This window comes from Pseudomonas sp. Irchel 3A7 (genome assembly GCF_900187565.1).
GTDB lineage: Bacteria > Pseudomonadota > Gammaproteobacteria > Pseudomonadales > Pseudomonadaceae > Aquipseudomonas.
This window is the reverse complement of record NZ_FYED01000005.1, coordinates 285,328-342,998: the sequence shown is the minus strand read 5'-3', so window position 1 is coordinate 342,998 and position 57,671 is coordinate 285,328. Positions and strand designations below refer to the sequence as shown.

At 54.7% G+C, this 57,671-nt stretch carries 49 protein-coding genes and 1 pseudogene (2 of these 50 only partly in view); 28 read left to right on the top strand and 22 right to left on the bottom strand.

Features of this window, described 5'->3' with window-relative positions; genetic code table 11:
• Positions 1-1,306, top strand: the 3' portion of a protein-coding gene (locus CKW21_RS10990) for a methyl-accepting chemotaxis protein (protein ID WP_095193986.1). It extends 725 nt beyond the left edge of the window; only the last 1,306 of its 2,031 coding nucleotides appear in the window; its start codon lies off the left edge, out of view; its stop codon occupies positions 1,304-1,306.
• Between the two features lie 126 nt (positions 1,307-1,432).
• On the opposite strand, the gene CKW21_RS10985 is transcribed toward CKW21_RS10990, so the two are convergent.
• Entirely contained in the window at positions 1,433-2,212 is a 780-nt protein-coding gene (locus CKW21_RS10985; protein WP_095193985.1) for a TatD family hydrolase, read from the bottom strand.
• A gap of 3 nt (positions 2,213-2,215) precedes the next feature.
• Positions 2,216-3,211 (bottom strand): catabolite repressor/activator, encoded by a 996-nt coding sequence (gene cra / locus CKW21_RS10980; RefSeq protein ID WP_095193984.1) that lies wholly within the window; start codon positions 3,209-3,211, stop codon positions 2,216-2,218.
• A 292-nt stretch (positions 3,212-3,503) separates the two neighbouring features.
• Between cra and ptsP the strand changes: the two genes are divergently transcribed.
• From ptsP to CKW21_RS10955, 5 genes are all read left to right on the top strand, one after another.
• On the top strand, positions 3,504-6,365 hold the full coding sequence (gene ptsP, locus CKW21_RS10975; protein ID WP_095193983.1) for a phosphoenolpyruvate--protein phosphotransferase: 2,862 nt from the start codon (positions 3,504-3,506) through the stop codon (positions 6,363-6,365).
• Positions 6,365-7,306, top strand: coding sequence for a 1-phosphofructokinase (pfkB, locus tag CKW21_RS10970; RefSeq protein WP_095193982.1), 942 nt, complete (start codon positions 6,365-6,367; stop codon positions 7,304-7,306). The genes ptsP and pfkB overlap by 1 nt, the downstream gene beginning before the upstream one ends.
• An 11-nt stretch (positions 7,307-7,317) precedes the next feature.
• Positions 7,318-9,057 (top strand): PTS fructose-like transporter subunit IIB, encoded by a 1,740-nt coding sequence (locus CKW21_RS10965; RefSeq protein WP_095193981.1) that lies wholly within the window; start codon positions 7,318-7,320, stop codon positions 9,055-9,057.
• 148 nt (positions 9,058-9,205) lie between these two features.
• Positions 9,206-10,747: an alkaline phosphatase gene (locus CKW21_RS10960; RefSeq protein WP_095193980.1), complete on the top strand. Its 1,542-nt coding sequence runs from the start codon at positions 9,206-9,208 to the stop codon at positions 10,745-10,747.
• A 223-nt stretch (positions 10,748-10,970) separates the two neighbouring features.
• Positions 10,971-11,372 (top strand): hypothetical protein, encoded by a 402-nt coding sequence (locus CKW21_RS10955; protein WP_095193979.1) that lies wholly within the window; start codon positions 10,971-10,973, stop codon positions 11,370-11,372.
• 90 nt (positions 11,373-11,462) lie between these two features.
• Here CKW21_RS10955 and CKW21_RS10950 read toward each other — a convergent pair whose 3' ends face one another.
• Positions 11,463-13,988, bottom strand: coding sequence for a sulfite reductase flavoprotein subunit alpha (locus CKW21_RS10950; protein ID WP_095193978.1), 2,526 nt, complete (start codon positions 13,986-13,988; stop codon positions 11,463-11,465).
• A gap of 256 nt (positions 13,989-14,244) precedes the next feature.
• Positions 14,245-16,569: a TonB-dependent siderophore receptor gene (locus tag CKW21_RS10945; protein ID WP_095193977.1), complete on the bottom strand. Its 2,325-nt coding sequence runs from the start codon at positions 16,567-16,569 to the stop codon at positions 14,245-14,247.
• A 207-nt stretch (positions 16,570-16,776) separates the two neighbouring features.
• Between CKW21_RS10945 and CKW21_RS10940 the strand changes: the two genes are divergently transcribed.
• Both CKW21_RS10940 and CKW21_RS10935 read left to right on the top strand, forming a co-directional pair.
• On the top strand, positions 16,777-17,457 hold the full coding sequence (locus CKW21_RS10940) for a Fe2+-dependent dioxygenase (RefSeq protein WP_095193976.1): 681 nt from the start codon (positions 16,777-16,779) through the stop codon (positions 17,455-17,457).
• The gene (locus CKW21_RS10935; protein ID WP_095193975.1) at positions 17,454-18,215 is read left to right on the top strand and encodes a tetratricopeptide repeat protein; all 762 of its coding nucleotides are present in this window, start codon (positions 17,454-17,456) and stop codon (positions 18,213-18,215) included. The genes CKW21_RS10940 and CKW21_RS10935 overlap by 4 nt, the downstream gene beginning before the upstream one ends.
• Before the next feature lie 195 nt (positions 18,216-18,410).
• Here CKW21_RS10935 and CKW21_RS10930 read toward each other — a convergent pair whose 3' ends face one another.
• The 6 genes from CKW21_RS10930 to CKW21_RS10910 form a co-directional block, all read right to left on the bottom strand.
• A complete protein-coding gene (locus tag CKW21_RS10930) occupies positions 18,411-19,574 on the bottom strand; it encodes a type III PLP-dependent enzyme (protein WP_095193974.1) in 1,164 nt (387 codons plus the stop codon).
• A 482-nt stretch (positions 19,575-20,056) separates the two neighbouring features.
• The gene (locus CKW21_RS30685) at positions 20,057-20,422 is read right to left on the bottom strand and encodes a hypothetical protein (protein WP_141232943.1); all 366 of its coding nucleotides are present in this window, start codon (positions 20,420-20,422) and stop codon (positions 20,057-20,059) included.
• Between the two features lie 262 nt (positions 20,423-20,684).
• Positions 20,685-21,842 (bottom strand): betaine/proline/choline family ABC transporter ATP-binding protein, encoded by a 1,158-nt coding sequence (locus CKW21_RS10925; protein ID WP_095193973.1) that lies wholly within the window; start codon positions 21,840-21,842, stop codon positions 20,685-20,687.
• Positions 21,839-22,492, bottom strand: coding sequence for an ABC transporter permease (locus CKW21_RS10920; protein WP_095193972.1), 654 nt, complete (start codon positions 22,490-22,492; stop codon positions 21,839-21,841). The genes CKW21_RS10925 and CKW21_RS10920 overlap by 4 nt, the downstream gene beginning before the upstream one ends.
• A gap of 12 nt (positions 22,493-22,504) precedes the next feature.
• A complete protein-coding gene (locus tag CKW21_RS10915) occupies positions 22,505-23,398 on the bottom strand; it encodes a glycine betaine ABC transporter substrate-binding protein (RefSeq protein ID WP_095193971.1) in 894 nt (297 codons plus the stop codon).
• Between the two features lie 20 nt (positions 23,399-23,418).
• Positions 23,419-24,135 carry an ABC transporter permease gene (locus tag CKW21_RS10910; protein WP_095193970.1) on the bottom strand — a complete coding sequence of 239 codons (717 nt, stop codon included), beginning with the start codon at positions 24,133-24,135 and terminating at the stop codon, positions 23,419-23,421.
• A 436-nt stretch (positions 24,136-24,571) separates the two neighbouring features.
• On the opposite strand from CKW21_RS10910, the pseudogene CKW21_RS32285 reads away from it, so the two are divergent.
• Together CKW21_RS32285 and CKW21_RS10905 are read left to right on the top strand one after the other, a co-directional pair.
• A pseudogene (locus CKW21_RS32285) lies at positions 24,572-24,634 on the top strand (hypothetical protein); the annotation flags it as partial.
• Between the two features lie 199 nt (positions 24,635-24,833).
• A complete protein-coding gene (locus tag CKW21_RS10905) occupies positions 24,834-26,039 on the top strand; it encodes a site-specific integrase (protein ID WP_095193969.1) in 1,206 nt (401 codons plus the stop codon).
• 175 nt (positions 26,040-26,214) lie between these two features.
• On the opposite strand, the gene CKW21_RS10900 is transcribed toward CKW21_RS10905, so the two are convergent.
• From CKW21_RS10900 to CKW21_RS10895, 3 genes are all read right to left on the bottom strand, one after another.
• Positions 26,215-29,658 (bottom strand): calcium-binding protein, encoded by a 3,444-nt coding sequence (locus CKW21_RS10900; RefSeq protein ID WP_095193968.1) that lies wholly within the window; start codon positions 29,656-29,658, stop codon positions 26,215-26,217.
• On the bottom strand, positions 29,648-30,202 hold the full coding sequence (locus CKW21_RS30680; protein ID WP_141232942.1) for a hypothetical protein: 555 nt from the start codon (positions 30,200-30,202) through the stop codon (positions 29,648-29,650). The genes CKW21_RS10900 and CKW21_RS30680 overlap by 11 nt, the downstream gene beginning before the upstream one ends.
• Positions 30,203-30,429: 227 nt before the next feature.
• The gene (locus CKW21_RS10895; RefSeq protein WP_095193967.1) at positions 30,430-30,630 is read right to left on the bottom strand and encodes a hypothetical protein; all 201 of its coding nucleotides are present in this window, start codon (positions 30,628-30,630) and stop codon (positions 30,430-30,432) included.
• A gap of 238 nt (positions 30,631-30,868) precedes the next feature.
• On the opposite strand from CKW21_RS10895, the gene CKW21_RS10890 reads away from it, so the two are divergent.
• The 10 genes from CKW21_RS10890 to CKW21_RS10845 all read left to right on the top strand — a co-directional run bounded on the left by CKW21_RS10890 (position 30,869) and on the right by CKW21_RS10845 (position 44,821).
• Positions 30,869-31,108, top strand: coding sequence for a hypothetical protein (locus tag CKW21_RS10890; RefSeq protein ID WP_256590196.1), 240 nt, complete (start codon positions 30,869-30,871; stop codon positions 31,106-31,108).
• 50 nt (positions 31,109-31,158) lie between these two features.
• Entirely contained in the window at positions 31,159-31,413 is a 255-nt protein-coding gene (locus CKW21_RS10885; RefSeq protein ID WP_218274040.1) for a hypothetical protein, read from the top strand.
• A 17-nt stretch (positions 31,414-31,430) separates the two neighbouring features.
• Complete coding sequence (locus tag CKW21_RS10880) at positions 31,431-32,612, top strand: site-specific integrase (protein WP_095193965.1); 1,182 nt, start codon at positions 31,431-31,433, stop codon at positions 32,610-32,612.
• 169 nt (positions 32,613-32,781) lie between these two features.
• Positions 32,782-33,183, top strand: a complete 402-nt coding sequence (locus tag CKW21_RS32280; RefSeq protein ID WP_371917515.1) for a helix-turn-helix domain-containing protein — start codon at positions 32,782-32,784, stop codon at positions 33,181-33,183.
• Between the two features lie 17 nt (positions 33,184-33,200).
• Positions 33,201-36,410, top strand: coding sequence for a helicase-related protein (locus CKW21_RS10870; RefSeq protein WP_095194074.1), 3,210 nt, complete (start codon positions 33,201-33,203; stop codon positions 36,408-36,410).
• Positions 36,411-36,424: 14 nt separating this feature from the next.
• The gene (locus CKW21_RS10865) at positions 36,425-37,204 is read left to right on the top strand and encodes a DUF4391 domain-containing protein (protein ID WP_095193964.1); all 780 of its coding nucleotides are present in this window, start codon (positions 36,425-36,427) and stop codon (positions 37,202-37,204) included.
• Complete coding sequence (locus tag CKW21_RS10860; RefSeq protein WP_218274039.1) at positions 37,204-39,189, top strand: site-specific DNA-methyltransferase; 1,986 nt, start codon at positions 37,204-37,206, stop codon at positions 39,187-39,189. The genes CKW21_RS10865 and CKW21_RS10860 overlap by 1 nt, the downstream gene beginning before the upstream one ends.
• A gap of 12 nt (positions 39,190-39,201) precedes the next feature.
• Positions 39,202-42,222, top strand: coding sequence for a type III restriction-modification system endonuclease (locus CKW21_RS10855; protein ID WP_095193963.1), 3,021 nt, complete (start codon positions 39,202-39,204; stop codon positions 42,220-42,222).
• Positions 42,223-42,242: 20 nt separating this feature from the next.
• Positions 42,243-43,814: an ATP-dependent endonuclease gene (locus CKW21_RS10850; protein WP_095193962.1), complete on the top strand. Its 1,572-nt coding sequence runs from the start codon at positions 42,243-42,245 to the stop codon at positions 43,812-43,814.
• Complete coding sequence (locus CKW21_RS10845) at positions 43,799-44,821, top strand: UvrD-helicase domain-containing protein (RefSeq protein WP_095193961.1); 1,023 nt, start codon at positions 43,799-43,801, stop codon at positions 44,819-44,821. Before CKW21_RS10850 ends, CKW21_RS10845 begins: the two co-directional genes overlap by 16 nt.
• 53 nt (positions 44,822-44,874) lie before the next feature.
• Here CKW21_RS10845 and CKW21_RS10840 read toward each other — a convergent pair whose 3' ends face one another.
• Positions 44,875-45,054, bottom strand: a complete 180-nt coding sequence (locus tag CKW21_RS10840; protein ID WP_095193960.1) for a hypothetical protein — start codon at positions 45,052-45,054, stop codon at positions 44,875-44,877.
• Positions 45,055-45,665: 611 nt separating this feature from the next.
• Between CKW21_RS10840 and CKW21_RS10835 the strand changes: the two genes are divergently transcribed.
• Positions 45,666-46,178, top strand: a complete 513-nt coding sequence (locus CKW21_RS10835) for an antirestriction protein ArdA (protein ID WP_095193959.1) — start codon at positions 45,666-45,668, stop codon at positions 46,176-46,178.
• A 100-nt stretch (positions 46,179-46,278) separates the two neighbouring features.
• Here CKW21_RS10835 and CKW21_RS30675 read toward each other — a convergent pair whose 3' ends face one another.
• Entirely contained in the window at positions 46,279-46,734 is a 456-nt protein-coding gene (locus tag CKW21_RS30675) for a hypothetical protein (protein WP_141232941.1), read from the bottom strand.
• An 86-nt stretch (positions 46,735-46,820) separates the two neighbouring features.
• Here CKW21_RS30675 and CKW21_RS10825 point away from each other — a divergent pair, with 86 nt between their 5' ends.
• Complete coding sequence (locus CKW21_RS10825; RefSeq protein ID WP_095193957.1) at positions 46,821-47,150, top strand: hypothetical protein; 330 nt, start codon at positions 46,821-46,823, stop codon at positions 47,148-47,150.
• A 48-nt stretch (positions 47,151-47,198) separates the two neighbouring features.
• Here CKW21_RS10825 and CKW21_RS10820 read toward each other — a convergent pair whose 3' ends face one another.
• From CKW21_RS10820 to CKW21_RS10810, 3 genes are read right to left on the bottom strand one after another with little or no spacing between them, the layout of a single operon-like run.
• On the bottom strand, positions 47,199-47,780 hold the full coding sequence (locus CKW21_RS10820; RefSeq protein ID WP_095193956.1) for a TerY-C metal binding domain-containing protein: 582 nt from the start codon (positions 47,778-47,780) through the stop codon (positions 47,199-47,201).
• Positions 47,771-48,400, bottom strand: coding sequence for a J domain-containing protein (locus tag CKW21_RS10815; RefSeq protein ID WP_095193955.1), 630 nt, complete (start codon positions 48,398-48,400; stop codon positions 47,771-47,773). The genes CKW21_RS10820 and CKW21_RS10815 overlap by 10 nt, the downstream gene beginning before the upstream one ends.
• Positions 48,401-48,402: 2 nt before the next feature.
• A complete protein-coding gene (locus CKW21_RS10810) occupies positions 48,403-49,086 on the bottom strand; it encodes a hypothetical protein (protein ID WP_095193954.1) in 684 nt (227 codons plus the stop codon).
• 100 nt (positions 49,087-49,186) lie between these two features.
• On the opposite strand from CKW21_RS10810, the gene CKW21_RS10805 reads away from it, so the two are divergent.
• The 3 genes from CKW21_RS10805 to CKW21_RS10795 all read left to right on the top strand — a co-directional run bounded on the left by CKW21_RS10805 (position 49,187) and on the right by CKW21_RS10795 (position 51,186).
• Positions 49,187-50,080 carry a hypothetical protein gene (locus tag CKW21_RS10805; protein WP_095193953.1) on the top strand — a complete coding sequence of 298 codons (894 nt, stop codon included), beginning with the start codon at positions 49,187-49,189 and terminating at the stop codon, positions 50,078-50,080.
• Positions 50,067-50,585 carry an ankyrin repeat domain-containing protein gene (locus CKW21_RS31755; RefSeq protein WP_256590195.1) on the top strand — a complete coding sequence of 173 codons (519 nt, stop codon included), beginning with the start codon at positions 50,067-50,069 and terminating at the stop codon, positions 50,583-50,585. The genes CKW21_RS10805 and CKW21_RS31755 overlap by 14 nt, the downstream gene beginning before the upstream one ends.
• 181 nt (positions 50,586-50,766) lie before the next feature.
• Positions 50,767-51,186, top strand: a complete 420-nt coding sequence (locus tag CKW21_RS10795; RefSeq protein ID WP_141232940.1) for an ankyrin repeat domain-containing protein — start codon at positions 50,767-50,769, stop codon at positions 51,184-51,186.
• Positions 51,187-51,227: 41 nt separating this feature from the next.
• Here the strand turns inward: CKW21_RS10795 and CKW21_RS10790 are convergent, their stop codons facing one another.
• On the bottom strand, positions 51,228-52,796 hold the full coding sequence (locus CKW21_RS10790; protein WP_256590193.1) for a type IV secretory system conjugative DNA transfer family protein: 1,569 nt from the start codon (positions 52,794-52,796) through the stop codon (positions 51,228-51,230).
• A 297-nt stretch (positions 52,797-53,093) separates the two neighbouring features.
• On the opposite strand from CKW21_RS10790, the gene CKW21_RS10785 reads away from it, so the two are divergent.
• From CKW21_RS10785 to CKW21_RS10775, 3 genes are all read left to right on the top strand, one after another.
• Positions 53,094-53,303, top strand: a complete 210-nt coding sequence (locus CKW21_RS10785; RefSeq protein WP_095193951.1) for a hypothetical protein — start codon at positions 53,094-53,096, stop codon at positions 53,301-53,303.
• 775 nt (positions 53,304-54,078) lie between these two features.
• On the top strand, positions 54,079-54,321 hold the full coding sequence (locus CKW21_RS10780; RefSeq protein ID WP_095194071.1) for a hypothetical protein: 243 nt from the start codon (positions 54,079-54,081) through the stop codon (positions 54,319-54,321).
• A complete protein-coding gene (locus CKW21_RS10775; protein WP_095193950.1) occupies positions 54,318-55,907 on the top strand; it encodes a relaxase/mobilization nuclease domain-containing protein in 1,590 nt (529 codons plus the stop codon). Before CKW21_RS10780 ends, CKW21_RS10775 begins: the two co-directional genes overlap by 4 nt.
• A gap of 129 nt (positions 55,908-56,036) precedes the next feature.
• On the opposite strand, the gene CKW21_RS30670 is transcribed toward CKW21_RS10775, so the two are convergent.
• The 3 genes from CKW21_RS30670 to CKW21_RS10765 all read right to left on the bottom strand — a co-directional run.
• Positions 56,037-56,615 carry a transcriptional regulator gene (locus tag CKW21_RS30670; protein WP_141232939.1) on the bottom strand — a complete coding sequence of 193 codons (579 nt, stop codon included), beginning with the start codon at positions 56,613-56,615 and terminating at the stop codon, positions 56,037-56,039.
• 181 nt (positions 56,616-56,796) lie between these two features.
• Positions 56,797-57,438 carry a hypothetical protein gene (locus CKW21_RS10770; protein ID WP_095193949.1) on the bottom strand — a complete coding sequence of 214 codons (642 nt, stop codon included), beginning with the start codon at positions 57,436-57,438 and terminating at the stop codon, positions 56,797-56,799.
• Positions 57,439-57,531: 93 nt separating this feature from the next.
• Positions 57,532-57,671, bottom strand: the 3' portion of a protein-coding gene (locus CKW21_RS10765) for a hypothetical protein (RefSeq protein ID WP_095193948.1). The gene runs 439 nt beyond the window's last position; 140 of the gene's 579 nt are visible here — the last part of the coding sequence; its start codon lies off the right edge, out of view — the gene reads right to left on this strand; its stop codon occupies positions 57,532-57,534.

Below are 57,671 nucleotides of genomic sequence, written 5' to 3'. Positions count from 1 at the left end.
GGCCTCCAGCAAAGCCGCGGGTGAAACCCTGGCGGCTCAGGCCGATAGCAGCAAGCTGTCACTGAAAAAGGCCAGTGAGCTGTTCGAAGAGCAAGTGGTGATGGCCGATACGCTGGATGCGCCGTGGCAGGCCTTTTACGATCAGGTCACGGTCCTGATGGACCAGACCTACCAGCTCAACGAAGCCACTCTTAAATTTCTCGGCACTCAGTTACAGCACCGTCTGGAGCAGAACCAAACCCACATGATCTTGCAGGCCGTCGCGCTGTCGGTGGTATTTGTATTGATTTTTTACTTGTATGGCGGCTTCTACGCTTCGACCCGCACCACGCTCAAGCGCCTTGGCGGGGTGATGGACAAGGTGGCGGCTGGCGACATGACCGTCACTTTCAGCGCCAACAGCCGTGATGAACTGGGCGAGTTGGGTGAGGTGTTCAACGGCACCGTGAAGAAAATCCATGACCTGATCGAGCGTGTGGGGCAGACCGTGAGCGAGGTCGAGCGCCAGGCCGGTCAGGTGGAGAACGTCTCCGCGCAAAGCAACCAGGCCGTGGCCGGGCAGCGTACGCAGATCGAGCAGGTTGCCACGGCGATGAACCAGATGTCCGCCACATCCCTGGAGGTCGCGCGCAGTGCCGCCGCCGCGGTCAACAGTGCCCACAGCGTCAACGACGAAACCATCAGCGGTCGCGGGCTGGTGCAATCCCAGCAGGGCAGCATCGCCGCGCTGGCCAGCGAGATCGATCAATCGGTGCTGGTGATCAATCAACTGGCCAGTGACAGCCAGTCCATCAGTCGTGTGCTGGAAGTGATCAAGAGTATTGCCGAACAGACCAACCTGTTGGCGCTCAATGCCGCAATCGAAGCGGCCCGGGCGGGAGAGCAGGGGCGTGGATTCGCGGTGGTGGCGGACGAGGTCCGGACACTGGCCAAGCGTACCCAGCAATCGACCGAAGAAATCGAGCAGATGATCGCCAAACTCCACGGCGGAGTCGGCGCTGCCGTGAAGGCGATGGGTGTGAGCCATGAGATGGCGAACGGCACCGTCGGCCAGTCGGAAAAGGTCCAGCAGGCGCTGGAAAATATTCTTGGCGCGGTGGGCATGATCGTCGACCAGAACCAGCAGATCGCTGCCGCCGTGGAACAGCAAACCGCCGTGGCCCACGACATCGACCAAAACATCGTCGAGATCAACCGCGCCGGTGAGCGCACCGCCGAAGGTGCGCACCAGACCGAAGATGCCAGCCGCGCGTTGTCGGCGCAGGTGGTGGAGCTCAAACAACTGATCAGCGCGTTTCGGGTTTAACAGGCACCGCGATAAAAATGTGGGAGCGAGCCTGCTCGCGAAAGCGGTATTTCAGTCGACTTGATCGTTGACTGACTCGCCGCCTTCGCGAGCAGGCTCGCTCCCACCAGTGTTTTGGGTTATCGGTTACTGCCAGTTGAACACTTCGCAGGCATTGGCGGTGCTGACGGCGGCCAGCCGTTCGGGGCTGACCGCCATGATGTCGGCCAGCGCCGCGCAGATCGCCGGCAAGTGCGCCGGGCTGTTGCGCTGGCCGGGAAACATGGCGGGCGCCATGTCCGGCGAGTCGGTTTCCAGTACCACCGAGTCCAGCGGCAACTCGGCCAGAACGCGGTGCATGCGCAGTGCCTGCGGCCAGGTGGCGGCGCCGCCCAGGCCAAGTTTGAAACCAAGCTTGATGTATTCCCGGGCTTCTTCGCGACTGCCGGCAAAGGCGTGGATGATGCCGGCACGTTTCAGGCGAAACCGTTTGAGCGTGGCAATCACTGCCGCGTGGCTGCGCCGTACGTGAATCAGTGCCGGCAGATTGAAGTCTGCCGCCAGTTGCAGTTGTGCGTCGAACAGCGCTTGCTGGCGTTCACGGTCGAGGGTTTCGATGAAGTAGTCCAGGCCGATTTCACCCACCGCGCACAGTTGTCGATGACCGTACAGCCGGGTCAACCAATCCCCGAGTTCCGTCAGATGTTCAGGGCGATGATCGTCCAGATAGACAGGGTGCAAACCGAACGCGGCATGCAGGTCGGGATCACTTTGCACCAGGTCCCAGACCCGCTGCCAATTGCCCTGATAAACCCCCAATACCACCATCCGCCGCACCCCGAGGGTGCGGCTTTCGGTCATCAACACCTGTCGATCGGCGTCGAAGTCCGGAAAATCCAGGTGGGTGTGGGTGTCGATCAACTCCACGGTTCAGTCCTGGCGAATGCGTTGCTTGAAGGTGCGCGCAATGGCTTGCACGCCGGGTTGGTAATCGGACTGCTCGATGGCGGCCAGGGCCAGCGCCAGGGCTTTGTCGGCAATCAACTGATGCTGCTGGGCCATGGCATTGACCGGCAACGGCAGGAAGTCCAGCAACTGGGTGTCGCCAAACGTGCCGAGGCGCAATGGACGGGATTTCAGCGGGAAGTCATGCAAGGCATCGAACACGCCCTGGAGTAGTACGTAAGAAGTGGTCACCAACGCCTCGGGCAAATGCCCGACACGCTGGAGCAGTTCTTCCATCAACTGTCTGCCGCATTCACGGCTGAACGATTCGCCCTGTTCGATCAATATTTCACCGTCGTACCCGACCAGCGCTTCCCTGAAACCTGCGGCCCGTTCCTGGCTGATGCTCAGTTCCGGGCGGGCGCCGATCAAGGCGATCTGCTTGGGCAGCGGGTCGAGCAGGCTGCGGGTCAATTGCAGACTGGCTTCGCGGTCGTCGCTGATCACCGAGCAGAAATGTTCCGGCTCCATGACCCGGTCGATCGCAATGATAGGGATGCCTTTGGCCTGCAATTGGCGATAGCTGTCATCGCCGGGCGGCAGGCAACTGGCGACGATCAGCGCATCGCAGCGCCGGGCGCGGAACAGCTTCAGCAATTGCCGTTCGCTGTCCGGCGCATCGTCGGAGCTGGCGATCAGCAACTGATAGCCGCGAGCCCGTGCCCCTTGCTCCAGCAACTTGGCAATTCGCGCGTAGCTGGGGTTTTCCAGGTCCGGCAGTATGAAACCCAGGGTGCGGGTGTGGCGACTGCGCAGCCCGGCGGCCTGGGGGTTGGGCGTGAAGCCGTGCTGGTCGACCACCGCGCGCACGCGCTCGACGGTGGCACTGCTGATGCGTTGCTGTTCGGCCTTGCCATTGATGACATAGCTGGCGGTGGTAACGGACACACCGGCCAACTGGGCGATATCACTGAGTTTCAACCCGCTGATTCCTTGTTTTTTCGAGCATGCCCGACATTTTCGTCAATCCTACCCGATTCAGGCAGTCGACCATTGTCGTGGCGCATCCGACAATTGGACTTCAAGAGAAAGAAATTATGGAGTAACGTGCCAATCATTCTAGATTAAACGTTTCAGCAAGCGTATTTGCTACCATATTGATGCCTTTGGTCGGTTCTGCCGCAAAACCGCCAAATGCTGTCTTCGGACAAGCGCGTAAGCTGAATCACTCAAAACAATACCTGGTGCCGACAAGCGCCAAAAAGGAGAAAGCATGCTCGAACTCACTGTAGAGCAGATATCCATGGGCCAGTCGGCTGTGGATAAGTCCGAAGCCTTGCAGTTGCTGGCCCGTCATCTGGTTGCCGATGGCCTGGTCGCCGACGGTTACCTCGCCGGTTTGCAGGCACGCGAAGCCCAGGGCTCGACCTTTCTCGGTCAAGGTATTGCCATTCCCCACGGTACGCCGCAAACCCGCGATCAGGTGTTCACCACGGGGGTGCGCTTGATGCAGTTCCCCGATGGCGTGGACTGGGGCGATGGGCAGATCGTGTACCTGGCGATCGGGATCGCCGCCAAATCCGATGAACACCTGCGCCTGTTGCAATTGCTGACCCGCGCCCTTGGCGAAACCGATCTGGGCCAGGCCTTGCGTCGCGCCAGTTCTGCCGAAGCCTTGCTGAAACTGCTGCAAGGTGCGCCGCAAGAACTGGCGCTGGATGCGCAAATGATCGGCCTGGGCGTTGCCGCCGAAGACTTTGAAGAGCTGGTTTGGCGCGGCGCACGCCTGCTGCGCCAGGCCGACTGCGTCAGCAATGGTTTTTCCGCCGTGCTGCAGCAGGTCGAAGCGTTGCCACTGGGTGACGGCCTGTGGTGGTTGCACAGCGAGCAAACTGTGAAACGCCCGGGATTGGCCTTCGTCACTCCGGATAAACCATTGCGCTACCTCGGTCAGCCGCTGAGCGGTTTGTTCTGTCTGGCCAGCCTGGGTGAAGCCCATCAAGCCCTGCTCGAACGCCTTTGTGCATTGCTGATTGAAGGTCGCGGCCATGAATTGGGCCGCGCCACCAGCTGCCGCGCAGTGCTGGAGGTGCTCGGCGGTGAATTGCCGGCTGATTGGCCGAGTGCACGCATTGCGCTGGCCAACGCCCACGGTTTGCATGCGCGGCCGGCGAAAATCCTCGCGCAACTGGCGAAAAGCTTTGAGGGTGAGATTCGCATCCGCATCGTCGAGAGCCAGGACAGCGCGGTGTCGGTGAAGAGCTTGAGCAAGCTGCTCAGCCTGGGTGCCCGACGTGGTCAGGTGCTGGAAATCATCGCCGAGCCGAGCATCGCCGCCGATGCATTGCCTGCGTTGTTGGCCGCCATCGAAGAAGGTCTGGGTGAAGAAGTCGAGCCATTGCCAGCGGTGAGCCAGCCACGGGAAGAAGTCGTCGAAGTCGCCGAGGTGTTGCTGGCACCGGCGTCCGGCACGCTGGTGCAGGCCATTGCTGCGGCACCGGGCATTGCGATCGGCCCGGCACACATTCAAGTGCTGCAAAACATTGATTATCCGCTGCGCGGTCAGTCCGCGGCCATCGAGCGCGACCGCCTCAAGCAGGCGCTTGCGGATGTGCGAAGCGACATTGGCGGCTTGATCGAACGCAGCAAGGCCAAGGCGATTCGCGAGATTTTCGTCACCCATCAGGAAATGCTCGACGACCCGGAACTGACCGATGAAGTCGACACCCGCCTCAAGCAGGGCGAAAGCGCCGAGGCAGCGTGGATGTCGGTGATCGAAGCCGCCGCTCGACAACAGGAATCGTTGCAGGATGCCTTGCTCGCCGAGCGCGCCGCCGATTTGCGTGATATCGGTCGCCGCGTGCTGGCACAGTTGTGTGGTGTCGAAACGCCGAGCGAACCCGAACAGCCGTACATTCTGGTGATGGACGAAGTCGGTCCGTCCGACGTGGCGCGTCTTGATCCGACCCGAGTTGCCGGCATCCTTACCGCCCGTGGTGGCGCCACTGCCCACAGCGCCATCGTCGCCCGGGCCTTGGGTATTCCGGCACTGGTCGGCGCCGGTGCGGCGGTATTGCTGCTGGCGCCAGGCACTCCATTGCTGCTCGATGGCCAACGCGGTCGTTTGCATGTGGATGCTGATGCGACAACCTTGCAGCGCGCCACCGAAGAACGCGACACCCGCGAACAACGCCTGAAAGCTGCCGCCGAACAACGTCATCTACCGGCATTGACCACCGACGGACATGCCGTCGAAGTGTTCGCCAACATTGGTGAAAGCGCCGGTGTGACCGGCGCGGTGGAGCAGGGCGCCGAAGGCATCGGCCTGCTGCGCACCGAACTGATTTTCATGGCCCACCCGCAAGCGCCGGACGAAGCCACCCAGGAAGCTGAATACCGCCGCGTACTCGATGGCCTCGCCGGGCGGCCGCTGGTGGTGCGTACCCTCGATGTTGGCGGTGACAAACCGCTGCCCTATTGGCCGATCGCCAAGGAAGAAAACCCGTTCCTTGGCGTGCGTGGCATTCGCTTGACCCTGCAACGGCCGCAGATCATGGAAGCGCAGTTGCGCGCCCTGCTGCGGGCCGCCGACAACCGTCCGCTGCGCATCATGTTCCCCATGGTCGGCAGCGTTGACGAGTGGCGCCAGGCGCGGGACATGACCGAACGCCTGCGCCTGGAAATCCCGGTCGCGGACCTGCAACTGGGCATCATGATCGAAGTGCCGTCGGCGGCATTGCTGGCGCCGGTGTTGGCCAAAGAGGTCGACTTCTTCAGCGTCGGCACCAACGACCTGACCCAATACACCCTGGCTATCGACCGTGGTCATCCGACCTTGTCGGCCCAGGCCGATGGCTTGCACCCGGCAGTGCTGCAACTGATCGACATCACCGTGCGCGCGGCCCATGCCCATGGCAAATGGGTTGGCGTGTGCGGTGAGCTGGCGGCCGATCCGCTGGCGGTGCCGGTGCTGGTCGGGCTGGGCGTGGATGAGCTGAGCGTGGGCGGGCGCAGCATCGCCGAGGTCAAGGCGCGGATTCGCGAACTGAGCCTCAGCCAAACCCAAACCCTCGCCCAAGCGGCACTCGCCGTAGGCAGCGCCAATGAAGTGCGCGCATTAGTGGAGGCCCTGTAATGGCCAAGATTCTGACCCTGACCCTCAATCCGGCGCTGGACCTCACCGTGCAGTTACCGCGCTTGGAACCCGGTCAGGTCAACCGCAGCGACGCCATGCACACACACGCCGCCGGCAAAGGCGTGAACGTGGCGCAGGTGCTGGCCGACCTCGGGCATCAGCTGACAGTCAGCGGTTTCCTCGGCGAGGACAACCTGCAGGCGTTCGAAACCCTGTTCGCCAAGCGCGGTTTTGTCGACGCGTTCATTCGTGTGCCCGGTGAGACCCGCAGCAATATAAAGCTGGCGGAAAGCGACGGCCGCATCACCGACCTCAACGGTCCGGGGCCACTGGTCAGTGCCGCGGCGCAGCAAGCGTTGCTCGATCGGCTTGATCAGATTGCACCGTTGCATGACGCCGTCGTTGTCGCGGGAAGCTTGCCGCAAGGCGTCAGCCCGCAGTGGTTGCAGGCCTTGATCCTGCGCTTGAAAAACCTCGGTTTGAACGTTGCCCTCGATACCAGTGGCGAGGCCTTGGCCGCGGCGCTCAAGGCCGGTCCATGGCTGATCAAACCCAACACCGAAGAGCTGGCCGAAGTGTTGGGTGGCGAGGTGGTTTCGGTCCTGGCCCAGGCCGAAGTGGCGAACCGCTTGCACGCTCAAGGTATCGAACATGTGGTGATTTCCCACGGCGCCGAGGGCGTGAATTGGTTCAGTGTCGGCTCGGCGCTGCATGCCACGCCGCCCAGGGTCAGCGTCGCCAGTACGGTGGGCGCGGGTGACTCGTTGCTGGCGGGCATGCTTCACGGTTTGCTCAGTGCCGACACACCCGAGCAGACCTTGCGCACCGCCACGGCGATTGCCGCGATGGCGGTCACCCAGATCGGTTTCGGCATTGGCGATGCGGCGCACCTGGCGCAGCTCGAACAGGGTGTACGCGTGCGTCCCCTGACAGAACAATAAGAGGGTTGGTCATGAAGTTAGCCATTGTTACTGCCTGCCCCAACGGCATGGTCACCAGTGTGCTGTGCGCCCGTTTGCTTGATGCGGCGGCCCAGCGTCAGGGTTGGAGCACCAGTGTCGAAGTCAGCGATGCGGCGCATCCGGAGCGGCAAATGTCGGCGGCCACGATTGAAGCCGCCGAGTGGGTGTTGCTGGTCACCAGCGCGCCGGTGGAGATGTCGCGATTTATCGGCAAACGCGTTTTTCAAAGCACACCGGCGCAAGCCCTGCAGGATGTGGAGGCGGTGCTGCGACGTGGCGCCGACGAGGCGCAGATTTATATCGCGCCTGAAGCCCCCGCCGAGCCTGTAAGCGCCCCACAAAATGCACCGCGCCTGGTGGCGATCACCGCGTGCCCGACCGGGGTCGCCCACACCTTCATGGCCGCCGAAGCCTTGCAACAAGCGGCCAAGCGCCTGGGCTATGACCTGCAGGTGGAAACCCAGGGCTCCGTTGGTGCGCGCAATCCCCTGAGTGCACAAGCGATTGCCGATGCCGACGTGGTGCTGCTGGCGGCGGATATCGAAGTCGCCACCGAGCGTTTTGCCGGCAAGAAAATCTATCGCTGCGGCACTGGCATTGCTCTCAAGCAGGCCGAAGCGACGCTGAACAAAGCATTGGCCGAAGGCACGCAGGAAAGTGCAGCGGACGGTGCCAAAGGCCCGGCGAAGCAAGAAAAGACCGGGGTCTACAAACACCTGCTGACCGGTGTGTCGTTCATGTTGCCGATGGTGGTGGCGGGCGGCCTGATGATCGCCTTGTCGTTCGTGTTCGGCATCACCGCGTTCAAGGAAGAAGGGACGCTGGCGGCGGCGTTGATGCAAATCGGTGGCGACACGGCGTTCAAGTTGATGGTGCCGCTGCTGGCGGGCTACATCGCCTATTCGATTGCCGACCGTCCGGGTCTCGCGCCGGGGATGATCGGTGGCCTGCTGGCGAGCACCCTGGGCGCCGGTTTTATCGGCGGGATCATTGCCGGTTTCATTGCCGGTTACGCGGCCCAGGCGATCAATCGTTATGCGCGGTTGCCGCAAAGCCTCGAAGCGCTGAAACCGATCCTGATCATCCCGCTGCTGGCCAGTTTGTTCACCGGTCTGGTGATGATCTACGTGGTCGGCAAGCCGGTGGCCGGGATGCTCGCAGGGCTCACGCACTTCCTCGACAGCATGGGCACCACCAACGCGATTCTGCTTGGCGTGCTGCTGGGCGGGATGATGTGCGTGGACCTTGGCGGGCCGATCAACAAGGCAGCGTATGCCTTTTCGGTCGGGCTGCTGGCGTCGCAGAGTTATGCACCGATGGCCGCGACCATGGCGGCGGGCATGGTGCCGCCGATTGGCCTCGGGATCGCCACGTTCATCGCCCGGCGCAAGTTTGCGCAAACTGAACGCGAGGCCGGTAAGGCAGCGTTGGTGCTGGGTTTGTGTTTCATCTCAGAAGGCGCGATTCCGTTTGCCGCCAAGGACCCGTTGCGAGTGATCCCGGCGAGCATCGCCGGCGGTGCGTTGACCGGCGCGTTGTCGATGTATTTCGGCTGCAAGCTGATGGCACCCCATGGCGGTTTGTTCGTGATGCTGATCCCGAATGCGATCAATCATGCACTGCTGTATTTGCTGGCGATTGTGGCAGGGAGCTTGTTGACGGCGGTGGTGTATGCGCTGGTCAAACGGCCTGAAGTGGTGGAGTTGGCGGTAGAACCCGTCAGCGCCTGATACAGCCCCCTTGTGGGAGCGAGCCTGCTCGCGAAAGCGGTCTGCCTGTAAAGTAGAAGTAGACTGACACGACGCTTCGCGAGCAGGCTCGCTCCCACAGGGACCGCGTTTGACGTACTTCAGTTTTCCTATTCCAGGGAGAACAACAATGAGCGAATTCGACCTTGGTCGCCGTCGAGTCATGCAAGCGGTCGGTGCCGGGCTGTTGTTGCCGGGGCTGGCGCCGGCGGTGATCGCTTCGCTCAAGGATCGACCGCAACTCACCGACGGTGTGCAATCGGGCGACGTGCTCGGTGACCGCGCGATCATCTGGAGCCGCTGTGATCGTCCGGCGCGGATGATGGTGGAATGGGACACCCGCAGCCTGTTTTCCAACCCACGGCGATTCGTTTCGCCCCTGGCCGATGCCCGCACCGACTTCACCGCTCGAGTCGAACTCACCGGACTACCCGCCGATCAGGCAATTTTCTATCGTGTGCAATTTGAGGATGCCCGAAGCGGTGTCGCCAGCGAGCCCTGGTTCGGGCATTTGCGTAGCGTGCCCCAGACCCGCCGCGACATCCGTTTCGTCTGGAGCGGTGACACGGCCGGTCAGGGCTTCGGCATCAACCCTGACATCGGCGGTATGCGCATCTACGAAGCCATGCGTTTGCGTCTGCCGGACTTCTTTATCCACAGCGGCGACAGCATCTACGCTGACGGTCCCATACCTGCGCAGCTCACCACCGAGAGCGGCCGGGTGTGGCGCAACCTCACCAGCGAGGCCAAGAGCAAAGTTGCCGAGACGCTCGACGATTACCGGGGTAATTACCGCTACAACCTGATGGACGAAAACATTCGCCGCTTCAACGCCGAGGTGCCGCAGATCTGGCAGTGGGACGACCACGAGGTGGTGAACAACTGGTCGCCAGGCAAGCAATTGGATGAGCGCTACAACAGCAAAGATATCCACAGCCTGGTGGACCGCGGGCGTCAAGCCTGGCTCGAGTACGCACCGATGCGATTACAGGGGGGCGATGGTCACGGACGGGTTTATCGCCGGTTCGGTTATGGGCCGATGCTCGATGTGTTCGTACTCGACATGCGCAGTTATCGCGGCGCTAATGACGATAACCTGGGCGACGCCAAACCTTTCCTCGGGCGCGAACAACTGGACTGGCTGAAGGCGTCGCTGAAAGCCTCCACTGCACAATGGAAAGTCATCGCCGCCGACATGCCGATCGGCCTTGGTGTACCGGATGGCGAAGTCAGCCCCGGAATCGAGCGTTGGGATGCGGTAGCCAATGGCGATCCGGGACCGGCCCAGGGACGCGAGCTGGAAATCGCCGAGCTGCTGGGTTTCCTGCGGGCACAGCAGGTGCGCAATTTCGTGTTCCTGACGGCGGATGTGCACTATTGCGCGGCGCACCACTATCACCCGGACCGTGCGGCGTTTCAGGACTTCGAACCGTTCTGGGAGTTTGTCGCCGGTCCATTGAATGCCGGAAGCTTCGGACCTGACCAGCTGGATAAAACCTTCGGCCCTGCCGTGGTGTTCCACAAAGCACCGCCGGCGCAAAACACTTCGCCGTTTGCCGGGTTTCAGTTCTTTGGTGAGGTGAATATCGATGGGCTGACGGGTGCGCTGAGTGTGGTGTTGCGGGATCTGGATGGGGTCAGCGTGTTTGATCGGACATTGGACGCGGTCTGATGGATCAGCATCTGGGCCTTCGGGAAGGGGGCGCACTTTTTCTCAGTAACAGTTAAATCAAAGAGCTATCTCTGCGTATGTGTTGGCATGGCGTCGGAACAAGTAAGTAAAGTTTTGAATTGATTGGTGTGAAGTGTTTGTTGTTTGTGATAGGTGTTTTTTTGTGGTTTTTATTTAGGATTAATTTCTCAATCTAACTGAGTGGCTAATAATGAAATTGATAATGGAACAACAAAAAAAACTATGGAAGTTCATTGCCTCGTTGCTCTTTTTTGTGCTCTTTATTGCAACCTGTAAAAACGTCTATGCCAACCAAACGGATGCAGGCTTATGCAACGGTGGGTGGGGGCTGGTCGGTGGTTATTATTGCAATATAAATCCGATTGGTGGGGGGACGGTGCTATGTGTTTTTTTTGGGAAAGACAATGATCGGAACGGGGTCTACAGAAGTGGCACCAGCGATCAATGTATAGTTGATACGGCAGGGAGTCAGAAGGTAATGGACTGCAACGAGATGTGCCGCCTGAACAACAATTGCTCTAGGGTTCAATGCCCTGTAGGCAAACAACTGGAAGATATAAGTGCACGGCTCAATGCAGTAAGTCGAGCGACGGACAACGATTAAAACAAGTTGCCTTGAAATTAATGTCTCGCCGTATTGCAAGTTCGATCGTTCCCACGCGTGGGAACGATCTTTCATCAATATTCAGCTTTATCAGTAAACGTCGCGGCGGTAGCGGCCCTGTTCGATCAGGCGTTCCACTTCGGCGGCACCGAGCACGTCCTTGAGCACTTCATCGACTCCGGCGGCCATCCCCTGCAAGCTGCCGCAAATGTAGATCACGGCGCCATCCGCCAGCCATTTCTTCAGTTCAGTCGCTGATTCACGCAGGCGATCCTGCACGTAGATCTTCTGCGCTTGATCCCGGGAAAACGCCAGGTCCAGACGCTGCAGATCGCCGGAAATCAACCACTCTTCCAGCTCGTCGCGACACAGGTAATCGTGTTCCCGATTGCGCTCGCCGAACACCAGCCACTGACGTTGCTGGCCATCGGCAATCCGCGCCTTGAGCAGACTGCGCAGTCCGGCCAGGCCGGTGCCATTGCCGATCAGGATCATCGGCAGCGCTTCGTTGGGCAGATGGAAACTGCTGTTGCGTCGAACCCGCAGGCTGATGCTGCTGCCCACCGGCGCGTGTTCGGTGAGCCAGCCGGAGCCGACACCCAGGCGGCCATCCGGATGCAGCTCCTGGCGCACGATCAGTTCCAGGATGCCGTCAGCGGCAATCGAGGCGATGGAGTATTCGCGCATGGCCAGCGGTACAAGGGCCTCCACCAGCGCTTGCGCGTGCAGACCGACCAGATGGCTGCGGTTCTCGGGCAGCTGACGGCTGGCGAGGGCTTGTTCCAGTGGTTGCGACAAACCATCGAGTGTAATGGCGGCCCGACCGTCGACCCCTAAACCATCGAGGAAATGTTCGATCGCCCAAGGGCAATTGCGCGGCAGCACTTCCACCAGGTCACCGGCCAGCCAACTGCTGGTGGTCGGTGCGGTGAGCCCCAGCAGATAGACAGCCGAACCACTGCTGTCAGGGTTGAGCAATTCACGGCGGCTCAGGGTCCAGTTGTCGTAGCTCGGCGCCTGCCAGGTCTCCACGGGCGCCTGGCCGGTCAACAGGCCCAGTTGCTGTTGCCAGTGACGCAAGGCGTAAGGGTCGCCGCTGTCGACTTCCACCGGGGCAAACAGGGTCTTGCCGCCGTGTTCACCCAGCCAGGTGTGCAGGCGTCGGGCAAATCCGCAGAAGTGTTGATACTGCCGGTCACCGAGGCCGAGCACGGCGTAGTTCAGGCTCTCCAGGCTCAACGCCCGGCCCAGTACCTTGCGCTCGAAGCCACGGGCGCTGTCCGGCGCTTCGCCGTCGCCGAAGGTGCTGACCACGAACAGCGCGTTGTTCGAGTCACGCAGGTCCTGCTCGCTGACACTCGCCAGCGGCTGCACCTTCACCGGCAGGCCGGCGGCTTGCAACTGGCCGGCCGTCTGCCACGCCAGTTGCTCGGCGAACCCGCTTTGGCTGGCGAAGCCGATCAGCCACGCCGGGGCGTCGTTGCCTGGTTGTGCGAGGCCTTTGCGGGCATCCTTGATCTGGCGTTTTTTGCGGCGGCGATCGAGGTACAGCAGCCAGCCGGTGATGAAGAATAGCGGCATGGTCAGGGCGGTGATCGTCAGGATGATTCGCCCGCCAAGGCCGAAGTAACTGCCGACGTGCAGTGCATAAATGCTGGCCAGCAGTTGCGCCTTGAAGCTCTTGTCGCTGTAGCGGTCATGCCGTTTGATCACGCCGGTGACCGGGTCGAGGGTGATCTGGTTCAGTGCGCGGTCGTGGGGCGAGTCTTTCAACAGGTAGTAAACAGTCGCCGGTTGCCCGGCCACCGGTGGCATACGGGTGTTGTAGAAGCTCAGGTCGGGACCGGCAGCGCTGTAGATGCTGCTCCACATCGCCGAGTAATCGGCTGTCGGGGCCGGGCCGCTTGGCGCCGGACCGCGCGCGCGGACGCGCTCGCTCTGCGGCGAGTCGGAGAGCAATTGGGTCAGGCCCTTGCTGTACCACTCGTAGGACCAGAACAACCCGGTCAGCGCGGAAAAGAGGTAAAACACCAGGCACCAGGTGCCGGCAACCGAATGCAGGTCCCAGTTGAAGCTGCGACCTTTTTTCTTCCAGTCGAGGGTCAGCCAGGTGCGCCAGCTTTTCCACTGGCGAGGCCAGCGCAGGTACAGGCCGGAGAGGCAGAAGAACACGAGGATCAGCGTACAGGCGCCGGTGATCTGCCGGCCGGTGTCGCCCATGGCGAGGAAGCGGTGCAGTTGCAGCATCAGGCCGAAGAATTGCTGGCCGGTAGCGTCGCCCATCAGTTCGGCGGTGTACGGATCGAAGAAGCGCATTTGCCCCCGGCGCTCCCCGGGAGGCGGGGTGAAGAACACGCGTGCGGCGATGTCGCTGTCGATGTCCACCGAGAGCATCGCGACTTTTTTGCCGGTGGTTGCTTCGATTTTTTCGACCAGTTCAGCAGGCGGCAATACGCCTGCAACCTGCTTCTGCACCTGCAACACAGAAGGGTTCAGTGCGTAGAGGATTTCATCCTCAAACGAGACCGTCGCCCCGGTGATGCCCATCAGGGCCAGGACCAGTCCGGCGCTGATGCCGAAAAACCAGTGCAACTGGAACAGGGTTTTCTTCAACACGTCGCTCGCCTTGTTCGTTTAAAAATAATCGTCACGGCGCGCATTATGCCGTGGGTTTTCGAGAAGCATTCTTTTTTACACACAAAAGCCCCATTCACCTGGATGAACGGGGCCTGCCGCTGATCACGCTTACCTGTAGGAGCGAGCTTGCTCGCGATGGTCTTCAACGATGACGAGAAAAACCTGACACCCCGTGTCGTTCTTCAGTCCATCGCGAGCGAGCTCGCTCCTACAGTAGGTTGTGATCACCTTTCCATTAGAAGTGGAAGTTGGTGCTCAGCAAGGCAGTACGGCCCGCCGCCTGGTTGGCGAAGTGCGTCGAGAAGGCCTTGTCGTAGTAGGTTTCGTCAGTCAGGTTCTGCACGTTCAGTTGCAGGTCGATGTTTTTGGTCAGCTTGTAGGCGGCCATCGCATCGTAACGAACGTAGGAGTCGACCATGGTGGTGTTGGCCACGCTGCCGAACACGTCGTCGACATAGAACGCACCGCCACCGATGGTCAGCTTCGGCGTGACTTGATAGGTCGTCCAGAGGCTGGCGCTGTTTTTCGGCGTATTCGGCAGTTCGTTGCCGTCGTTGGCCTTGCTCGCCGCCAGTGGACCACCGTCGACCTGCTCGCTGTCCATGTAGGCGTAGCCGGCGAACACTTGCCATTTGTCGGTCAGCTTACCGGTGGCCGACAGCTCGAAACCTTGAACGCGGGTCTTGCCGACGTTTTCGTACGAGGCGGTGTTGGTCTGCACGCGAGCGTTTTCTTTCTCGGTGCGGAAGATATCGGCAGTCAGCGACAGGCGATCGTTCAACAGGTCCCACTTGGTACCGATTTCGTAGTTCTTTGTGGTTTCCGGCTCCATGTCGCTGCTCAGCAGGTTGCCGTTGCGATCCGGAGTGCCGCCCAGCGGGTTGCCGTCCTGGCCTTCGCCGAGGGTAGAGCCCGGTGGAGTGGCGGACGTGGCGTAGGAGGCATAGATGCTGCCGTTTTCCGCTGGCTTGTAGACCACGCCGAACTGACCGGTGACGAACTCGCTGACGTCATCGCCCTTGGACGTGGTGAGGCCGGCGGCGTTGTAGGTTTTGTAATCGGTATCGAAATGGTCGTAGCGCAGGCCCATGTTCACCAGCCACTGCTCGGACAACTCCAGGGTGTCGAACACGTACAACGCATAGGTGTTGGCCTTGGTGTCGGTGCCGGCGTAGTTACGCGAGATCGCACCGTTCCACGGATCGTTCGGGTTCGGGTTGGACAGTGAGGTGCAGTTGTAACCGCTTGGCGCGCCAATCAATGCCGGCGAGCAGTTGGTGGTGACGGCCGCTGTGCCCGGGGTCGTGTCGGTGTTGACGTTGTACGAGGATTTCTGGCTTTCCTCGCGGCTCAGCTCGATACCGGTGGCGAAGCTGTTTTTGAAGCCGGCGATGTAGACATCACCAAACAGATCGGTCTGGTTGGTGGTGGTCTCGGTGTTGCTTACGCGAGTGTTCGCACGACGCCAGACGCTGCCATTGTTGACGTTGCCCTTGCTGTCGTCCGGCTGGGTCAGGATGTAATCCTGCATGCTGCTGCCGTGGCGCAGGGTGTTCTTGACGGTCAGCGCGTCGCTCAGGTCGTGCTCGATGGCGATGGTCGCAGTGTCGACGCGGCCTTTGCGGAAGTCGCGGTTGTCCAAGCCGTAGAAGTTGCTGCTGTCGCCGCCATCTTCAGGCTTGTCCGGGTTGGACTTGGTACGTGCAGCCGAACCTGCGGTCGGGATCGAGTACGGAATACCCGAGTCCGGCGTGTCGTTGCTTTCCAGATGATAGTAATCGAGGTTGACGCGGGTGTCGGTGCCCAGGCCGAAGGCCAGCGATGGCGCGACGCCCCAGCGATCGTAGTCGACACTGTCGCGACCGGCGACATTGCTTTCGTGGCTCATCAGGTTCAGGCGGCCGGCAGCGGTGTCGGAGAACTGGTAGTTGCCGTCCAGGGTGTAACGCTGGGTCTGGTCCGAACCCCAGGTAAAGCCGCCGTCGAACGAGTTGCCCAGGTGCGCTTTCTTGCTCACCAGGTTGATGCTGCCGCCCGCCGCGCCACGACCGCCGATGGCCGAGTTCGGGCCTTTGCTGACTTCGATCGATTCCACGGCGAAGATTTCGCGGCTCTGCGAACCGGTATCGCGCACGCCGTCCAGGTAGGTGTCACCCTGGGCATCGAAGCCGCGGATGAACGGACGGTCGCCCTGTGGGTTGCCGCCTTCACCGGCGCCGAAGGTGATGCCTGGAACGGTGCGCAGCGCGTCCTGCATGTTCAGGGCGCCAGTGTCCTTCAAGACTTGTTGCGGGATGACCGTGATCGAACGTGGTGTATCGACCAGCGGTGCAGTGTACTTGGGTGAGGAGGCTTTCTCGACGTTGTAGGAGGTCTCGTCCCGGGCTTCGCCGGTGATCGCCGTAGCACCTAGCGAAAGGGTGTTGCCCGGCGCTTTCTCGTTGGTTTTTTCAGTCGCGAAAACCATGTGGCCCGCAGAGCCGGCCGTGATTGCCACGCCAATTGCAGAAGCGAGCAGACGTGGTGAACTGACCGGTAATGTTGGGTGCTGACGTGACATTTTGATTCCCCTCCCCAAGGATTTGAGGCGGCGGAATATAGGGTAGACGCGTCTTTGTATCAATTGCGAAACGTTACTATTCGCGATGAATTTACATTCTTTACAATTTAACCTTACGGTTTTTACTGTTTCGTTCGTCTTGCGGGTTTTACACAGTCAATAAGAATCAATACCATTGACGCTCCTTGGCTTTCAGGCGTCCTTCCCATGCTGCTGCACATTCCCGGCTTGTTCGACAAAGAAGAAGTGCGGCGCATTCGCGAGGCTCTGGAACAGGCCGATTGGGCCGACGGCAAGATCACCGCCGGCTATCAGTCGGCCAAGGCCAAGCACAATCTGCAGTTGCCCGAAGGTCATCCGCTGGCCAAGGAGATTGGCGCGGCCATGCTGGAGCGATTGTGGAAAAATCCGCAGTTCATGTCGGCGGCACTGCCGCACAAAGTCTTTCCTCCGTTACTGAACTGTTACACGGCCGGCGGCAGTTTCGACTTCCACATCGACAATGCCGTGCGACAGCCCAAGGGCAGCGTCGAGCGGGTGCGCACGGATTTGTCGGCGACCCTGTTTTTCAGTGAGCCGCAGGATTACGACGGCGGTGAACTGGAAATCCAGGACACCTTCGGGGCCCAGCGGGTGAAGTTGCCGGCCGGCGACATGGTGCTGTACCCGGGTACCAGTTTGCACAAGGTCAACGCGGTGACTCGTGGCGCACGCTACGCCTCGTTCTTCTGGACCCAAAGCCTGGTGCGCGAAGACAGCCAGCGTGCCCTGCTGTTCGAGATGGACGGTGCGATCCGCCAATTGGCCCAGGATGTGCCGGACCATCCTTCGCTGATCCGCCTGACCGGCACCTATCACAACCTTTTGCGCCGTTGGGTTGAGGTATGAGTTTTCAAGTGCGCCGCGAAGAAGTACTCGACGGCGAACAGCTCACATCCATGCTCGACGAAAGCCCGGCGCGTGCTGCCCAGGCGATTCTCATGGCTGCCGGTGAAGGGGTAGTCGATGCCCAGGCGTTGCTCGGGCAGATTCTGCTGGACGGGCGAGGGATCGCGCAGGATCAGCCGCTGGCACTGCGCTGGTTCGACATCGCCGCCCGCCAAGGGCACCTGATGGCGCGCAACATGCTGGGGCGTTGTCATGAGCATGGTTGGGGGTGCACAGCCGATGCCGCCGTCGCCGCCCAGCACTATCGCCAGGCTGCCGAAGCCGGACTTGATTGGGCGATGTACAACTACGCCAATCTGCTGGCGACCGGGCGTGGTGTTGGTGAGGATCAGGCGCAGGCGCTGGATCTCTACCGTCGCGCCGCTGAACTGGGCCACGCCAAATCGATGAATCTGGTGGGGCGGTATCTGGAAGAAGGACGCGTTTGTCCGGCAGATACAAAGGCTGCCCGTGAATGGTATCGGCGCTCGGCGGCCGGCGGAGATTTTCGCGGGCAGTTCAGTTATGCCGCAGTGCTGGCTGATGAAGGGAACATTGATGAGGCGCTGATTTGGCTGCGCAAGGCACTGGACGGTGGAAACCTGAATTTCCTGCGGGTGGCGAGTCAGGCGCTGGTGGGTGCAACTGATCCGCAAATTCGTGCCTTGGCAGCAGAATTTAATCAAAAGTCCCTTCAGTTGAGTGAGGAGCGGACTTAACACTTGAAACTGTGGCGAGGGAGCTTGCTCCCGCTGGGCTGCGAAGCGGCCCCAAATTGGCAGTTGCTGCGCAACCGAGCGGGAGCAAGCTCCCTCGCCACAGGTTATTCATCGCTCGTTCGGTTTCTGATCCGAAATCGCAGGCACAAAAAAGCCCATGACACGTCATGGGCTTTTTATTTTCTGCGTGTGTTTTTACACGTAGAAAGACTTCAGCGGCGGGAAGCCGTTGAATTCAACGGCGCTGTAACTGGTGGTGTACGCACCGGTCGACAGCCAGTACAGGCGGTCACCGATGGCCAGGTTCAGCGGCAGGCCGTACTTGTAGTTTTCGTACATGATGTCGGCGCTGTCGCAGGTCGGACCGGCGATGACCACTTCTTCCACTTCGCCTTTCTTTTCGGTCCAGATCGGGAACTTGATGGCTTCGTCCATGGTTTCGATCAGGCCGGAGAATTTGCCCACATCCGTGTACACCCAACGCTCGACGGCGGTACGGGATTTACGTGCAACCAGTACAACTTCACTGACCAGGATGCCGGCGTTGGCGATCAGCGAGCGGCCTGGCTCGAGGATGATTTCCGGCAGGTCGTCGCCGAAGTCTTCCTTGAGGAAGCGGATGATTTCTTCGGCGTAGGTTTCCAGGCTGTTGGTGCGGGTGATGTAGTTGGCCGGGAAGCCACCGCCCATGTTGATCAGCTTCAGGTGGATGCCATCTTCTTCTTTCAGGCGTTCGAAGATCACTTTGACCTTGGCGATCGCCGCGTCCCAGACGCTGATGTCACGCTGCTGCGAGCCGACGTGGAAGGAAATGCCATAAGGCACCAGGCCCAGATCGCGAGCGAGGATCAACAGGTCCATGGCCATGTCGGTCTGGCAGCCGAATTTGCGCGACAGAGGCCAGTCGGCGGTGGTCGAGCCTTCGGTCAGGATACGTACGTAGACTTTCGAGCCCGGCGCGGCCTTGGCGATGTTGCGCAGGTCGGCTTCGGAGTCGGTGGCGTACAGACGCACGCCCTTGTCGTAGAAGTAGCGGATGTCCTTGGATTTCTTGATGGTGTTGCCATAGCTGATCTGGTCGGCGCTGACGCCACGGCTCAGCACTTTGTCCAGCTCGTAGATCGAGGCGATGTCGAAGTTCGAGCCTTTCTCTTTGAGCAGGTCGATGATTTCCACGGCCGGGTTGGCCTTGACCGCGTAGTAGACCTTGGCGAATTCGAAACCGGCGCGCAGGTCGTCGTAGGCCTGGCTGATCATCGCGGTGTCGATCACCACGAACGGGGTTTCTTGCTTGTCGGCGAACGCCTTCATTTTCTGAAAGGTATCGCGCGCGAAATAGTCTTCGACCTGGATCGACATGCTGGGAACTCCTACTGGCAAACTAAATTAATCAATGGGTGCAAATGAACGTCCTCCGTATCCCCACTTTGGTTCGCCTACTTCCCAAGGCATGTCGCCGAAAGCAAAAAGGCCATGGGAAGCGCTGCTTTCCCTTGGCCTTGCTGTCTCGTCGTCAGTACTTGAGCCGGATGGATCGTTTCCAGCATGGACGTTCGGCGCGAACTTTAGGGCGTGAGGGGCTTGAGATCAACAAAAAATGTCGCGTTTTTGCACGCTTCCGTCGTGCGGTCCCTGACAGTTACTGATGTAACGGACCTGTGTGACGGTGTGATGTTCCCCTGGCAGGGGAATTTGAGTGGATTCAGGGGGAGTCGACCAGCGACAAAAATCGCGAAACGGTGAAACTCCCCCTGAAGGGTACTGAGTGCCTTCCTGGACCGACTGTTATTGCGGCAGGGGGCATCTGGATAGGCCAAGAGTTGGCTGCTATTTACAAATCATTAGATTACTTGAATTTGCAGAACATAATTTTTTGCCAGGGCGGGGTATTGCGAGGGTGTGAGCCTGGCGGTGATGGTCATGTTGCTTGTCACTCGGGGGACATATATTTTTCCGTTCAAATATCCTGGGTTGTTGCTTACTGTTACTCCAGGCGTAGAAGGTGAAACACTGACTAATGTCCAGTTGCCGGAGCCTGGAACGGTTTTTCCATTGGCGTCCAATAGATCGCCAAGCGGTCGCTTTGTTAAGCTATTCCCGCGCCGTACTTTATTCGGGTTCCCCGTCACGCTGAGGCGTAGTTGAACGGCTGGACCCGCGTGAGTGGAGGGTGCGGCCCGGTCTGAAATCACATGGGTGGTATCCATTTAAGACTCCTTGGTCTGATAAGTATCGTATTTAATTAATGGTACTTGGCAAGTTGCCATGTTGTGTGTGCGTCGAGCGATGGCGCGTCATTAGTTAAATGCCTTTTATCGTAAAAGGGACCTATTACTTTAAGAGTATTTAATGTTGATTTGTAACGAATGAATGCTTGTCGAAAGGGTGTGAAGTTGCGGTGAAATATTATGTGATGATTGATACGATTTCACCGCTGAATCAATTGTTTCAGCGGTGAAAAGGAATGTATTAAATCAGCGCCATATCGGCAGGCGATACAATACGTGTCTTAGCTCCGCGAGACTTACCCGAGCTTAAGTACTCGGCAATCGACTCCTGCGTCACCTCTCCCAAAAACACCCGCTCGGCATCCATCACCGGCAGCCAGGCGCGGTTGAACTCGTACATGCGCGACAACAGGATGCGCAAATGCTCGTCGTACGCTGCCGTGGCATTGAATTCGCGCAGGTATTGCCCACAAGTCCCGGTCTGACGGTGCAGATCGCGACGCCGAACATAACCCAGCGCCCTGTTCTCACCGTCGGTGACCACCACATAACGCCGGTCATGCTCGTCCATCAATTCCAGCGCCTCGGCCACCGGGGTCTGCGGGCTGACAGACGGTGCGTTGTCCGCCGCGTCTTCGGCCTTGACCAGCAACAGGCGCTTTAGGGTGCTGTCCTGGCCGACGAAGTTGCTGACGAAATCATCCACGGGATGGGCGAGCAGGGTGTCCGGATGATCGATCTGCAGCAACTTGCCGGCGCGGAAGATCGCGATCTTGTCGCCGAGCTTGATGGCTTCATCGATGTCATGGCTGACCATGATCACTGTCTTGTTCAGCGCCCGTTGCATCTCGAAGAATTCGTTCTGGATCATTTCGCGGTTGATCGGGTCCACCGCGCCGAACGGTTCGTCCATCAGCAATAGAGGTGCATCGGCTGCCAACGCCCGGATCACGCCGATGCGCTGCTGCTGTCCACCAGACAGTTCACGGGGATAGCGGTGCAGATACTGCTTGGGCTCAAGCTTGATCATGCTCATCAACTCGCGGGCGCGGTCGTGGCATTTCTGTTTGTCCCAGCCGAGCAGTTTCGGTACCACCACAATGTTCTCTTCGATGGTCATGTTGGGGAACAGGCCGATCTGCTGGATCACATAACCGATGTTGCGCCGCAGGGTCACGGCATCGAGGTCGGTGGTGTCTTCGCCGTTGATCAGGATCTTGCCCGAGGTGGGTTTGATCAGGCGGTTGATCATTTTCAGGGTGGTGCTTTTGCCGCAGCCCGACGGTCCGAGGAATACGCAGATCTCGCCTTCATTGACGGTCAGGCTCACCGAGTCCACGGCTTTGACATCTTTGCCGTTGCTTTGGAAGGTCTTGCTGAGGTTTTGAAGTTCGATCATTTGAGCAGCCCTTGTGGAGTCAACGAGCGTTGTAGCCATTGCAGAAGCAGGTCGGCGAAGATGGCCAGCAGGCTGACCAGCACGGCGCCGACGATCAGCATCGACATATCGCTGCGGCTGATGGAAGCGAGGATGAGTACGCCGAGGCCTCCGGCGCCGATGGTGGCGGCGATGGTCATGACGCCGATGTTCATCACCACGGCGGTGCGCACGCCGGCGAGGATCACCGGCACGGCGATGGGCAACTCGACCATGCGCAGGCGCTGGCTGAAGGTCATGCCGATGCCGCGCGCGGCTTCGCGGATACCGGGTTCGACGCCGGTCAGCGCCAGGTAGGTGTTACGCATGATCGGTAGCAGCGAATACAAAAACACCGCCGTGATCGCCGGCATCGGCCCCAGGCCCTGGCCGAATTTTGAATAGAACGGCAGCAGCAGACCGAACAGCGCGATCGACGGCACGGTCAGCAGCACCGTGGCGCTGGCCTGCAACGGCCCGGCGAAGGTCGGGAAGCGTGTCATCAGGATGCCCAGCGGCACGCCGACCACAATCGCCAGGGTCACGGCGATGCCGACCAGGGTGATGTGCTGCCAGGTCAGATGGATCACCTGATGCCAGTCGAGATGGGAAAAGGCGTTCAAGAATTCCATGACTTTTCCTCCTTAATTGATGGGGTGCTGGCGCAGAAAATCAGCGGCCACGGCGGATGGACTTTCATGATCGACATCGACCCGCGCATTGAGCTGGCGCATGGTGTCGTCATCGAACAGTTCGGCCAGCGGCTTGAGTTCTTCGGCGAGTTTTGGATGAGCATCGAGAAACGCCCGGCGCACCACCGGCGCTGCGGTGTAGTCAGGGAAGTAGTGCTTGTCGTCTTCCAGCAACTTGAGCTTGAAGGCGTTCAAACGACCGTCGGTGGTGTAGACCAGTCCGGCAAACACCTGACCGTTGCGCAACGCGGTGTAGACCAGTCCAGCGTCCATCTGACGGATGTTTTGGCGGGTCAGGTTCATGTCATACCGCTGCACCATGCCGCCCAGTCCGTCGGAGCGGTTGGCAAACTCGGTGTCCAGGGCAACGAGGTGATTAGTCTTCGCCTCGTCGCGCAGCACGTTGTTCAGCTCGCTGATGTTGTTGATCTGCGGGTATTTGTCTGCGACGTTTTTCGGCAGGGCGAGGGCGTACGTATTGCTGAATTTCGACGGAGTGAGCCAGACCAGGCCTTTTTTCGCGTCAAGTGCTTTCACCCGGGCGTAGGACTGCTCGCTGTCGAGCTTTTCAGTCACATGGTTGTAAGCCACCAGCGACACGCCGGTGTATTCCCAGAGCATGTCCAGTTGCCCGCTTTCGTGGGCGCTGCGGGCCAGATTGCTGCCCAGGCCGCCCGTGACTTGGGCGTCGTAACCCTTGGCACGCAGGTATTGCGAAGTGATTTCCGCCAGCAGAGTCTGCTCGGTGAACACCCGGGCGCCGATGCGGATGACCGGCTTTTCAGCCGCGTGAGCAAATCCTGCGCACAGCAGGACGCAGCCTAGTAAAAAGCTTGAAGTCTTCATGAGAATTCCTTGGTCGAGGCTTAGGACGGGCGCAAGCCGCGTTCGAGCCAGAGGCGACTGGCGGCTGTGACCAGGCCGTCGAGCAACAAGGCCAGCAGCGCCGTGCAGGCCGCGCCGAGCAGCAGTTGCGGCTGATTGTTCAGGGCAATGCCGGGGAAAATCAGGCTGCCGAGGCTGTTGGCGCCGATCAGGAACGCCAACGGCGCGGTCCCGACATTGATCGCCAGCGCCACGCGCACACCACCGATGATGATCGGCACGGCGTTCGGCAATTCGACTTTCCACAGCACCTGGCGCGGCGTCATGCCGATGCCGACAGCGGCTTCCTTGAGTGAGCCCTGAACGTTTTTCAGGCCTTCATAGGTGTTGCGCACAATCGGCAGCAATGAGGCAAGGAACAGGGCGAAGATCGCAGGACCACTGCCGATCCCGAGTACGCCCAGGGCGATGGCCAACACGGCCAGCGGTGGAATGGTATTGCCGATGTTGAAGATCTGCATGAAGCGTTCGGCACGCGCGACCCGGGTCGGGCGGCTGAGGAAGATGCCGGCGGGGAGGCCCACGACAAGGGCGGCCAGCATGGAGGCGAGGACGAGAACCAGATGAGCTTGCAGGTAAAACAACAAATCGTCGCGGTAGTGTTCGATCGTGTTGATGCCGATCCAGTGGATCAGCAGGGCCAGGAGGGCGATTACCAGCACGCCTCCTATCAGCCCTTTGCCATGGTGGATAGCCACAGGCGGACTCCTTTTTTCAGTCGGCGAACGCAGTCCCGTGTGGCAGGCCATCATTGGCTGCCGGGCAACGTTCGCGAGAAGCAGCTCGTGCCGAGCGCGCTTTACTGTAGGAGCGAGCTTGCTCGCGAAAAACGTCCAGACAACGCTTGCATTCAGATACCCGGCGTTATCGTTGACATCCATCGCGAGCGAGCTCGCTCCTACAGGGGAGCGTGTACGGCTTTTTGAGCCATGAGCGCAGCCTCGTCAGGCTGACTTGCTGATGTTTCAGCCCCCGACGAGTGGTCGTAACAGGGGAGTGGACGTCTCCGTGCTTTAAAAGGTTCCCATCTGAAGCAGCATTTGGCCACCCCGGATGTGCTCAACGGTTCGGTTCTTCGATCAACTTGGGCTATAATCTGCGCCCTTTTTTGAATCACCTGCCAGGCGATTTCCCATGACCAAACAGGCCGCCGAAGTCGCGAAACGCCGCACTTTCGCCATTATTTCCCACCCTGACATTACCCTCTGAGTCAGGCTAAGACAGCCCCCGCCATATTCTCAAATAATCTACTGATTTCATTGATGAAATCAGGCTAGGTCGCGACAATCTGAGACATCCGAAGACAAGCTGAGCCACTCGATCTGTGTACATGGCCGCGTACACAAAACAGCATTTCGGAACCTCCAGAAAATTATGTACGCAGTCCGGAGAGCCCATGGCGATCTCAGACACCTGGCTGAAGGCCCATAGCGGCAAACCACACGACACTCGGGAAGAGAAGGCCGACCGCGAGGCCTTAAGTGTGCGTGTGACACCCAAGGGCAAGATTACCTTTCAGCTGCGCTTTCGCTATGACGGTCGCCCCTGCCGCCTTGACCTCGGCACGTATCCGTTGATGTCGCTCAAGGAGGCGCGCGCAGAAACGCAGCGCCTGCGTGCCCAGCTGGAGCAGGGGCATGACCCTCGGGTGGTGAAGCAGCTGGAGAAGCAGGCGATCCTCCAGGCCGACTCCGTAGAGTCCCTATTCCGCCAGTGGTACGCGGCGTACTGCACAGGCAACAAGAAGGGGCATCACGAAATCCTGCGCTCCTTCGAAATTCATGTGTTCCCGAAGATCGGCAAGCTCCCGGCTGGGAAAGTCACCCTGCACGAATGGCTGGCGCTTCTTGAGGGACAGGCCAAGGCAAGGCCCGGCATAGCAGAACGCATCCTGGTCAATGCCAAGCAGATGCTGAAATGGGGCGTGAAGCGTCAGTTGATCCCGTCGCACCCGCTATCGGATATCAACGCTAAGGAAGACTTGCAGATCAAAAAAATCGCCGGGTCGCGCTCCCTTTCAGATGAGGAAATCAGGCTGGTCTGGAAAGCCATGGAGCAATCGCGCATGGCGACCAAGAACAAGATTTTCCTGAAGCTTTGCCTGATCTACGGATGCCGCAACAGCGAGCTACGTCTCAGCGAAAAAAGCCATTTTGACTTTGCCAGGAAGATTTGGACGGTGCCTATCGAGAACCACAAATTGGGTAAGGCCTCAGGAAAGCCACTACTCCGTCCTATTCCTCCGGAGATCGAGGCGCTGATCAAACAGGCCATGGCACTTAGTGCCGAGGGCAAGCACCTGTTCACGAACAGTGGAACGACCCAACCGATGGGGGCAGGGGCTCCCTTGCAGCTGCCTTACAACATCATGCAGTGGCTGCGGCGGCATGAAAAATACGAGATGGCGCACTGGTCGGTTCACGACCTGCGCAAGACTGCGCGTACCAATTTCTCGACCCTGACCGAGCCGCACATTGCCGAAATCATGCTCGGTCATAAGCTTCCAGGCAGCTGGCAGATCTATGACCAGTACGATTATCTGGCCGAGCAAAAAGAGGCCTACAGCGCTTGGTGCGAACGTCTGAGCAAGCTGAGTCAGTAGCACGACGCCTCGCACAGCAACGCGGATCGGGCAGGGGGAGGTAATGCCTCTTGTGAGGATGGAAGCCTTTCGCGACTTTGGTGTGGAGCACAATGAACAAGGCCATCCATACGAATGGCCTTGTTCTAAATTCTTGGCACTGCTCTTCTACAACAGAGGTTGCGTGTTCTTTTGCTTAAGCCGCCACTAAGTTCCCATTAGAGACGAGGGCTGCCTCATCAGTCAGACCAGTGACGCCCTGAAGCGTGGCAATTTGCGTCCAGCCATAGGTGCCACCTGTACCATCCTGATCTACTTTCAAGATGGTGTTGCTTCCGCTGGTGGTCATCTCAACGAAATCTGTAATCAATTCCGTCAGGGGATCGTAATTGCCTAGCAAACTGACCAGATCAATTGAATCGCCGTCCCCGGTCGTAAAATCTGCAATGACATCAATATTGCTAAATGCCGACGCCGCTTCAAAGACGAACTTATCGGCACCTGCATCGCCAGTCATATTGTCAACTCCGGCACCACCATACAACATGTCATTACCATTACCGCCGTAGAGGTAATCGTTATCATCTCCGCCATACAAAATGTCATTGCCATTATAGCCGGATAGACTGTCATAACCGGCACGACCGGCCATCACATCATTCTGTGCAGTGCCATTCATTGAATGGCCCGCATCCGTATCGGTCATAATCAGACCAGCGGTTAGATCCCATGTAGTGGTATCGTCAAATACAATCTGCTCGATCCGGCTATTAATGTCATAGCCAGGAGTAGAATAATCATAGGAATAACTTATACGAAGAACGTCGTCAGGACTGCCGTCGATGCTAAAGTACATACGGTTTGAATCACTCCACATCCTCAGATCTTCAACATCAATACCTGTAAAACGTAATGTATCAGTCCCTTCGCTAACTTCTTCAATCAGGTTGTCGTAGTAACCGTTGGCACCAACAAACCCGGCTGAGAAGTAATAGGTATCATTGCCAGTACCACCGTACAGATAGTCCGCTCCCGCGCCACCGTACAGATGGTCGTTGCCATTATTCCCAGACAGACTGTCACCGTCATCTCCACCATACAGCGTATCGTTACCGTTATAACCCGATAGACTGTCATATCCTCCACGGCCATCCATCACATCATTCTGTGCAGTACCATTCATTGTATGGTTTGCATCAGTATCAGTCATAATCAGACCAGCGGTTAGATCCCATGTGGTGCTGTCATCAAACACAATCTGCTCTATCCGGCTATTAATGTCATAGCCGGGAGTAGAATAATCATAAGCATAGCTAATACGGAGGACGTCGTCAGGGCTGCCATCGATGCTGAAATACATACGGTTTGAATCACTCCACATCCGCAAATCTTCTACATCAATCCCAACAAATCGTAATGTGTCAGTCCCTTCGCTAACCTCTTCAATCAGGCTGTCGTAGTAACCGTTGGTGCCAACAAATCCAGCCGAAAAGTAATAGGTATCATTTCCAGTGCCGCCGTATAGATAGTCGATGCCTGTTCCGCCATTAATATGGTCGTGGCCGCTATTCCCGGAAAGGCTGTCATCTCCACTACTGCTGTATAGTTGGTCATTACCGTCGTAGCCCGTCAGGGTATCATTACCGCCTTCGCCAACGATTAGATTGTCGTTATTATTGGCCTGTAAAGTCTCTGCGGCAGAGTTACCCCAGAAGACGTCACTGCTGTCCGAGGTTAGGATGTCGAGCGTCAAATAACTCATGGAGGTCGTATTGTGTATTATATCTAGTAAATCGCTTTCATCCCCCATGGATAGGTTTCCCATGCCTATGGCGTGATCAATGACGGAAACAATATTTTTCCAGACAAGAATTTTCTCTATGTCGCTTTTGCCCGCACATAGTGTATCGGCAAGATCTTCAGTTCCAGAGAGGTTCAATGCGGCAGTGCCATCGTAAGCATCTGTCACAGGGTTATAGACAGCGTCTGAAATAACCTCTCCAGCCACACCCAGCTGCGCCACAATCCTTGCCATGGTCATATCCAAGGCAGCGCTCCATGCCGGTTTTAGAGCAGTTGCCTGATTCCCATATACATACGACCCGGCAGAGCCTTGATAATACTCTCCCATAAAAGCCTCAAGAAAGCCCACTTGCCGTGCATCTATATAGCTAAGGCGACTGGTTGGGCTTACACCTTCTACACCGGCCCATTCATACATTAATGCCTCGACCTTAGCCCGCAAACCAAAGCCTTCATCAAAAATATCGACTAGATCCTCTGCGGCAATCTCCATCACCAGATCCAGAAGGTCTTCATTCTGACTCATAGCAATATGCAGGTCAGGCAATGTGCCATAGCCACGCAGCTCAGGTAGGAACAATGTACGAATGTCGAGGTCGTAACTGCCTGTATATTGTGTATTGACGTTGTCGTATGAGAACCAGACGTCAGCTGAAGTATAGCTATTGCCATTCATAGTGAATGTGGATTCTTGCTTTACTTCATTTCCGGAAATTGTGTAGCTAACATTGCTGTAGGATGTGCTGATCGAAGTAATCCCAAGACCGGCAAGGGTATAAAGCTCTCCTGATTGACTAAGGCCATCAGCATTGGCATCAACCCATACACGCAAATTGCCAAAATTTGTGTCGGCTGATGTTATAAAATTATCATTGTTACTGTCATAGGCAGCGTCGAGCTTCAAATAACCATTCGCATAAGTCGCATTATTTCCGAAGAGTTCACTGTGCGTAATTGTGCCATCACTGTTGGCGTCAGCGCACAAAAGTCCATCGCCGCCTGTAATCCAGCCCGCCGCTTCGGTAAATCCGTCATTATCAATATCCCAATATACCGAGCCACTACCGTTCAGTGCAGCCAGTTCTATTGTGCCCGATGCATCCACATCGAGAACGATTGGTGACGAAGTGTTCTGAGCATTTCCCCATGGCGTTGTCACACCCGGCATCCAGCTGGGAAGATCAATAGGACTAAGAGGCTGAGGGATTGTTGGTAAAGGTGTGTTCTCGTCAAGAGGATCTGTTTCAGGCTCATCAATTCCATCGAGCCAACCAGAAGGAAAGAATTGATCACTTATATTGGTTCCAGGGATTTCGTGATCGTAGTCTCGACCTATAGATGCCGTTTCCCAACCGCTATTGGGAGCAGTCCAAGTGGGAGCGGTTAAATTTGTAATTCTTGCATCGATGCCATTCTCATCGAGCGTGGTGGCATCCACAATCAAATCGCCATTGTTAAAAGCGTCCATAACCAAGGCATCACGAATGTCTTCCAGTTCTGCTAATGAATAGGTACCTACCGTGTATCCATTGGTTGCCATCCACACACCGATTTGACGACCAACTTCATTATTGTATTGGTCCTTGTACATATCAGCTGGATCACTATTGCCGTACCGCTCCTTCATGTCTCCCAGCCATTCCGCATAACCCACGCCAAATTCATTAGTCCATGCGGTACTTACGTGGGTATGAATAATGGCATTTCTGGCCTGTCCGTCAGTTATCCAATCAGGATCTAAGTCGCTTTCTGCACCGAACCCATTGCCGACTGCCAAGGCAGTTCCGTGACGGGCTAAGTATTCCACAAACCATGTTTTAAGAGTGTTATCGGGCATCCTTGCTCTCCATTTGTTTTAGTTGTGCGGGGGTCATTAGGTTGATGTTCTTAAGAGATTTTCCATGATTGTTTTTTTGTATGTCTTGCAGCACTAACACTGCCTCGTCTTTAGATCGAGGACATGGTCCTCTGCCTTCAATGTGGTGTGCCCCAAAGCCAAGAAAGACATTGCTAGGAACTTCAAACCCTTCAACAGTGTTGGGCGGGTAAAAGAACATCGCAACCGAATTCCAATCCGAGGCGTTAGGGATTCCGTTTGGGAAATTTACTTTTTCTGTTTTGATTGAAAATATTGTCCTGGCTCGCTTTTCTGATCCGGCCCCACTAGTAGACATAGAAGGGATAAAGCAAACTTCCGTCCAATTGCCGGGATGAATATCGGAGAGTTTTGCCCAGTCACCCGGATTTTTAAGGTGAGTCTGAATGCTCTCAATAAGTTTCTTTTCGTGCTGGTTAGGCACAGGTTCGGAAGTAAGTACGTAAACTAGATAAAGGCCTAGCAACAAGCCGAACAACGCTACGGCACTTAATAGTTTCTTCATAATCCTAGCCCTTCGAATCGTATAAGTCTGCTAGAGATCTTTGCGTACAACTTCTAGTAAATCAATCAAGAAACTCTCTTGAGTTGTGAAATTTTATTGAGTTACATTATTAATGGTTTGGCGGTATAAGGCGCTGTATGATTCAATGTTTGCATAATTATTTCCCTTTTAGATTGAATAGGCTGAGATCGGAAACTCTCCACCTGTGTTATCTAACTGTGCAGTATTCAGATCACTTGGGCGCAGCGTTCTCTTTCCTGCCGTTCCCAGCGGGAAACCTCTTCCGCATCCCAGAGATTGCAGCTTCCCGCGTGCTTCATGCAGGGGGCAGGGAATGGATTCACCATCCGCTTCATACGACGAAATAGCGTACGGCTTGAGCAGCGGAAGCGGTCACAGAGATCTTGGGTGGAGTAGTAGGCGACCATGGCAGATCTCCCGACTGGGGACATGGCTCAAATTTAGCGCAGAGCGACGGGCTGGGTGCCTCTCGTGTTCCTCTTGAGGCGTATTCGGATCGGGAGGGATCGCTGTGGATTGAGAGGGAATCGTCTAAGCAAAATCTACAACTATAGAGTGTAAAAATTAATAACTTATAAACTGATAAGGTTCATCATAAATATATAAATAATAAAATATTCTATTTGGGGAAAGAGACGCGCGGGGATGCAAATTACAATCAGAGGGGAGATGACAGTCGCCCAGTTACGCCAAGCATTCTATGAAAAGCTCCATGAGTTGGAGGTTGATTACAATATCAAGCATCTCAAAAACGTGACCCTTTACGTCAATCCCATAAACGAATTTGGTGAAGAGGTCGTGCCGCGCAACAAGCTGGGGCAGCAGGTCAATAAGCTACACAGCAACGGGCCGTACCGGAGCGCCGCCGAGGACTACAAGATTTAACGGAGACTAAATATAAGGGGGCTAATATTGTCATGGAATTTCCACGATACGTGAATATTGAACAAGCCAGAAATGTACTTGCCGAAAATGGTATTGAACTAAGTCATAGACAAATAAAGCGCGCAGCAGATCCCGATGCACACGGAAAGCGTAAGCTGCCATTCTTCGTTGATCCCATCGATGGGCGACTGAAGATTGATAAAAACCTGCTCGTTGAAATTTATAACACCTGCCAGGTTGATGCCCAAAATAACGCACATATAAATGCGAAAAGCCTTAAGGGATCGTTTGACCGCAAAGGCTAAATGCGATATGCAGAATCATGTCCGACATCAGAAAAAGAACAGGTAACAAGGGAACAACCTATCAAGTCCGCTACCCGGACAAATCGTCCAGTACAGGCTATTCCTATAAAACCTTCCGCACCAGAAAAGAAGCGCTCGCGTTTCGAGAAGACTCGCTATCACGCCCTGTTACCAGGAGAACTAGCTCTGGGGTAGAAACCGTTGAACACGCGGTGAAAAAGTGGTTGGATATCTGTGAGAAAGAAGGCCTGAACGGCAGGGAGCCCGTCACCCGGTACACATTAGAAAACTATGAATATCGTGCGAATTTCATTACCGATTACACTTGGCAAAAGCCGCTCCATGAGCTCACGCCTCCAGACATTGTAGAGTTCAGGTCGTGGCTGCTCAGAAGCGACATCAGTCGTGTTTTGGCAGGCAAGGTGCTTTCATCTCTCCAGTCAGTGATGAAAGAAATGTCCATACGTGGATACATCTCCAATAACTGCGCGGCTGGAGTCAGTATCAGAAATGAATCCAGGTATGACGCGCCTGTTGTCATCCCCTCCAAGAAGGACATTCTTGAGCTTCTTAAGGCGGCAGATGCGCTCAGCAATGCGAAAAACGAGACCATATCCAACGCATGGCAGCGCTACCGCCCCATGCTGTATCTGGCGGTAGATTCCGGTATGAGGCCTCAGGAATATCTTGCAGCCGCGCAATCTGCGCTCACTGACAATGGAATTCAGGTGGATCGTGCCATCGAGGGTGATGGAAGCAAAATCTCTGTCACCAAAACACCGGCAGGCAGAAGATTCATTGAGCTGAGCCCAAAAACTTTAGAGATTGTTCGGCATTACGCCGAAAATCTTGCAGTGCCGAATGACTATGATCTGATCTTTCCGGATGAAAAAGGTCGCTGGCAGGACAGGCGCAATTGGCAGAGACGCGGGTTCGATGTCGCTTGTGAAAAAGCTGGGCTTGTTATCGAGGAGAAACAAGATGACGGTGAGATAATCATTCGGCCAAAGTATCGGCCTTATGATCTTCGTCACTTTTACGCTTCCATGCTCATCGAAAAGAATATCAATCTGAAGAAAATTCAAAAGTTGATGGGGCACACCAATATTGAAACCACGCTGAATGTTTACGGCCACTTATTGGACGACGGCACTGGCGTTTCTGCCAAGCAAGATGGCATGTTGAGTTCATTGCTCTAATTTCTTGTGGCAAATCTGTGGCGATGGCCATCTAACACTAATTGAATCAATGCTATTTTGTTGCATGGGGTGCAAGGGGTCGCAAGTTCGAATCTTGTCACTCCGACCATTTTAAAATCAATGACTTAGCTGAATATTCTGGTAACAAAACGGCCCTTCGGGGCCGTTTTTGCCACAAAATGCCACCCGCCGAAACCCGCAGAAATCCGCCATTGTCCGTCGTGGGCGTTTTGAGTTTGTGGCGAGCTTGTGGCGAATCCCCGGCCACACACCTCCCATCGCCGTCACGTCAGAGATCCCCCGCCAAGCGGCGCTGAAGCTCACATTCGTCGTTGGCCGTTCCCCGATTTTCCCCTATTCTCTCAAGCTCAAAATAAGGGCCGGTGAAATGCCTGAAGACATAATGACCCTGAAGGAAGTGGCCGAGTACCTGAAGCTCGCGGAGAAGACGGCCTACCGTCTTGCCGCCGACGGGAAGATCCCCGGTTTCAAGGTAGGGGGTAGCTGGCGGTTCCGAAAAACCGCTATAGAAGTCTGGATCGACCAGCAAACAACCAAAAATCGCACTTGAGTTGGGGTGGACAAGCTTTGTTACTGGACAACAGAAATAACGGCCATGTTGGGAACACACTGCGTGAGCACCTGGCCGCAGGATCGAAGCTTTCCGTGCTTTCAGGCCTGTTCACCATCTATGGCTTCTCGGCGCTCAGGAAGGAGCTTTCCCGCATCGACGGCGCAAGGCTGCTGCTGTCCGCCTGGGAAAACTCACCTCTCCAGGCGCTCATCGGGTCGGATGCCGACCTGCGACTCGTGAACCAGCTCGACCAGAAGCGCATCGCCAGGGAATGCGCCAAATGGCTCGCCAGCAAGGCCGAGGTACGGTCAGCCAACGCGGCCCAGAATATGTTCCTTGTTGAAGACGGCAGCCAGGGCAGTTTTGCCGTTCACGGCAGCTCTGCCTTCACCCCCGCCGGGCTGGGAGAGGTGCAGTCCGATACCCCGCTGATGAATACCGGTATCACCGAGCCGGAAACGACCAAGCAGCTACTGTCCTGGTTTAACTCTGTCTGGGCAGATGCCCCCAAAGCCCGAGACATCAAGGACGAGCTCCTTGAGAAGCTGGAGTTCATCGCCGCCGATCAGCCGGGCGATTTCATTTATTTCCTGACGCTCTACAACATTTTTAAAGACTTCCTCGATGACATCGACGAAGACAGCATCATTAAGACAAAGACCGGGTTCAAGGACACCCTTGTCTGGAACAAGCTTTACAAGTTCCAGAAGGACGGTGTGCTGGGCGCTATCGACAAGCTGGAGAAGCACAACGGCTGCATCATCGCCGACAGTGTTGGTCTCGGTAAGACTTTTGAAGCGCTGGCCGTCATCAAATACTACGAGCTGCGTAATGACCGCGTGCTGGTGCTATGCCCTAAGAAGCTCCGGGATAACTGGACGATCTACACCGTCAACGACAAGCGCAACCTGCTTGCCCAGGATCGCTTCAACTACGACGTCCTCAACCATACCGACCTGTCGCGCACGAAGGGCAGCTCCGGCGAGATCAATCTCGAAACCCTGAACTGGGGAAACTACGACCTCATCGTCATCGATGAGTCGCACAACTTCCGCAACAATAACCCCAGCAAAGGCACCAAAAACCGCTATAGCCGCCTGATGGAGGACATCATCCAGTCAGGCGTGAAGACCAGGGTGCTGATGCTCTCCGCCACGCCGGTGAACAACCGCATGAACGACCTGAAAAATCAGGTCGCCTTCATCACCGAGGGACGCGACGACGCCTTCAGCGATGTCGGCATCAAGAATGTGGAAAGCACGCTGCGCCTGGCCCAGAAGCAGTTCAACCAGTGGGTCAAGCAACCGCCCGAAAGCCGCAGTGTGGCGTCCTTGCTGGATACGATGAGCTTCGACTATTTCAAGCTGCTGGATATCGTCACCATTGCGCGCTCCCGCAAGCACATCCAGAAATACTACGGCACGGCAGATATCGGCGAGTTCCCTGTGCGACTGCCTCCACAGAACATCTATGCCGATCTCGATTCAACGCACGAATTTCCGCCGCTGAAGGAAGTGAACAAGACGATCCGCAGGCTTTCGCTCGCGGGCTACTCGCCCATGAAATTCGTCCGGACTGACAAGAAGGATGAGTATGCCCGCCGCTATGACAACGCTGTTGGCGACGGCAAGAGCGTGTTCAAACAGGTTGACCGGGAAGAGAGCCTGATCCACCTGATGCGGGTGAATCTGCTCAAGCGCATGGAAAGCTCGATCAACTCCTTCACGCTCACTTCGCAAAAGCTCCTGTCGCAGGTCGAAGTGTTGTTACAGAAGATTGACGCTCATGAAAGCGGCGACATCGAAGCCCTGAATATCGAGGATATTCACGACTTTGAAATGGACTCGCCCGAGCTTGAGCCGTTCATGATAGGCAACAAAACCCGCGTCCTGCTTCAGGATATGGATCTCATCCGGTTCAGGCAGGAGCTTGAGGCGGATAGGGTCTTCCTGGCCTCTATCGTCGAATCCGCGCAAACCGTGGACGCACAGCGCGATGCCAAGCTCGAAAAGCTCAAAGCGGTCATTGCCAAAAAAGTCCGGGAACCACTAAACCCCGGAAACAAGAAGGTCATCGTTTTTACCGCCTTCGCAGATACCGCGAAGTATCTCTATGCCCATCTTGTCGATTGGGCGCAGAGCGAGCTCGGAATCCATAGTGCCCTCATCACGGGTGGCGGCACCAACAAGACGACCCTGGCCGGGGCTGGCTCGGATCTGAATAATCTCCTGACGGCTTTCTCCCCTGTGTCGAAAGAGCGCGGAAAGATCGATCCCGACGCCAAGGCTGAGATCGATCTGCTGATCGCCACTGACTGCATAAGCGAGGGGCAAAACCTTCAAGACTGCGACACGCTCGTCAACTACGACATTCACTGGAACCCGGTCAGGATCATCCAGCGCTTTGGCCGCGTTGACCGCTTGGGCTCTAAAAACACGAAAATCCAGCTCATAAACTTCTGGCCGAATATGGAGTTGGACGAGTACATCAATCTTGAAGCCAGGGTGGCGGGCCGCATGATGCTTCTGGACGTCTCGGCCACGGGCGAGGAAAACGTCATTGACGCCAACGCCCAGGAAATGAACGACCTGGAGTATCGCCGCACGCAGCTTCAGCAGCTCAAAGATGCCGTGGTCGATCTGGAAGACATGGCGGGCGGCGTCTCCATCACGGACTTAACCCTGAACGACTTCCGCATGGATCTTTCAGGCTACATGAAGAAGGGCTTGCACAAGCTGGCGCAGGCTCCGCACGGCCTATACGCCGCCGTCACCATTGATGCAGACCTTAAGGCCGATGGCCTCAAGCCTGGTGTCATCTTTTGCTTGAAGAGCATCAGGGATGGTCATCGGGCTGTCCAGGTGGATGATAACTATCCGCTTGCGCCATATTTCCTGGTCTATGTCTCAGACGAAGCTGTCGTCGAGCTCAACTTCACGCAAAGCAAGAAGGTGCTCGACCTGCTGAAGAAACACGGCCTCTCAGCAACATCCCTCGATAGTGATGCTGCCGGGCAGGTAAACGACCGTACAAGGAATGGTTCCGACATGGAACAGTACCAACAATTGCTGGCTGTCGCGGTGGATAGCATTGCAGGCAAGAGCGAAGAGAAAGGTGTGCAAAGCCTCTTCACTAGAGGAGGCACAGTGCTTACCGCGACCAGCAGCCAGGGCATTGATGATTTTGCCGTTGTAACCTACCTCATCATCACGGACGCTCCGTAAGGCAAGGAAACGCTATGACGCCAGGTACACTGGAAGCCTTCATTGATCATCTTTCAATTCCCAGATCCTGTGAATTGAACAAACCCGTTTTCAAGAAACTCTTTCTTGAAAACGGGGTGTTGGACATCGCCGATAAAACGGCCCTGAAGGACGACGTTGATAAGATACGTTGGCTATACACCCTGAAGCCCGCCACGATCAACGTCGCGGCCTATGTTGATAGCGAGCGCGACTTTTCTGAAATCGCGGTTCTCCAGGTAGAGCTCACATCGGCCAAACGGCTAAAGCGCATAGCGACCTTTATGCAGCGGTCGATCCCATACCCGTTGATCCTGCTGTTCTCCCAGGAAAACCAGCTCTGCCTCAGCGTGTCCGACAAGCGCATCAACCAGGCGGACAAGGAAAAATGGGTCATCGAAGCCCCTCTCTACACGGATTGGATAGACCTGGCCGCCCCAACAGCGGCGCAGGCGGCTTTCCTTGAAGACTGCAATATCAACAGCTTTTCCTTCAGCAATTTCCTTAGTTTCTATAAAAGCCTGAGCGAACGTGTCATAGCTATTAATTGCGCCGCCCATAGCGGACGTTATGAGCGGGACATGGTCGACAATATAGAAAATAAACCGAGTGAGAGCCGTCTTGAGCGGCTCCGTGAGCTTGAAAAGCTCAACCTGCAAAAGGCAGAGATCGCCAATAAGCTGAAAAAAGAGAAGCAGATGGGGCGGCAGGTTGAGCTCAATACCAAGATCAAACAGATCAATGATGTAATTGAAAAAATTAGAGAGAGCATTTGATGAACAAGGCCGCTATGAACTTAGTGACGCTTCAAGACGGTGAAAGCGCGAACATCGTCAACGAAAATATTGAGCAGCTCAAAAGCATATTTCCTGAAGTCTTTGGCGAGGGTGGCATAAATTTTGAAACTCTCCGTCAGCTTTTGGGCGATGCAGGAGTTATTGACGAGGGCGAAGAGAAGTACGGCCTTAATTGGCACGGCAAAAAGAAGGCGCGCCAGATCGCATTGAGCCCCTCGACCGGGACGCTATTGCCTTGTCCGGAAGAAAGTGTCGATTGGGATACGACTAAGAATCTTTTTGTCGAAGGCGATAACCTTGAAGTTCTGAAACTCTTGCAAAGGAGTTACACGGGCAAGGTTAAAATGATCTATATTGATCCGCCGTACAATACTGGAAATGAATTCATTTACCCTGACAAGTTTCAGGATAATCTCGATACTTATCTAAAGTATACGGGGCAGATCGACGATCAGGGATTTAAGCTTTCGTCAAATACTGAGGCTAGTGGAAGAAAACACACGAACTGGCTAAGTATGATGTACCCACGACTTAAAATATCACAGGCATTGCTTCGTGTAGATGGGGTTATATTTATCTCAATCGGCAATGACGAGCACGCCAATCTTAAAAAAGTATGCGATGAAATATTTGGCGAGGAAAATTTCATTGCGTCATTTTCAAGGATGATGAAGTCGGGTGGTGCTAAGGGTAAGTTCTTTACGCCAAACATTGACTATATCTTGGCATATGCGAAAAATGTTAACGAGCTCGATGGGTTTAGATCTGAGATTCCGCAAGAACAGATAAAAACCTACTACAATAAAATTGAAGTGAGCGGGGCAAGGAAAGGCGAGTCTTACGGCGAAGAGCGGCTCTACAAGGCCAGTCTTGATGCAAGGCCTAATCAGAGATACTGGATTCAATGCCCGGACGGAAGTTTTGTAATACCTCCTGGAAATAGCTTTCCTAGCAAGGTCAGTGAGGGCGAAAAAATCATTCCGAATTCTGATGACGGAGTTTGGAAGTGGACGTACACAACTTATAAAGACGAGCTGGATAAGGGTAATATTGTATTTAAAGAGACTAGCACGTCCGCTTTGGTTGATGAGAGAAATAATCAATCAAAGTACAATATATATAACAAGCTTTGGCTCACGGATCAGCAAGAGAAGGGGAAGGTTCCCTCAGACTTCATAGGGAAATATGAGAATAGGCAGAGCTCTGCTGAGCTTAAGGAGTTGGGGATACCATTTGACTTCGCCAAGCCTGTGAACTTGATTAGATATTTGTTGGAAATCGCGCGTACGAAAGGTGACGATATTATTCTCGACTTCTTCTCCGGGTCTTGCTCAACAGCACATGCTGTTTTTCAACAAAATGCCTATGACAGCCAACATCGTCGCTGTATATCTGTTCAGCTTCCTGAGTTGACGCCGGATGGCTCCGAGGCAAGGAAGTTAGGATTTGCCAATATTGCTGATATTGGTAAAGAGCGTATTCGTCGCTCTGCTAAAAAAATAGTGATTGAAAATCCAGGTTATGTAGGTGACTTTGGTTTTAAGGCATTCAAGCTTGCTAGCTCAAGCATCAAAGCATGGGTTCCAAATCGCGATGATTTGGAAGAGACGCTGCTCTCTCATCAGGAACACTTGATCGAGGGACGTACCGAGCAGGATGTTCTATATGAGCTTCTAATCAAGCGCGGTATTGATCTTGCTGTACCCGTGGAAAGCAAGATCGTATCCGGTAAAAATATATACAGCATTGGCTACGGCGCGTTGTTTGTGTGCCTTGATGAGTCTATTGCCCATGGCGATGTTGAAATGATTGCCCAAGGAATTCTCAAGTGGCATGAAGAGTTGAGTCCCTCTTCACAGACGCATGTCTTTTTCCGCGACAGTGCGTTCATCGATGATGTGACCAAGACCAACATGGCTGCCATTCTGGAACAGAATGGCATAACCCATGTGCGCAGCTTGTAAGGAGCGTTTCTGATGAAGCTGCATTTTGAAGACGATCTCGACTATCAAATGGCCGCGATACAGTCTGTCGTAAGCCTTTTTAAAGGACAGGAAATCTCGCGTTCTGAGTTCACGGTAACCTATCGCCCTGAATCCAGTCCGCAAGGATCGTTAGGTCTGGCCGAAAATGAGCTTGGCATTGGTAACCGCCTTCAGTTGGTCGATGTAGAGGTTCTCGATAATTTACGCGCCATCCAGCTCGATAGCGGGCTCCGTCCTACGGAAAAGCTTGCAAGTGGTGACTTTACAGTAGAGATGGAAACTGGCACGGGTAAGACCTATGTCTATCTGCGTACGATTTTTGAACTGAATAAAAATTTCGGTTTTACAAAATTCGTAATTGTCGTGCCTTCAGTCGCCATTAAGGAAGGCACGAATAAAACTCTCGAAATCACCCGCGACCATTTTGAGAACCTGTACCCTAAAGCCAAAGGTTATGAATATTTTCTATACGACTCATCCAAGCCTGGACGAGTGCGTAGTTTCGCCACTAGTGCGAACATTCAGATCATGGTGACAACTGTTGGCGCTATCAACAAAAAAGACGTCAACAATCTCTATAAAGAGAATGAGAATACGGGCGGCGAGCGCCCCATCGATCTGATTAAGGCTACCAGCCCGATCATTATCGTGGATGAGCCGCAAAGTGTGGATGGCGGTCTGCAAGGGCAGGGCAAGAAGGCACTGGATGCCATGAGCCCGCTCTGCACCCTGCGCTATTCAGCGACGCACGTCGACAAACATCACATGGTTTATCGTCTTGATGCAGTCGATGCCTATGACCAGGGCTTGGTCAAACAGATCGAGGTTGCCTCTCTCCAGATTGAGGGCGGTAACAACAAGCCTTATATAAAGCTTGAATCCACCCATAACCGTAAAGGTTCGATCACTGCAAAAATCGAAATCGATGTTCAGCGTGGAAAGAAAATCAGCCGTGAGACACTGACGGTTGAAGATGGTGACGATCTGGAACAGGTTGCTAATCGTGCCATTTACGAAAATATGCAGATCGGCACGATCACTTGCGGCAAAAACAACGAGTCCATCCAGATCAAGGGGCCGGGAATCGACGAAACCCTGCGTCCAGGTGAGGCCATTGGCGGCGTTAGCCCTGATGAGATTAAGCGTCTGATGATCCGTCGCACTATCAAAGAGCATCTCGATAAAGAGCTGACCTTTGCTGCGAATAAACAGCCTATCAAAGTCTTAAGTCTTTTCTTCATCGATAGCGTTGAGCATTATCGTCAGTACGACGAAGACGGCAACGCAATCAAAGGCAAATATGCCAAGATGTTTGAAGAGGAATATACCAAGCTCGCGAAGTCTAGCGACTATCAAAGTCTCTTCAATGAGCTTGATCTGGAAGCAAATGCCTCCGAAGTTCATAATGGCTATTTCTCCATCGACAAGAAGGAGAGACTTGTAGAGACGGCAGAAAATAACCAGGCAGGTCGTGATAACTCCGAGCGTGCCTATAACCTGATTATGAAAGAGAAGGAAAAGCTGTTGAGCTTTGATACCAAGCTCAAATTCATCTTCTCTCACTCTGCACTGAAAGAGGGCTGGGACAACCCGAACGTCTTCCAGATTTGTGCGCTGCGCGATATGGGTTCGGAGCGCGAGCGCCGCCAGACAATAGGGCGGGGCTTGCGTCTGTGCGTCAACCAGGACGGGCAGCGCCTGCGCGGGTCTGACATCAACACGCTGACTGTCATTGCCACCGAGAGCTATGAAGAGTTTGCCGAAAATCTTCAGAAAGAAATTGAAGAAGATACCGGCATCCGCTTTGGCATCGTTGAATCTCATCAGTTTGCGACAGTGTTAATTGTCAACGATAAGGGAGAGGCGGCACCGCTTGGTGTCGAGCAGTCCGACAAAATCTGGAAATTCCTGAAGAGCGAAGATTTTGTTGACGCTAAGGGCAAGGTTCAGGACAGCCTTCGTACGGCTCTGAAAGATGGCAGTTTCAAGCTGCCGGACGATATCAAGGCTGAGCTTGGGTGCAATGCGGATGTCGCTGAAGAAGACATCCAGGGTATTTTGAAGAAGCTCGCTGGCAAGCTCGATATCAAGAATGCCGATGACCGCAGAATTATCCGCACCCGCGAGGCTGTTCTTCAGAGCGAGGAATTCAAGGCGCTTTGGGAGCGTATCAAGTACAAGACGACGTACCGGGTTGAGTTCAACAACGATAAGCTCATTGTCGATTGCGCCAAAGCCATTCTGGATTGCCCGCCCATCACCAAAACCAGGGCGCAATTCCGGAAGGCTGACATTGCGATAGGCAAGGGCGGCGTTACGGCGGAAGAGACTGACGTCTCCCGTTTCACGACGATCCATGAGGATGACATCGAGCTTCCCGACATCATCACGGATTTGCAGGACAAGACTCAGCTGACCCGCAGCAGTATCGTCAAGATTCTTACGGAAAGCCATCGCCTGCAGGATTTTGCCCGCAACCCGCAACAGTTCATTGACTATGCGTCAGAAGCCATCAATCGCACCAAGCGATTGGCACTAGTCGATGGTATTAAGTACAGCAAAATCGGCGACGAACACTTCTACGCGCAGGAGCTTTTCCAGCAGGAAGAGCTGAAAGGGTATTTGAAGAATACCCTGGAAGCGCAGAAGTCAGTCTATACGCATGTCGTTTATGACTCGGCAGGTGTAGAGAAGACCTTCGCTGAAGACCTGGAAAAAAACGAAGCCGTAAAGGTGTACGCGAAGCTGCCGTCCTGGTTCAAAATTCCAACACCGCTTGGCACCTATAACCCGGACTGGGCTGTGGTTGTTGATGATGAAGGCCAGGAAAAATTGTACTTCGTTGTTGAAACCAAAGGCAGCACCTGGTGGGGCGATCTGCGCCATATCGAGGGCGCTAAAATCAAATGCGGTGAAAGGCATTTTGAGGAAGTAGCCAGCGGTGATAGCCCTGCACACTATATACGGGCTGTGGATGTTGACGGCATGATGCTTCACGTTCAAAAGAACTGAATTAGCTACCAGGGATAGACATGAAATATATTAGAAGAATCAAGCTGAAAAATTTTGGCCGCTTCCAATCCATGTCTATCGACCTGGACGAAAAGCTCAACATTTTCATTGGGGAAAATGAGGCAGGCAAAAGCACCATTTTGTCTGCTATTAACCTGGTTCTTAGTGGAAGCCGAAATCGTATCGAAGCAATAGGGGTGGAAAGGATTCTCAACGCGCAAGCCGTGAGAGACTTTCTGTCTTCCACTGAAAGAACGTATGAGAAGCTGCCGACTCTACATGTTGAGCTGTATTTTAATGAGCAAAATAATTTTGAGCTAAACGGCAAAAACAACTCTGACGGCGTGGCTTGTGACGGCCTAAGAATGGAGTGCGTTCCCAGCGAAGAGCTAAGCAACGAGATAAAAGAAATTTTATTTAATGATCCAGAAAATTTCCCTTTTGAATATTACACCGTGAAATTCAATACTTTCCAGGGTGAGGGATACTCAGGGTACAAAAAATATCTAAGGCACATCCTCATTGATACGTCTGTAATCAATAACGAACACGCCACCAGAGAATATATTGGTGACATGTATGCTGCTTATGCTGTCGGCTCGGAGAGACATAAGCACCAGAATGAATATCGTAAAATAAAAGAAAACTTTAGAAGTGGGGTACTGCTAGACCTTAATGGTCGAGTTGAGGATTACTCTTTTTCCCTCAAGAATGATAGCAAGTCAAACTTGTTCACTGACCTGACCTTGATGCAAGGTGACACAAGCATCGAGCACAAGGGAAAAGGTAAACAGTGCTTTATCAAGGCAGAGTTTGCGCTCAAAAAGGCTGGTAACGTCAACAACGGAATTGACATAGCCTTGATTGAAGAGCCAGAAAACCATCTAAGCCATATCAACATGAAAAAGCTTATTGGAAGAATTAATGAATCCGAGGATAAGCAGCTTTTTGTCGCTACCCATAGCAGCCTCATCAGCGCAAGGCTTGATTTGAGGAAGTGTATTTTGCTTCATGGGAGTTCGCCCCATCCGGTTCCGATGGCAAAACTTCCTGAAGACACAGCCAAATATTTTATGAAGGCACCAGATAATGGTGTCCTGGACTTTATCCTTTCCAAGAAGGTGATTCTCGTTGAAGGGGATGCGGAGTATATCCTTCTTGGATCGTTCTTTCATAAGGTCACTGGCCAAAGCATGGAGGCGTCTGACGTTCATGTTATTTCCGTTGACGGTACAAGCTTCAAGCGTTACCTGGATATCTCTCGCTTGCTAGGAATGAAAACGGCTGTCATTCGCGATAATGACAAGAACTACCAGGCAAACTGCATTGATCTCTATACGGACTACGTTAGCGATACGGCTAAGGTATTTTTTGACAACAACAACGATAGGCCAACCTTGGAAGTATGCCTGTACGAAGACAATGCGGCACTCTGCAATGATTTGTTTAGCCTAGGAAGAAGAACTCTCACCGTCCAAGATTACATGCTAAAAAACAAAACAGAAGCAGCATTTTCTATCTTGGAAAGCAAGGAAGGCGACATTGTGGTTCCCCAATACATCAGGGATGCTATCGAATGGATAAGTCAGTAATTTTAGCTGTCGCCGGATCAGGAAAAACCACGCACCTTGTTAACAAGCTGGACGCTGAACACAGATTTCTAATAATCACCTATACCATTAACAATGTCAGTAATCTAAAGTCGAGGATTGCAAAAAGGTTTCAATGTTCGCCTCAGAACATTCATCTGGTATCTTATTTTAATTTTCTTTACTCATTTTGCTACAAGCCGATCTTGCACCAAAAAATCATGGCCAAGGGAATAAATTTCGAGCCATGCAGAAACAGATTTGCCAGAGGCATTGATAGGTATCGAGGCCCAGATTCGAGACTTTACAGCAACCGCATCGCAAAATTGCTCGAAGAACAAGGAGCCATGAATGATGTCCAGGAACGCATATCGAAATATTTTGACTACGTATTTATTGACGAAGTACAGGATTTCGGAGGGCACGACTTCAATTTCCTGAAGGGCATCCTGAAGGCAAATGTGAATGCGGTATGCGTAGGGGATTATTTTCAGCACACCTTTGATACCAGCAGGGATGGCACTGTAAACCGTACCCTGCACGACGATTATAATGCCTACAAAACGCAGTTCCTGAGCATGGGTCTTGCTGTTGACGAAGACACGCTAAGAAATAGCCATCGGTGCAGTCCGTCAGTTTGCAGTTACGTATCCAACAGCCTAGGTATCCAAATAGAATCAAACAGAACAGACGAAACAAAGATATCGTTTGTCGAAGAACAAGGGCATGCTGACCGCATCCTCACGGAGGACTGCATAGTTAAACTGTTCTACAGAGAAAGCTCGAAGTATCCCGGCCAATCTAAGAACTGGGGGGAAACGAAGGGTGAAGACAGATATAACGATGTTTGTATCGTGCTCAATGACACCACGCTAAAGAGTTATAAGAAAGGCAGCTTACATAAGCTCGCCTCGCAGACAAAAAACAAGCTATATGTCGCTTTAACACGTGCGAAGGGTGACATCTATTTCGTCCCTGAAACGCTATACAAAAGACACAAGGCTACCTGATCCGGGCAGGCCTAGTTATCCGGCTTCGTAGCTGAGCCTTGCCGGACGTTGACTCAAGGGCGCAACGCCCTTGAGCTCATCACGCGCCGGATGTTCGCCAATGAAGCCAGGGCACTCAGGCGTTCCTGACTTGTCCGGTCAGCGCGGGCGGCCTCATTTAAGGCCTCGCGGTACAGCGCGCGCAGTTCGCGCTCAGGTTTTGCAGCCAGTTCAAAGATCGTTAGCAGTTTCATTTCATATCTCCTTTTGCCTTTCGGCCACCCTTCGTGACCTTGTGACGCTGTTCCTGCACAGGCGTCGGCTACGCAGCACCCGCTTGGGGCCGCAACGCTAAGAGAAGGAGTCATTCATGACTTGCAGCAGGGGAGATGACGTTTGTGCGACAGCCAAAACCAAAAGGGCATGAGGCGTGACGAGAGGAAAAAGGAAGGTGAGGTGAAAGCCCTGATAAGCAGTATCTGAACTGAACAAAATCATGGACGAACCTGGCGGCTGCACCGCCAGGCCGGGCTCTATGCGCTAGCTGCGCACCGGGCCAATGGAAAGCCTTGTCCCGGCCCAGGAGCCTGCCCCTGCGGAGGCAGGGGGTGACGATCCCTTTCGTGAAGAAAGCAAAGCGGCTAAGGGGTGCTACCCCTGGCGCAACGCAAGGGTAAAGCTTCGCCCCGATAAAGGGTTTCCCCGACCTTCCGCACCCATAAAAAACGTGGGTTTGTGCAGGCCGGGTGATCCCCCTCCCTTTATCGGAGCCCTTGCGTTTTACCTCCCCGGTCTCGCCGACGGGCAGGGGTGCATGTGCGGACTTCAAGCACATGCACCCGAAGCCCTAGAGGAGATCAAAGCCATGACCACCGAACCCAGAATTTACGTTGCAGACCTTGCCGCCTATAACAGCGGTTACCTGCATGGCGTGTGGATTGACGCGGCCCAGGATGTTGACAACATCCAGGAGCAGATCAACGCCATGCTGGCCGCATCGCCCGTGCCGGATGCCGAGGAATACGCCATCCATGATTATGAAGGGTTCGAGGGTTACGCCTTGGGCGAGTACGAAGGAATCGATACCGCGCACGAGGTTGCCTGCTTTATTGAAGAGTTCCCCGACTTTGGCGGTGCGTTGCTCAACCAGTTTTCCAGCGTCGAGGAATCCCGCAAGGCAGCCGAAGAGGATTATTGCGGCTGCTATGAATCGCTGGCCGATTACGCGCAGGAGCTCACAAAGGAGACCACCGAAATCCCCGAGTCATTGACCTATTACATCGACTACGAAGCCATGGCCCGTGACATGGAATTGAACGGCGACGTGTTCACCATTGAGGTTGGCTACCGGCAGGTGCATGTGTTCTGGAATCGGTGACAGGTCAAAAAAGCGCGCGGCCCTTCGGGCCGCGTCACCTTTTCAGGTGTATCTGCATCGCCATAGGCGATAATTTTTAAAGCCAGAAGAAAAGACAGTGTCAGCGCTCGCGCTCTGGCTCATGGCTGCCACGATCTTTGGGAAGGCCATTAAAGATCGTTTTGATTTCACGCGGGCTCTCGCGCACGATGTCTGACTTTTGTTCGACGGCGCGATTGAAATTTCTAATTTTATCAATTTCATTCTGGTATTGCGCTCTGAGCTCGTTCGATTCCTTAAGGTTCTGCGTTTTAACGATGCGTTCGGCCTGTTCATTCAGAAGTTTAGATGTCAGCGCTTTTCGTCGTGCATAAGCGGGTTTGCACTCCAGCCGGTTATGTTCGCGCAGGATCTGCTGTCTGGCTTTTTCCATATCATCATTTCGGCGTATGGCCTGCTTTTCCTCAAGCTCTATAAGGCGTTGTTGAAGTTTCTCCTTTATTTTGGCAATTTCCTGCGCCTTATCTTTATCTTCACCTTGTGCAGCTTCTTTAAATTGCTCTTTGTTTGAGCTCATAATAATTCACGCGGGCTGAATTATCTGGACGCAAGAATGCGCAGTATGAAAGGATCAATAATGCAAAGTTTTCCAAGGAGGGTGTTATGAGAGAGAGCTTGCCTATATCGCTACGCGAACTTCTGAACGAACCAGACACGGCATGGATTGAGCAGCAACTATTAGCGCATATTCGCGGATTAGAACGCCAGGGGTTGCCTCCCCGCACCATCGCACGCGCGATGGCACGGGTTTTATTCGCTTTCTGTACGGAGCTATATGAAAGGTCGATAGGCAGCCGTCTCTGGATTAAGCCGTTTTTGCAGCAGACAGGCCGCGACTTTATCAACGAAGAAGAGCTGACAACCCAATGCGAAACATTGGTTGATCTGCGGACAAAGCTCCTCAAAGAGACTGAGCCGTTTGGTTCCGCCTGAACCCTGCCATGCACGTTCATCGAGGTGATCTCCTGCTATGAAAGGGCTCTATCTTGACCTATGGGGCAGGGCTGGTTGGCCTGCCGGTTTTGCCAGCATTTTCTGGTCCGTTTGCGGCTGACCTTGCTGCCCGTTACGGCTTCGTGAGAACTCCAGATTGATCTCTCGGTTGACGACCTTTCCCTTGCTCGCGCAGGCCGGGCAAACCGAGCTGTCCGCCTCAATCGCAATGCAGGCAAGGCTGCCGCAGTCCCCGCACAGAACCAGAGCGTCATTGCCACAATGTGGGCAGCCCTTGTAGTTGCCCCACAGGAGCGCACGGCTATCGCACTCTTTACGTGTGGCCTGAGCCCCGCCATGCGCAGGCGCGGGAGCCTTTCGGCGCACGATCACATCCATGATCTCCGCGCCTTTTTCGTTCAGCTTCAGGATCAGCACAGCCGATGCCTGCGGCACCGTTGAGCAATAGAGAATCCGCTCACCATGAGCCTGCGCAGGCTTGCTCATCTTCGCACCCGTTGCAGAGCCGGACTCACACACAGAAAGCTCCTTGCGATTGAACGCGGCCAGCTCCTGCCGCGCCTTTTCAAGCAAGCTCGGAGGCTTGTCTTGCTGCTTGATTATCTCCATTTTTTTGCCCTCTTGATGTAGTCAACGGCATCGTTGACCTGCTGCATGAACACCTGATTGGGAAACTCTTTGTCCGGGTGCAGAATGGCCGCGAGCTCCCGGTGCCGGGCCTTCAGCATCGTCTTGTCGAGCGGTGCGGTTTCAGAGAAGCCCAGCACTTCAAGCGCCTGTGCATAACCGCTTTTTTCAGGTGCTGGTTTTTCAGGCTTCTGCTTCGGTGGCGGTTCTTCTTCACCTAGCATGTGGCGCTTGAATTGCGCGAAGCTTGCAAACTCCTGGCGTCCGTACTTCCAGAACAACTGGCGCAGCTTTACGTACTGGCGCACGGCGCACGAGATTTTCTGCAGAGCCAGTACGCTGGGCTGGTACAGGAATAGCCATCCGCCCAACAGTGCATTCAGTACCAGCGAAAGGCCTTTCACCACTATGGATTTCAGGGAAGTGCCGAGCCGGGCGGTGCCCCACACCAGCCACTGCAACACCCAGTCGATAAAAAGCAGTACCTGACGGTACAACGCCGCCACCAGCCAGCAGACGAACACCAAGGCGATCCACGCCAAAGTCAGATAGGCGATGTAGCCCACCACGATCTCCGCTAAATTCAGAATGTTCTGAAACATGACTAAATACCTCCGGGGGAATCGTGCCATTCGGCACCGACATGGGGGTTGGTGCGCGCACCGACGCGCTTAGCTTCTTGTTCCAGCAGCTGGTCGCAATACTGCAAACGGGCGACGATGGACGCGGCCTGTTTCCGGCCATACACGCTCAGCAGATCGACGCGGTGGCCCGCATACACCAGAACGACATGGAAGGAATCGCCGTAATAAATGGGCTTCTGCACAATCTGGCCGTTCGATGCTGCCTCACGGGTGGCCAGGTCATTGCGCCGCCGCTCGCGCTCTGCGCCGTCATGCGGTAACAGCACAAAGCGATGCTCCAGGCGGCGGTCGTAGCTCTGCCAGCCCAGCATCCGTCTGACCTTGATCTCGTCCACGCCCAGTTCGATCTCGGTGGTCACCCGGCACACCTCCCGCGTGACCCAGCGCAACAGGTGAAACCCGAGCACCGTCGCTCCAAAAGCGATTGCCATGCCCGGTAAGTCCGGATGACGCCCGTCGAGCAGGGGCATGAAGTTGGCTGCGGCTAACCCCAGTCCGAGAACAGCGCTGATCCCCTCCGCAAGCTTGGCCCGAAAGGGGGTCAGCTCACGCGGCGTAACCTTGAACGACAGCCGACCGGCTTCGTCGGTCGCTTGTCTGGTGGATGGGCGTCCCGTAAGTGGGCTTTTCATCGGAGAGTTCATGGCAGCGTCCACAACTGATGGCGTTAGGAGCTACGCTCTCACAAAAGCCACTGATGCTTGCTCTCCGGTTCCTCGCGCCCGCCATCAAAGGGGAAGGGATATGGATGTTGAAAAAATCGAATTTAACGACTGGCAGATCGAAAAGATGCGGTCTGCCTTACGGAAGTATCGCTCTCTCCACACAAGCGGCGGGTGTTTACCGTCATGGAGTAAAGTACGCGACAGCATCGCATTCTCAGACTCCAACCTTGATAAATACTCAGCAGAAAAGGCTGAGCTCGCCTTTAAGTCCGAAGCACTACGGCGCTTTGCTCTCAAAATCAACAGAGTCCTGAGTGTTGAGCGGATGCGAGATATAGCAAGGTTTCTAAGCGATGAAAGCTTATTCGATCCTGAAAATTTTCAGGAAGATAAAGGCGACCTTGCAAATCTCCTGGCCTTGCAGGAATTTCTTTCTAAAGATAGCGGTGGGAAAAAGTTTGTTTTTGATGTCTTTAACAGGCCTATGAAATACACATTTCCCATGAAGCCCGATGAGAAGATCCAGAAAAAGATAACTCTCAACTTTACTCCGGATTCCTCTGGAAAATATGTGCGCATTGAGGAAGTCGAGCAATCCATAAATCTTGCATTGAAGATGCGAAATGATGCCTTCCGATACCGAAAGAAAGCCAATGAAAACGAGTACACGCAGACGAAGCTGCGAAAGGGGTATGGGTTCTTGGTAACGAGCCTGAATATACTGCACGCTTTTCTTGATGGTAACGAACCAGGAGACAAGATGACCTATATTCAGGCGGGAGAGCTGCATGAAAACTCCCCAGATAATGGTATTTATTTAATGCGCAACGGCGCTCCCACGGGAAGAAGCAACTGGGAAGAAGAGCTTTACTATAGAGAGCCCATTATCCTGCCCAATATATATCGCTTTATACCAGAAAAAATCGAAGGATCTCAATGCACGGAGTCGGAGGCTGCAGATGGACAAGGATAAAAATAAGGCTAAGAACTCTTTGCCATCTCAATCATCTCCGAGTGTCACATATGTTAGTGGCAGGCTAACACTAACATTGTTACCCAACAAGGCCAGCAGGAAGTCTGTGTTCCTACGGGACTCTGTGATTTTTCCGAACACCGGAGAGGCTATAAGCCGCTTCCGGGAGAGTATCTTTATTGATAAAGTGAAGGAAGGAATGGTAGACGAGGTGGAGGGATTTATTCAGGGAGGCATTAATTTAAATGCCCAAGATAATTTTGGGATGACAGCTCTCCACCATTCGGCTGCTACTGGTTTTCGCCCATGCATCAGGCTGTTGGTGAATAGCGGAAAATGCAATTACCTGCTCAAGGATAATAAGGGGCGCCTGGCGTCCGAGCTGGCTTATGAATGGGGCAGGGATTATGCCGTTGGACTTCTTTTGCAGAAAAAGGAGGCAATGCAAGCATATCTGGAAAGTCTGAAATCGCCTCCTGATACATCAGAAGATAAGTCTTCGTGAGTAGGGGGTAAAGACCATTAAGCCCGTCGTGCCCAAGTCGTAGGCATTGCTTAGGCTGCGCGTTTTCAAAATAAAATCGTGTAAATTAGAGTAATCTAATTCAATGCCATTATTTTCTTGCATCCTTTCCATAATTATAAGTATAACCATTCGTGCCTCAAAGGCGGAAAGGAAGGTTGTTATGGTGTTACAGTACTCTCATTCTTCATATAACCTCACGGGAAATGAACAGGCTGCGCTCCTGAAGTTAAATGCAGGAGACGATCGCGCCGAAGTTTACGGTCTGCGTTTAATTGCGTGCACTAAATATGGGAATGCAGAAGCTGCAAGGTTTTTGCTGGCTCATGGTGCCGATATCAACTGTCAGGATAAGTATGGCATGACCGCGCTGCACTATGCAGCGGCCACAAGCTATCGCCCTTGCATCCGGTTACTGACCAGCTTCAACGAATGCAGTTATCTGTTGCAGGATTACAAAGGCCGCTACGCCTCTGAGCTCGCCTATGAATGGGGCAAAGACTATGTGGTGGGTGAACTGCTTACAAAAAAGCAGGCCCGACAAGCGTATGCGCAGGGTGTTCCGGCGTTCGTAAAAGCATAGAGATTTAATCCCTGGTCATCAGAAGTGAATTCTCTGGCTCCCTAGAGATAGGGAGCCAGCGCACCATCCTTCTTGTGCCAGATCAGCCGCTGCAACATCATCGGGTGACGGCCCGCCCACAGTATAAGTTGGCGTTCCAGTGGATCATGGCGTGAGAAATGACGCCTGATTTCATCTGGCGTCATCAGATCGTAAAGCTCGATGGCTTCCGACCGGCCCGATAATCCTTTGTGCTGCTGATCCTGCGCGACCTCTCCCGTGCGTGCGACCTCTACCTGCGTTTTCCCCAGCAGCTTGGAAATATACTCGGTCGTCGCCAGATCGTTATTGCCGAAGAACTGCATGATCCCGGCGTTACCGGCGAAGGTCTCCCACCGCTCACCATACAGTGCTTTACCCTGGCTCCAGTCCTGCAGGATGACCCAGAGCTTCACGCCAAACGAGGCGATCAGGCCGGACGCGGTTTCGAGCTGCTTCATGTAACCCAGTACCGGGAACTCATCGAGGCAGGCCAGCACGGGGGCAGGCGGGATTGTCTTTTCCCGCTCCATTGTATCGAGTAGTTGATTGATGAAAATCCTCATCCAGCGTCTGGCGATCTCGATGCGCGTCGCAGGAAAACACAGGTAAATGCTGACGCCCTTCGGATTGCTTTTCAGTTCCGACAGGTCGAAATCATGCTCTTTCAAAACCTTGCGAAACGCCGAGTAGTCGAGGAACTTGGTATGCCGGTTTACGGTGGAGTGAACACCGGAAAGCTCTGCTCCTTTCTTCCCGTAGAAATCGAGCGCCGCCGCCATGACAGAGCTGCCAATGTCTTCTGTTTCCGGGGTGTCTTGCAGCCGGTAGCCGTTATCCATCATCTCTTCATAGAGGAGAGGTTTCCCTGGCGCGTCCTCGCTGTCTTCGTCATCGCCCGGCTCCATCCATAACGCGCGCTTAATCAGCTCCCGCACTGTGATGAGGTGGCGCTTGGAGGCGTGCTGTTCGGCGGTCGCCACATGAATAATCACGCCCTCGATAAAGTTCTTGGCGGACTCATCCCAGTGCGGATCTTTCTGATCTGCTGATTGCACGACAATCGACTCGGCAATCAACGCGGCATCCTCCAGGAATGTTTCGCTGCCTCTTTTCAGGATGCTCATGGGGTTGTACGAGGCGCGGTATTTTGGGGCTGCTTTGCTGGAAACGCCGAAGGGGTCAACGACATAAATCTTCTGCCCCAGGGCCGCACGTTTATCTGCCGTGATGTCCGCCAGTTCACCCTTGGGGTCGGTTGCCAGGATGCTGCCGGGATAGAACAGCAGGTTGCTGATCAGGCCGACCGATTTACCAGAACGGGAGCCCGCCACGGTGAGAATATGGCGGTCATCCTCGATGCCAATAAGCTGATCCCCCAGCGCACCGATCAGGACTTTCTTCCCCGGCTTGCGCGGGTCATACGAGAGTATGCTGCTCGCTGCAATGTCTTCGAGCTTCATCCATCGCGCCTGCGGCACTTTCTGTTCCCGTAAAGGGCGGGTGGAGTCTCCACGCGGCACGTCCCGCATAAATTCCTTGAAGAAATCGCTCATGGTTTTGGTCTCACCGAAGGTGGTTGTCACGAGCATTACATAGACCTGTATGCAGCCCTTCTCTCGAAATCCTCTCGTTCAGTTTAGGCTGTGGAAGGGGTGTTCAAACGCTCCCTTTTTCGGGGCTGACTTTATCCCAGCTATAAGCCTTTACCCTTAACCATCGTTCGCCGATGCCTTGCCAGCGTGTCAATGGGCGGCCCGCGCCAGCCAGCACCTGTTCGGGCGTTGCCCTGGTGCAGGCCCGTGTTGCCCATGACACGTCGTCGCCCGCTGGCTGTCAGGGGGCTCGTCGCTGGAATAAACCAGCCGCAAGCGAAAAGGAGCTAAACCATGAACACCAAATCCACCACATCTGAATCCAGAAAACCCGGCTTCGTTGCGAAGGTGCGCAAAGGCACAGGCGAGCAAACCGTGTACGAACGCATCGGTGTCGCCTGGAAAAATGCCGATGGTTCTTTCTTCATAAAATTAGCCGGTACGCAGGTCGTCTCCGACTTCATGCTTTACGAGATTGAAAGCACCGACCAATCAGGCGAATAGAATCGCTGATCGAAAACACAAAAGGCGGGCCGCAAGGCTCGTCTTTTTTTCAATCCGTATCAGTCGTCTTAGGTCCGTTTCGATCCCGGCACAAGCAATCCGTACAAGTACATTGCTGCCTGCCTTGAGCCGGGACTTATTTGTATCCATGCACATTCAGCCGTGCTATGGACGACCAGCAAAACATTTCTTGAAAAGGAGAGACCGATTTATCGGTCGGCTTTTTTTAGAAAATATTCATATCCCCAGCCATACACTGGACGTAAGGGCCAGCTTGCGAACGAAGTGAGCACAAGGTGTGCGTGGTAGTACCACGCCCACCTTGCGTGGGGACTTCCAGTCCCCCGCGATCCCCCCTGGGAATCCCTAAGCGCAAATATTCTAGGGAATATTTTTGCTAAGGGATTACAGCGCAACGGTTCGTCGTTGCATCACGATCAGAGGAGACTTCGGCTCTCCTCTGCACTCCATCGAGCAAAGGGCACTTCGTAGCCCCTTGCGACCCTCGATCAGGACTTTCGCGTCCTGATACCACGACCGGGAGTTCGGCCCGGTGCCGACCAAAAGGAGATGTCAGCTCTCCCTTTGGAATCCCATCGACCAGTAGCGCGATGCTGACAGCTGAGTGGAAGCCGAGAGGAGGCAGCATTTGTAGAGCGGATATGTTGATGGCATGACCAGACGAACGAAAAAAAGAGCAGCCCCTTTCTCCGTCCGCCCGCCCGAGCGGAAGCGTGAGGCGTTTCTCTCGCTTTGGAAAAAATCTGGGAAGTCCATGAATGCCTTTATCATGTCTGCGGTGCTCGGTCAGGACGAACCGCGCTCCAGACCATTGTCATCCCTGGATCAAAAGATGGTGGCCATGCTGCTGTCGCAGGCAGCCCGCATAAACGACCGGCTGGAGCAGGCCTGCGGTTCATCCGCTGATGGCAGCCACGGTCTGCTGCTTCAGGAATGCCGGGATGAGCTCGCGGAAATCAGGAGCTATCTCATGCTGGCTCTGGGGAGGGAACCATGATCCCTTTCTCCTCGCAGCGCGGCAGTGGCCAAGACCTCGCAACTCACCTGATGAACGCCTACGACAATGAGCTGGCGGAGGTGGCCGATCTGCGAGGAGCCATTGCCGGTGATCTGCATGGTGCCTTTAAGGAATGGCAAGTGCAGGCCGAAATACTGACCCGGTGCCAGAAGTATCTCTACAGCATGTCGATCAACCCTGATCCCGCGCAGGGGCCACTGACCCGCGATCAGTACATGGACTATATCCGCCGCACGGAAGAAGTCCTGGGCCTCGGCAATCAGCCCCGTGCCGTGGTATTCCATATCAAGGATGGCCGTGAGCATTGTCATGTGGTCTGGTCACGGATCGATGCTGACAACCAGAAGGCCGTCCATCTGGCCTTCGACCGGGACAAACTGATGCGGGTGACGCGGGCTTTCGCGCGCGATCACGGTCTGACACTTCCTGCCGGATACGAAAAATCCCGCAACGCCGGTCAGCTCTCCCTCTATGAGCGGGCGCAGTTGCAGCAAACGGGGCTGTCCACGGACGACCACAAGCGGCAGGTCACCGAGGCCTGGCAGCAGAGCGACGGTGCGCGCTCGTTCGTCCAGGCTTTGAGTGAGCGCGGCTACATTTTGGCAACGGGCAACCGCCCTTATGTGCTGGTCGATCTCTATGGCAACGTGAATGCACTGCCCCGGCTGATCGACGATAAATCCATCCGCACGAAGGATATTCGCGCCTTCCTGGAGAAGGAGTTTCCGCCCGAGTCATTGCCGTCCGTTGAGGAGGCGCAAAAGCTCGTGGCCGCCCACCGGAAGTTGGTCGAACACTCGATCCGCGAAGAAGATTACGCCGATAAACTCGCCGAGCTTAAAGATGCACAGAGGGAGCGACGGCATGTACTGGAGCAGCAGCGTGAAGCACTTAAACACCGGCAGCATTGCCTGCGTTTGGCGCAGCATGCAAAACATCGGGCAGAGCGGGACAGGCTGCGCAGGGATCATCTGACGCTCATGCGAAAGGTGCGCCTGGAGCGGTATCAGAGCCGACCCACGGGCCTCGCCGAATTCTTAGGCAAGGTTAGTGGCGTGAATTTCCTGCGGCACAAACTCCACCATTATCAGGACGCTAAGCGTATTCGTGCTTACTTCGATCAATACGCCCTGCTCAAATCACAGCAATCGCAGGAGGCCGGAACGCTGGCATTCCGGCTCAAGCTTCAGGCGCTTGGCCTCGACCGCCAGTGTGCATCGCTGGAAAAGGTCGATAAACGGGAGCTTGCGGCTTTCATGCGCGACCAGCAGCAGATGCAACGCATCCGAGCGCGCGGCAAGGACGGCGTGATGCCGTCACTGAATCAGCTGACGGGTCGTAAGCGCGCTCCGGGCAGGGGCGCATCTCCTGATGTCATGGCTGCGTTTGAGAAGGCTCAAGCGCCGCGCAGCTTGTTTCCTGACGTGATGGCAGCGTTTGATCGCGCCACTGCCATGTTGCGCAAAGGGAAGAGGGAGCAACGGGAAGGTGACGGGCTGGATAAGCCCAGACCGATGACGCCGCTACGTCACCGTAAGGGTGACGAGCATGATCGAGAGAGGTAATGCCTGTTTTTTTTGTTTATCCACTGTGTGTCGGCTGCACGCCCTAACGTTTGGTTATGGGGGCGGACTATAGCCCGTCCCAACGCGCGATTTTGACTAGGTGTTATGCATTTGCTGTGACGGTAATGGTTAGCCTTTATTTTTTGGTACCAACCCTAGAAACCCAACATTCTCCGGTGGAGGATTTTCGTTTGTGTAGTACCAGCGAGAATCCGGAACCCAACTTCTAGGCTCTAAACGTTCTTTACATACCCATTCTGGCCGATAATATAGGCGAAGAACAATACACACTATTGCATTTACTAACCTGAACCGAGGAGTGTCTACGGGGTAATTTCCTCCTTCAGGTAGAGGGGACTGCAAGCTAGTGCAAAGCCCTTTGATTTTTTCGTTTTCAAATGAAAGCCCGTGCTTAGCATGCGCAAATTCATTGCGGATTTTTCTGATTATCCCAATTTCCTGATACTCGAATTTATCTATTAACGCCAAACTGTAGCAAGCATCTATTCTTGAAGAGAACGTTCCTAGCGGTGCGTTTGGAGCGGAGAGCAATTTCTCTGCCGACTTCCCTTTAACAAAAAACGATTTCAATGTATTTAGGAGTTTTTCGTCTATCAGTGCTGCACCAACAAGTGGTAAACCTCTATCGGTTTCGCTTTGAAGTTCTTTTATAAAAAAAGCTAAGTCTTCCGCATGTTCTAATAGCACTAAACTCTCCTTGCACCATAACTACTATTAGACATTTCTGTCGCGTTTAGACAAGACAGTAATGTCTTATAAGGGTTTCTTGTCGCCCTGCCAACACCTTCTAGCAAGGATCATGTTTCGCACGTCTGTCGCTACCAATTCGCCACTGATAGGCATTTGTAAATGGGTTGGTAGCCATCGCTTACGACCATCCGTCATCATGAATATCCGCATCTCTGTGGCGTTTCCTGGCGGGAATGAATTCATCTCCACGATTGTTAAGAAATGCACCGAATAGCCGGATCTTCGAATGCCTTGGTGCTTTGCGACCGAACATGGAGTTTGATTGTGTGCTGAGCTCCCAACGCCCATTGATGATTTCGGCTTGCTCATCGGACGATCGGCTGCTCCACTCACCTAGACATGCGGAGCAGAGCTCCAATGAGATTTCAGCCAGCCATGCTTTAGCCGATATGGCCGATAGCGCATCAAGCGCGAACTGGGTATTGAACCCCGGCGAATTTTGTAGGGCCCAGCTACAAAGGCGCGGAAGAAGCTTGTTCATAAGATAGCGATTGCTTTCCAGCCCTACGGACGGAGACGTAAAGTAGCTCCCCCTGTACCCATTCGGCGAATTAAAGAATGCGTCAAATAGGTCTTCGGAAACGCGAACGCAAAAAATCGGCCTGGCATATCTGGAATCATCATCACAAGCCTGAAGGTGGTAGCAAAGGGGCAACATCTCTCGTTCAATCTGGTCTGCCACAGCCGCAAACGAGCTGACAGAGAAAAGTTTCTCTTGTCTCGCATCTTCGACGGAGTTAGAAAATCTCCACTGTGTCATCGTGCGACGCGCCTCCATGCAATGGCTAACTACTAAGCTAAGGGGCTGCGGCACGCGATCTCAACGAATGAAATGAGCGGCTTCAGCGCATAGTTATCTACCAACTGCAAGATCTTCCAGATAAGAAGCAATTGCAATAGATGATTCTATGTAGTTTGCGACTGCTGCTTTAGTGAACTCTGCTTCTGGCACATGCACAGCTTCGTTCCTTAACGTTCGAAGCTGCTCGAATA

What these genes read in the sequence shown, in the direction of transcription:
- pfkB (WP_095193982.1), top strand. Translation starts at nt 6,365, where the DNA reads ATGGCCAAGATTCTGACCCTGACCCTCAATCCGGCGCTGGACCTCACC.
- CKW21_RS10890 (WP_256590196.1), top strand. Translation starts at nt 30,869, where the DNA reads ATGCAAATTACAATCAGAGGGGAGATGACAGTCGCCCAGTTACGCCAA.
- CKW21_RS10965 (WP_095193981.1), top strand. Translation starts at nt 7,318, where the DNA reads ATGAAGTTAGCCATTGTTACTGCCTGCCCCAACGGCATGGTCACCAGT.
- CKW21_RS10905 (WP_095193969.1), top strand. Translation starts at nt 24,834, where the DNA reads ATGGCGATCTCAGACACCTGGCTGAAGGCCCATAGCGGCAAACCACAC.
- CKW21_RS10825 (WP_095193957.1), top strand. Translation starts at nt 46,821, where the DNA reads ATGAGAGAGAGCTTGCCTATATCGCTACGCGAACTTCTGAACGAACCA.
- CKW21_RS10775 (WP_095193950.1), top strand. Translation starts at nt 54,318, where the DNA reads ATGATCCCTTTCTCCTCGCAGCGCGGCAGTGGCCAAGACCTCGCAACT.
- CKW21_RS10795 (WP_141232940.1), top strand. Translation starts at nt 50,767, where the DNA reads ATGGTGTTACAGTACTCTCATTCTTCATATAACCTCACGGGAAATGAA.
- CKW21_RS10820 (WP_095193956.1), bottom strand. Translation starts at nt 47,780, where the DNA reads ATGGAGATAATCAAGCAGCAAGACAAGCCTCCGAGCTTGCTTGAAAAG.
- CKW21_RS10815 (WP_095193955.1), bottom strand. Translation starts at nt 48,400, where the DNA reads ATGTTTCAGAACATTCTGAATTTAGCGGAGATCGTGGTGGGCTACATC.
- CKW21_RS10810 (WP_095193954.1), bottom strand. Translation starts at nt 49,086, where the DNA reads ATGAACTCTCCGATGAAAAGCCCACTTACGGGACGCCCATCCACCAGA.
- CKW21_RS10840 (WP_095193960.1), bottom strand. Translation starts at nt 45,054, where the DNA reads ATGAAACTGCTAACGATCTTTGAACTGGCTGCAAAACCTGAGCGCGAA.
- CKW21_RS10955 (WP_095193979.1), top strand. Translation starts at nt 10,971, where the DNA reads ATGGAACAACAAAAAAAACTATGGAAGTTCATTGCCTCGTTGCTCTTT.
- CKW21_RS10770 (WP_095193949.1), bottom strand. Translation starts at nt 57,438, where the DNA reads ATGACACAGTGGAGATTTTCTAACTCCGTCGAAGATGCGAGACAAGAG.
- CKW21_RS10835 (WP_095193959.1), top strand. Translation starts at nt 45,666, where the DNA reads ATGACCACCGAACCCAGAATTTACGTTGCAGACCTTGCCGCCTATAAC.
- ptsP (WP_095193983.1), top strand. Translation starts at nt 3,504, where the DNA reads ATGCTCGAACTCACTGTAGAGCAGATATCCATGGGCCAGTCGGCTGTG.
- CKW21_RS10945 (WP_095193977.1), bottom strand. Translation starts at nt 16,569, where the DNA reads ATGTCACGTCAGCACCCAACATTACCGGTCAGTTCACCACGTCTGCTC.
- CKW21_RS10785 (WP_095193951.1), top strand. Translation starts at nt 53,094, where the DNA reads ATGAACACCAAATCCACCACATCTGAATCCAGAAAACCCGGCTTCGTT.
- CKW21_RS30685 (WP_141232943.1), bottom strand. Translation starts at nt 20,422, where the DNA reads ATGGATACCACCCATGTGATTTCAGACCGGGCCGCACCCTCCACTCAC.
- CKW21_RS10805 (WP_095193953.1), top strand. Translation starts at nt 49,187, where the DNA reads ATGGATGTTGAAAAAATCGAATTTAACGACTGGCAGATCGAAAAGATG.
- CKW21_RS10915 (WP_095193971.1), bottom strand. Translation starts at nt 23,398, where the DNA reads ATGAAGACTTCAAGCTTTTTACTAGGCTGCGTCCTGCTGTGCGCAGGA.
- CKW21_RS10845 (WP_095193961.1), top strand. Translation starts at nt 43,799, where the DNA reads ATGGATAAGTCAGTAATTTTAGCTGTCGCCGGATCAGGAAAAACCACG.
- CKW21_RS10855 (WP_095193963.1), top strand. Translation starts at nt 39,202, where the DNA reads ATGAAGCTGCATTTTGAAGACGATCTCGACTATCAAATGGCCGCGATA.
- CKW21_RS10880 (WP_095193965.1), top strand. Translation starts at nt 31,431, where the DNA reads ATGTCCGACATCAGAAAAAGAACAGGTAACAAGGGAACAACCTATCAA.
- CKW21_RS30675 (WP_141232941.1), bottom strand. Translation starts at nt 46,734, where the DNA reads ATGAGCTCAAACAAAGAGCAATTTAAAGAAGCTGCACAAGGTGAAGAT.
- CKW21_RS10960 (WP_095193980.1), top strand. Translation starts at nt 9,206, where the DNA reads ATGAGCGAATTCGACCTTGGTCGCCGTCGAGTCATGCAAGCGGTCGGT.
- CKW21_RS10935 (WP_095193975.1), top strand. Translation starts at nt 17,454, where the DNA reads ATGAGTTTTCAAGTGCGCCGCGAAGAAGTACTCGACGGCGAACAGCTC.
- CKW21_RS10920 (WP_095193972.1), bottom strand. Translation starts at nt 22,492, where the DNA reads ATGGAATTCTTGAACGCCTTTTCCCATCTCGACTGGCATCAGGTGATC.
- CKW21_RS10860 (WP_218274039.1), top strand. Translation starts at nt 37,204, where the DNA reads ATGAACAAGGCCGCTATGAACTTAGTGACGCTTCAAGACGGTGAAAGC.
- CKW21_RS10790 (WP_256590193.1), bottom strand. Translation starts at nt 52,796, where the DNA reads ATGCTCGTGACAACCACCTTCGGTGAGACCAAAACCATGAGCGATTTC.
- CKW21_RS10780 (WP_095194071.1), top strand. Translation starts at nt 54,079, where the DNA reads ATGAATGCCTTTATCATGTCTGCGGTGCTCGGTCAGGACGAACCGCGC.
- CKW21_RS30680 (WP_141232942.1), bottom strand. Translation starts at nt 30,202, where the DNA reads ATGAAGAAACTATTAAGTGCCGTAGCGTTGTTCGGCTTGTTGCTAGGC.
- CKW21_RS10940 (WP_095193976.1), top strand. Translation starts at nt 16,777, where the DNA reads ATGCTGCTGCACATTCCCGGCTTGTTCGACAAAGAAGAAGTGCGGCGC.
- CKW21_RS31755 (WP_256590195.1), top strand. Translation starts at nt 50,067, where the DNA reads ATGGACAAGGATAAAAATAAGGCTAAGAACTCTTTGCCATCTCAATCA.
- CKW21_RS10925 (WP_095193973.1), bottom strand. Translation starts at nt 21,842, where the DNA reads ATGATCGAACTTCAAAACCTCAGCAAGACCTTCCAAAGCAACGGCAAA.
- CKW21_RS10865 (WP_095193964.1), top strand. Translation starts at nt 36,425, where the DNA reads ATGACGCCAGGTACACTGGAAGCCTTCATTGATCATCTTTCAATTCCC.
- CKW21_RS10900 (WP_095193968.1), bottom strand. Translation starts at nt 29,658, where the DNA reads ATGCCCGATAACACTCTTAAAACATGGTTTGTGGAATACTTAGCCCGT.
- CKW21_RS10895 (WP_095193967.1), bottom strand. Translation starts at nt 30,630, where the DNA reads ATGGTCGCCTACTACTCCACCCAAGATCTCTGTGACCGCTTCCGCTGC.
- CKW21_RS10930 (WP_095193974.1), bottom strand. Translation starts at nt 19,574, where the DNA reads ATGTCGATCCAGGTCGAAGACTATTTCGCGCGCGATACCTTTCAGAAA.
- CKW21_RS10850 (WP_095193962.1), top strand. Translation starts at nt 42,243, where the DNA reads ATGAAATATATTAGAAGAATCAAGCTGAAAAATTTTGGCCGCTTCCAA.